The 55,874-nt window shown below is 70.4% G+C and carries 57 protein-coding genes, 1 pseudogene and 1 riboswitch (1 of these 59 running past the window's edge); of the genes and pseudogenes, 16 read left to right on the forward strand and 42 right to left on the reverse strand.

What is annotated here, in order from left to right; translation table 11 throughout:
- Window positions 1-353, reverse strand: a 353-nt coding sequence (locus tag AXK61_RS19230) for a transposase (protein WP_197466748.1), incomplete at its 3' end; no start/stop codon positions are given.
- A gap of 745 nt (window positions 354-1,098) precedes the next feature.
- Here AXK61_RS19230 and AXK61_RS19235 point away from each other — a divergent pair.
- Together AXK61_RS19235 and AXK61_RS25155 are read left to right on the forward strand one after the other, a co-directional pair.
- A complete protein-coding gene (locus tag AXK61_RS19235; protein WP_068746723.1) occupies window positions 1,099-2,856 on the forward strand; it encodes a coiled-coil domain-containing protein in 1,758 nt (585 codons plus the stop codon).
- Between the two features lie 8 nt (window positions 2,857-2,864).
- Window positions 2,865-3,026 carry a hypothetical protein gene (locus AXK61_RS25155; protein ID WP_156485759.1) on the forward strand — a complete coding sequence of 54 codons (162 nt, stop codon included), beginning with the start codon at window positions 2,865-2,867 and terminating at the stop codon, window positions 3,024-3,026.
- 76 nt (window positions 3,027-3,102) lie between these two features.
- Here the strand turns inward: AXK61_RS25155 and AXK61_RS19240 are convergent, their stop codons facing one another.
- The 19 genes from AXK61_RS19240 to rpsP form a co-directional block, all read right to left on the reverse strand.
- Window positions 3,103-3,885, reverse strand: coding sequence for a hypothetical protein (locus AXK61_RS19240; protein ID WP_068746724.1), 783 nt, complete (start codon window positions 3,883-3,885; stop codon window positions 3,103-3,105).
- 129 nt (window positions 3,886-4,014) lie between these two features.
- Window positions 4,015-4,299 carry a helix-turn-helix domain-containing protein gene (locus tag AXK61_RS19245; RefSeq protein ID WP_068746725.1) on the reverse strand — a complete coding sequence of 95 codons (285 nt, stop codon included), beginning with the start codon at window positions 4,297-4,299 and terminating at the stop codon, window positions 4,015-4,017.
- A gap of 548 nt (window positions 4,300-4,847) precedes the next feature.
- Window positions 4,848-5,327: a hypothetical protein gene (locus AXK61_RS19250; protein WP_156485760.1), complete on the reverse strand. Its 480-nt coding sequence runs from the start codon at window positions 5,325-5,327 to the stop codon at window positions 4,848-4,850.
- A gap of 275 nt (window positions 5,328-5,602) precedes the next feature.
- Window positions 5,603-6,115 (reverse strand): hypothetical protein, encoded by a 513-nt coding sequence (locus AXK61_RS25160; RefSeq protein WP_156485761.1) that lies wholly within the window; start codon window positions 6,113-6,115, stop codon window positions 5,603-5,605.
- 5 nt (window positions 6,116-6,120) lie between these two features.
- Window positions 6,121-7,245: a DUF262 domain-containing protein gene (locus AXK61_RS19255; protein WP_068746727.1), complete on the reverse strand. Its 1,125-nt coding sequence runs from the start codon at window positions 7,243-7,245 to the stop codon at window positions 6,121-6,123.
- A gap of 262 nt (window positions 7,246-7,507) precedes the next feature.
- Complete coding sequence (gene rplS / locus AXK61_RS19260; RefSeq protein WP_019203499.1) at window positions 7,508-7,849, reverse strand: 50S ribosomal protein L19; 342 nt, start codon at window positions 7,847-7,849, stop codon at window positions 7,508-7,510.
- 61 nt (window positions 7,850-7,910) lie between these two features.
- Window positions 7,911-8,888 carry a hypothetical protein gene (locus AXK61_RS19265; protein ID WP_068746728.1) on the reverse strand — a complete coding sequence of 326 codons (978 nt, stop codon included), beginning with the start codon at window positions 8,886-8,888 and terminating at the stop codon, window positions 7,911-7,913.
- Between the two features lie 114 nt (window positions 8,889-9,002).
- On the reverse strand, window positions 9,003-11,420 hold the full coding sequence (locus AXK61_RS19270; protein WP_068746729.1) for a Tex family protein: 2,418 nt from the start codon (window positions 11,418-11,420) through the stop codon (window positions 9,003-9,005).
- Window positions 11,421-11,429: 9 nt separating this feature from the next.
- Complete coding sequence (locus AXK61_RS19275; protein ID WP_068746730.1) at window positions 11,430-11,849, reverse strand: hypothetical protein; 420 nt, start codon at window positions 11,847-11,849, stop codon at window positions 11,430-11,432.
- Window positions 11,833-12,717 (reverse strand): hypothetical protein, encoded by an 885-nt coding sequence (locus AXK61_RS19280; protein WP_068746731.1) that lies wholly within the window; start codon window positions 12,715-12,717, stop codon window positions 11,833-11,835. The genes AXK61_RS19275 and AXK61_RS19280 overlap by 17 nt, the downstream gene beginning before the upstream one ends.
- On the reverse strand, window positions 12,714-12,992 hold the full coding sequence (locus AXK61_RS19285; protein ID WP_068746732.1) for a hypothetical protein: 279 nt from the start codon (window positions 12,990-12,992) through the stop codon (window positions 12,714-12,716). The genes AXK61_RS19280 and AXK61_RS19285 overlap by 4 nt, the downstream gene beginning before the upstream one ends.
- The gene (locus AXK61_RS19290; protein WP_068746733.1) at window positions 12,989-13,300 is read right to left on the reverse strand and encodes a YbaB/EbfC family nucleoid-associated protein; all 312 of its coding nucleotides are present in this window, start codon (window positions 13,298-13,300) and stop codon (window positions 12,989-12,991) included. Before AXK61_RS19290 ends, AXK61_RS19285 begins: the two co-directional genes overlap by 4 nt.
- Window positions 13,301-13,376: 76 nt before the next feature.
- Window positions 13,377-14,516 carry a sensor histidine kinase gene (locus AXK61_RS19295; protein WP_068746734.1) on the reverse strand — a complete coding sequence of 380 codons (1,140 nt, stop codon included), beginning with the start codon at window positions 14,514-14,516 and terminating at the stop codon, window positions 13,377-13,379.
- Window positions 14,513-15,184: a response regulator transcription factor gene (locus AXK61_RS19300; RefSeq protein WP_068746735.1), complete on the reverse strand. Its 672-nt coding sequence runs from the start codon at window positions 15,182-15,184 to the stop codon at window positions 14,513-14,515. Before AXK61_RS19300 ends, AXK61_RS19295 begins: the two co-directional genes overlap by 4 nt.
- Window positions 15,185-15,272: 88 nt before the next feature.
- A complete protein-coding gene (locus AXK61_RS19305) occupies window positions 15,273-15,659 on the reverse strand; it encodes a hypothetical protein (RefSeq protein ID WP_068746736.1) in 387 nt (128 codons plus the stop codon).
- Between the two features lie 116 nt (window positions 15,660-15,775).
- Window positions 15,776-16,477 carry a tRNA (guanosine(37)-N1)-methyltransferase TrmD gene (trmD, locus tag AXK61_RS19310; RefSeq protein WP_068746737.1) on the reverse strand — a complete coding sequence of 234 codons (702 nt, stop codon included), beginning with the start codon at window positions 16,475-16,477 and terminating at the stop codon, window positions 15,776-15,778.
- Window positions 16,478-16,481: 4 nt separating this feature from the next.
- The gene (gene rimM / locus AXK61_RS19315; RefSeq protein WP_068746738.1) at window positions 16,482-17,003 is read right to left on the reverse strand and encodes a ribosome maturation factor RimM; all 522 of its coding nucleotides are present in this window, start codon (window positions 17,001-17,003) and stop codon (window positions 16,482-16,484) included.
- A 5-nt stretch (window positions 17,004-17,008) separates the two neighbouring features.
- Entirely contained in the window at window positions 17,009-17,257 is a 249-nt protein-coding gene (locus AXK61_RS19320; protein WP_013126270.1) for an RNA-binding protein, read from the reverse strand.
- On the reverse strand, window positions 17,258-17,713 hold the full coding sequence (gene rpsP, locus AXK61_RS19325; RefSeq protein WP_068746739.1) for a 30S ribosomal protein S16: 456 nt from the start codon (window positions 17,711-17,713) through the stop codon (window positions 17,258-17,260).
- A gap of 203 nt (window positions 17,714-17,916) precedes the next feature.
- On the opposite strand from rpsP, the gene AXK61_RS19330 reads away from it, so the two are divergent.
- Window positions 17,917-19,299, forward strand: a complete 1,383-nt coding sequence (locus AXK61_RS19330) for a glutamate decarboxylase (protein WP_068746740.1) — start codon at window positions 17,917-17,919, stop codon at window positions 19,297-19,299.
- Window positions 19,300-19,548: 249 nt separating this feature from the next.
- Window positions 19,549-20,643: pseudogene (locus tag AXK61_RS25765) on the forward strand (acyltransferase); the annotation flags it as partial.
- 168 nt (window positions 20,644-20,811) lie between these two features.
- On the opposite strand, the gene AXK61_RS24545 reads toward AXK61_RS25765, so the two are convergent.
- The 13 genes from AXK61_RS24545 to AXK61_RS19400 form a co-directional block, all read right to left on the reverse strand.
- Complete coding sequence (locus tag AXK61_RS24545) at window positions 20,812-21,882, reverse strand: amidohydrolase family protein (protein ID WP_197466876.1); 1,071 nt, start codon at window positions 21,880-21,882, stop codon at window positions 20,812-20,814.
- A gap of 97 nt (window positions 21,883-21,979) precedes the next feature.
- Complete coding sequence (gene ffh, locus AXK61_RS19345; protein WP_068746743.1) at window positions 21,980-23,551, reverse strand: signal recognition particle protein; 1,572 nt, start codon at window positions 23,549-23,551, stop codon at window positions 21,980-21,982.
- Window positions 23,552-23,560: 9 nt separating this feature from the next.
- Window positions 23,561-26,053: a [protein-PII] uridylyltransferase gene (locus tag AXK61_RS19350; protein WP_082789450.1), complete on the reverse strand. Its 2,493-nt coding sequence runs from the start codon at window positions 26,051-26,053 to the stop codon at window positions 23,561-23,563.
- A gap of 9 nt (window positions 26,054-26,062) precedes the next feature.
- Complete coding sequence (locus AXK61_RS19355; protein WP_068524879.1) at window positions 26,063-26,401, reverse strand: P-II family nitrogen regulator; 339 nt, start codon at window positions 26,399-26,401, stop codon at window positions 26,063-26,065.
- Window positions 26,402-26,453: 52 nt separating this feature from the next.
- Complete coding sequence (locus AXK61_RS19360) at window positions 26,454-27,755, reverse strand: ammonium transporter (protein ID WP_068746820.1); 1,302 nt, start codon at window positions 27,753-27,755, stop codon at window positions 26,454-26,456.
- 180 nt (window positions 27,756-27,935) lie between these two features.
- The gene (locus tag AXK61_RS19365) at window positions 27,936-28,445 is read right to left on the reverse strand and encodes an SRPBCC family protein (protein ID WP_068746744.1); all 510 of its coding nucleotides are present in this window, start codon (window positions 28,443-28,445) and stop codon (window positions 27,936-27,938) included.
- A 163-nt stretch (window positions 28,446-28,608) separates the two neighbouring features.
- Window positions 28,609-29,856 carry an alpha/beta fold hydrolase gene (locus AXK61_RS19370; protein ID WP_068746745.1) on the reverse strand — a complete coding sequence of 416 codons (1,248 nt, stop codon included), beginning with the start codon at window positions 29,854-29,856 and terminating at the stop codon, window positions 28,609-28,611.
- Window positions 29,853-30,098, reverse strand: a complete 246-nt coding sequence (locus AXK61_RS19375) for a hypothetical protein (RefSeq protein ID WP_068746746.1) — start codon at window positions 30,096-30,098, stop codon at window positions 29,853-29,855. Before AXK61_RS19375 ends, AXK61_RS19370 begins: the two co-directional genes overlap by 4 nt.
- Window positions 30,095-30,727 (reverse strand): VOC family protein, encoded by a 633-nt coding sequence (locus tag AXK61_RS19380; protein WP_068746747.1) that lies wholly within the window; start codon window positions 30,725-30,727, stop codon window positions 30,095-30,097. The genes AXK61_RS19375 and AXK61_RS19380 overlap by 4 nt, the downstream gene beginning before the upstream one ends.
- 34 nt (window positions 30,728-30,761) lie before the next feature.
- Window positions 30,762-31,526, reverse strand: coding sequence for a maleate cis-trans isomerase family protein (locus tag AXK61_RS19385; RefSeq protein ID WP_068746748.1), 765 nt, complete (start codon window positions 31,524-31,526; stop codon window positions 30,762-30,764).
- Window positions 31,527-31,681: 155 nt separating this feature from the next.
- On the reverse strand, window positions 31,682-32,380 hold the full coding sequence (locus AXK61_RS19390; protein WP_068746749.1) for a TetR/AcrR family transcriptional regulator: 699 nt from the start codon (window positions 32,378-32,380) through the stop codon (window positions 31,682-31,684).
- A 27-nt stretch (window positions 32,381-32,407) separates the two neighbouring features.
- Window positions 32,408-33,943: an FAD-dependent monooxygenase gene (locus AXK61_RS19395; RefSeq protein ID WP_068746750.1), complete on the reverse strand. Its 1,536-nt coding sequence runs from the start codon at window positions 33,941-33,943 to the stop codon at window positions 32,408-32,410.
- 26 nt (window positions 33,944-33,969) lie between these two features.
- Window positions 33,970-35,664: an AMP-binding protein gene (locus AXK61_RS19400; RefSeq protein ID WP_231855608.1), complete on the reverse strand. Its 1,695-nt coding sequence runs from the start codon at window positions 35,662-35,664 to the stop codon at window positions 33,970-33,972.
- Window positions 35,665-35,784: 120 nt separating this feature from the next.
- Between AXK61_RS19400 and AXK61_RS19405 the strand changes: the two genes are divergently transcribed.
- Entirely contained in the window at window positions 35,785-36,639 is an 855-nt protein-coding gene (locus tag AXK61_RS19405; RefSeq protein WP_068570430.1) for an alpha/beta fold hydrolase, read from the forward strand.
- Between the two features lie 19 nt (window positions 36,640-36,658).
- On the opposite strand, the gene AXK61_RS19410 is transcribed toward AXK61_RS19405, so the two are convergent.
- The gene (locus tag AXK61_RS19410; protein ID WP_068746751.1) at window positions 36,659-37,684 is read right to left on the reverse strand and encodes an Lrp/AsnC family transcriptional regulator; all 1,026 of its coding nucleotides are present in this window, start codon (window positions 37,682-37,684) and stop codon (window positions 36,659-36,661) included.
- 97 nt (window positions 37,685-37,781) lie between these two features.
- On the opposite strand from AXK61_RS19410, the gene AXK61_RS19415 reads away from it, so the two are divergent.
- On the forward strand, window positions 37,782-39,116 hold the full coding sequence (locus tag AXK61_RS19415) for an MFS transporter (RefSeq protein WP_082777883.1): 1,335 nt from the start codon (window positions 37,782-37,784) through the stop codon (window positions 39,114-39,116).
- Window positions 39,117-39,168: 52 nt separating this feature from the next.
- Window positions 39,169-39,957: an alpha/beta fold hydrolase gene (locus AXK61_RS19420; RefSeq protein ID WP_068746752.1), complete on the forward strand. Its 789-nt coding sequence runs from the start codon at window positions 39,169-39,171 to the stop codon at window positions 39,955-39,957.
- 58 nt (window positions 39,958-40,015) lie between these two features.
- On the opposite strand, the gene ftsY is transcribed toward AXK61_RS19420, so the two are convergent.
- On the reverse strand, window positions 40,016-41,527 hold the full coding sequence (gene ftsY, locus AXK61_RS19425; RefSeq protein ID WP_068746753.1) for a signal recognition particle-docking protein FtsY: 1,512 nt from the start codon (window positions 41,525-41,527) through the stop codon (window positions 40,016-40,018).
- 186 nt (window positions 41,528-41,713) lie between these two features.
- Between ftsY and AXK61_RS19430 the strand changes: the two genes are divergently transcribed.
- The 9 genes from AXK61_RS19430 to AXK61_RS19470 all read left to right on the forward strand — a co-directional run bounded on the left by AXK61_RS19430 (window position 41,714) and on the right by AXK61_RS19470 (window position 49,984).
- A complete protein-coding gene (locus AXK61_RS19430; protein WP_068746754.1) occupies window positions 41,714-42,310 on the forward strand; it encodes a hypothetical protein in 597 nt (198 codons plus the stop codon).
- On the forward strand, window positions 42,280-43,278 hold the full coding sequence (locus tag AXK61_RS19435; protein WP_068746755.1) for a hypothetical protein: 999 nt from the start codon (window positions 42,280-42,282) through the stop codon (window positions 43,276-43,278). The genes AXK61_RS19430 and AXK61_RS19435 overlap by 31 nt, the downstream gene beginning before the upstream one ends.
- Window positions 43,275-44,135: a hypothetical protein gene (locus tag AXK61_RS19440; RefSeq protein WP_068746756.1), complete on the forward strand. Its 861-nt coding sequence runs from the start codon at window positions 43,275-43,277 to the stop codon at window positions 44,133-44,135. The genes AXK61_RS19435 and AXK61_RS19440 overlap by 4 nt, the downstream gene beginning before the upstream one ends.
- Window positions 44,132-44,926 carry a hypothetical protein gene (locus AXK61_RS19445; RefSeq protein ID WP_068746757.1) on the forward strand — a complete coding sequence of 265 codons (795 nt, stop codon included), beginning with the start codon at window positions 44,132-44,134 and terminating at the stop codon, window positions 44,924-44,926. The genes AXK61_RS19440 and AXK61_RS19445 overlap by 4 nt, the downstream gene beginning before the upstream one ends.
- A complete protein-coding gene (locus AXK61_RS25770) occupies window positions 44,923-46,398 on the forward strand; it encodes an ABC transporter ATP-binding protein (RefSeq protein ID WP_068746758.1) in 1,476 nt (491 codons plus the stop codon). Before AXK61_RS19445 ends, AXK61_RS25770 begins: the two co-directional genes overlap by 4 nt.
- A gap of 62 nt (window positions 46,399-46,460) precedes the next feature.
- Window positions 46,461-46,574, forward strand: a riboswitch (cobalamin riboswitch).
- A 40-nt stretch (window positions 46,575-46,614) separates the two neighbouring features.
- Window positions 46,615-47,589: an ABC transporter substrate-binding protein gene (locus AXK61_RS19455; protein ID WP_068746759.1), complete on the forward strand. Its 975-nt coding sequence runs from the start codon at window positions 46,615-46,617 to the stop codon at window positions 47,587-47,589.
- Complete coding sequence (locus AXK61_RS19460) at window positions 47,586-48,314, forward strand: (2Fe-2S) ferredoxin domain-containing protein (RefSeq protein ID WP_068746760.1); 729 nt, start codon at window positions 47,586-47,588, stop codon at window positions 48,312-48,314. Before AXK61_RS19455 ends, AXK61_RS19460 begins: the two co-directional genes overlap by 4 nt.
- A gap of 5 nt (window positions 48,315-48,319) precedes the next feature.
- Window positions 48,320-49,339 (forward strand): LLM class flavin-dependent oxidoreductase, encoded by a 1,020-nt coding sequence (locus tag AXK61_RS19465; protein ID WP_068746761.1) that lies wholly within the window; start codon window positions 48,320-48,322, stop codon window positions 49,337-49,339.
- 120 nt (window positions 49,340-49,459) lie between these two features.
- A complete protein-coding gene (locus AXK61_RS19470; protein WP_156485762.1) occupies window positions 49,460-49,984 on the forward strand; it encodes a hypothetical protein in 525 nt (174 codons plus the stop codon).
- 126 nt (window positions 49,985-50,110) lie between these two features.
- Here AXK61_RS19470 and AXK61_RS19475 read toward each other — a convergent pair whose 3' ends face one another.
- The 7 genes from AXK61_RS19475 to ureC form a co-directional block, all read right to left on the reverse strand.
- Entirely contained in the window at window positions 50,111-50,686 is a 576-nt protein-coding gene (locus tag AXK61_RS19475; RefSeq protein ID WP_197466877.1) for a GNAT family N-acetyltransferase, read from the reverse strand.
- 194 nt (window positions 50,687-50,880) lie between these two features.
- Complete coding sequence (nicT, locus tag AXK61_RS19480) at window positions 50,881-52,062, reverse strand: Nickel transporter NicT (protein WP_082789452.1); 1,182 nt, start codon at window positions 52,060-52,062, stop codon at window positions 50,881-50,883.
- Window positions 52,023-52,859: an urease accessory protein UreD gene (locus AXK61_RS19485; RefSeq protein WP_068746763.1), complete on the reverse strand. Its 837-nt coding sequence runs from the start codon at window positions 52,857-52,859 to the stop codon at window positions 52,023-52,025. The genes nicT and AXK61_RS19485 overlap by 40 nt, the downstream gene beginning before the upstream one ends.
- Window positions 52,856-53,467: an urease accessory protein UreG gene (ureG, locus tag AXK61_RS19490; RefSeq protein WP_068746764.1), complete on the reverse strand. Its 612-nt coding sequence runs from the start codon at window positions 53,465-53,467 to the stop codon at window positions 52,856-52,858. Before ureG ends, AXK61_RS19485 begins: the two co-directional genes overlap by 4 nt.
- Window positions 53,468-53,479: 12 nt before the next feature.
- Window positions 53,480-54,175: an urease accessory protein UreF gene (locus tag AXK61_RS19495; protein ID WP_068746765.1), complete on the reverse strand. Its 696-nt coding sequence runs from the start codon at window positions 54,173-54,175 to the stop codon at window positions 53,480-53,482.
- Entirely contained in the window at window positions 54,172-54,657 is a 486-nt protein-coding gene (gene ureE, locus AXK61_RS19500) for an urease accessory protein UreE (RefSeq protein WP_068746766.1), read from the reverse strand. The genes AXK61_RS19495 and ureE overlap by 4 nt, the downstream gene beginning before the upstream one ends.
- Before the next feature lie 10 nt (window positions 54,658-54,667).
- Window positions 54,668-55,874 carry the 3' portion of an urease subunit alpha gene (gene ureC, locus AXK61_RS19505; protein WP_068746767.1) on the reverse strand. It continues 521 nt past the right edge of the window, so only the last 1,207 of its 1,728 coding nucleotides appear in the window; its start codon lies beyond the right edge, outside the window — the gene reads right to left on this strand; it ends in the stop codon at window positions 54,668-54,670.

A 55,874-nucleotide genomic window follows, 5' to 3' on the forward strand; every position in this document is an offset into this window, starting at 1 on the left:
GCAGCGATCGCCGCCAACGCCGCGTCGACATCGCCTGCTAAGGCGGTGATCAGCCGCGACACCGTCGGATCGGAGGCGACCTGGCCCATCACCTGTGGTTGGGTGCGGAGCTGATCGAGGTCGGCCAGGCAGTCCCCGCCCGCCGCGATCGACACCGCCAGATCAAGCACCGTCTTCCCCGGATCGTGGATCGCGTTCGGCTTGCGCCACGGCATCAACGCACTGGTCAGAGCCGCGGTCAGACCGACCGTCTCGGCGGTACGAAGCAACAGCACTGTCCCGGCATGCGAGACGAGGTTCGTTCCGGCCGCGTCGACCGACACCTTCGGGTAGCAGGACGTAGACTGACTCACCAGAAAGGTGCTCCTTCGAGACTGGAAATAGGTTGGTGTGGTAACCCCTATTCTTCCAGCTCAGAGCACCTTTCTTCATGTCCGACACGACCTCACCCGCGAAAGGCCGAGGCTAGTACTGTGCCTTTACTTCATTCAATCGGCGGGCTCCGTGCCGGGACCGATGCGCCCTCGCGGCCCCGTCGCGGCGGGGCCGTCGCATCGACGCGGCACCTGGTCCGCGTCGACGGCCCCAGCATCGCCGCCCGCCATCGGCCGGCGGCGGGGCTCGGCGCGGCCGGCGACAGCGGCCCCGCGCCCCGCGCCCCGCGCTCCCGGGCACCGGAGCGCGGCGGCCACCGCAGCCGTGGCAACCGCCGCGGCTGCCCTACAGCGGTGCCGACGGCGAAGCCCCGGGCACCTGCGACCCACCCGGAGGGTGGGCATTCCCTGGCGAGCGCCAGCGAGCTGCCCTTGCCCCGCAGGGCGCCAGACGGACCGAACGGAGTGAGCAGAGAGCGCCAGCGAACGGTCCGTCCTATGGCGCCTAGGACAGAGCCACTGTTTCGGGGTACGATGGGACGCGAGGACGAAGTCCGATGCACGCATCGGAGCACGGAGCGGTGGCTCTAAGCGGGTGCCGCAGGCGCCCGTATCCGAAGGAGCGGGGCACCCGGTCAGGGTGCGGCGCTCCGAGGATCGGCGGGCCGGAGGCCCGTCGATGTGGGCGCGGTGGAGCGGGCGAGGCGAGTGGAGGTGGGCCCCGGTGGCAGCAGGTGCGAGCGAGGCGCTCGGCGCGAGCCGCGCGTCGATGGACTACCGCGCCATGCTGTCGGATGGTCCTGGCCCCGACAGCGCGCGCCGCCAGAACACACTCGAGGAATCGATGAGGAAGACCGCGGGCAAGGCCGCGGTCGAGTTCTACGCCGCGCGCAACCCGGCGATCAATACGGCGAAGACCAAGTTCAACGTGGACATGGTCAACGACGGCAACGGTGGGTTCCGCACGGCCATCAGCATCGATGAGGTCGTGGCGTACGGCGACGCTCGGGTCGGGCGACTTTCCAAGAAGCTAAAGCCGCATCGCTTCGAGAACGGCAAGGAGCGCGGCGGCGAACGACACGCGCTCACCATCGTGGGGCAGGCCCCGTGGGGGTTGTTGGAGCCAGACGGCACGACGTACCACCCTTTGGGTAAGGACGGGCTGCCCCGGGATGGGCAGGACGGCCGCGACCTCGTCGAGCTGCCCCGGTACCGCGCCAAAGACCCCGCCGAACTCATGCGGTACTTCGAGAACTACATTCAGGCGCAGGCCGCGATTCTCCCCGGTGGTCGGGACGCTATCCACGGGTACAGCATCAACATGGACGAGACGCGCCCGCACATTCAGATCCTTGCCGACCCCTTCGAGGCCAACGAGCGCGGCAAAGAACCCGATGCGTTGAAGAACGGTTTTTCTCGCGGCTTCGGTTCGCATCGCAGCGACACCCTCGTCATGCGCAAGGACAAAGCCGGCGTCATGCGTGAGATGCGCGAGGGTGCATCCGGCAAAATGTCTCGGTATCACGATGAATTGAAAGCGCATATGCTCGCGGCCGGGTTCGACATTGAGGCCGAGCGCGACGAGCGGCGTCACGACCGGCGGCTGGATTTGCCGGACTTCAAAGAGGTCGAGCACCAGAAGCAGTTCATTTCCGAAGACGTTGAGGTCATCGCGGAAATGCGCGAGCTGGCAGCTCTGGAAATGGAGTCGGCCGCAGACGCGCACGCGGGTGTCGTGGGTCGCGAGGCCGAGACTGCCGCGCGGATCAAGGCTTCGATCGCGGCGGTGAACAGGTCGATCCATGCGGTGAATGACGACCGCCGCGCGGTCGACGCCGATCGCGTCACGCTCGACGCGGAGCGGGCCGAGTGGCGCGAGGTCGAGCGGCCCAGGCTGGTGAGCGCCGCGAAGGCCGAGGGTCGTGACGCTGGCCGCGCCGAGGGCGAGGCCGAGGCCGCCAGCCTGGTCGACGACGCCCGCACCGAGCGCGCCAATGCGGCCACCGCCGCAGCCGCGGCGGTGGCCGACCAGCGCGCCGCGCGGGAGGCGTTGGAGCGCATTGAGCAGCGCGACCAGGAGGCCGCGGAGCACGCCGACGAGCAGCGTCGCGCTGTCGAGACCGCCCGCGACGAGGCTGTCGCCGCGATCAAGTCGGCCGCCAACGATGCGATCGCGGACATGCCGACCCCGGCGATCGATGACATGTCGGTCGGGTACGTCGCGGCGGCGAAGGCTTGGAAACTGAAGTCCGGCCGCACCGCCCACGACGAGCTGAGCGATCGTGCCCTGACGTGGGCGCGGCAACAGGCGGCGTCGCGGGGCGGCGACGTAGGCGAGTACGTGCGCCGCACGATCGGCGAACAGCGCGAGCGCTCGGCCGCGGCCAGCGCGCGCATCGATGCGACGCTCAACGACCTGCACGGCGATGCGCGTACAACAGGAAGGGGGCACGACCAGGGCAACGACGGCGCGAGCATGTAGGAGGGGCTGTGGACAGCGACACAGCGCGAGCGGCGGCGCTCGACGACGAAGCGGCGATGCTGGAATCGTTCGCCGATGTCAGGTACGAGCGGGCGGCGCGGTGGTACCGCGGCGGAACCAGGACACTCGTTGAGAGCCTGGATACCGCCGACGAGTGCGCCGGGTGGTAGCCCCCCGCCGCAGCCCCGAAACACAGAGCCCCGACCAGCGATGATGCTGGCCGGGGCTCTGCTGCGCCCGGGGTCGTCAGAGGCCCTTCATGATGAAGGCAGCCAGGGTGAAGTGCGTGATCGTCGGGTTGGTGGTGGAGCACTCGAGCCGGCTGGTGAACTTGGTGCCGGGCTCGAGCTCGCGGCCGTAGTCCTCCGGGTACGCCGTCTTGCTCATCGTGCACCAGGCGTCGCCCTTGGGGCTCGGTACCCAGGCGAAGGTGCCGTCCGGCATGGTCTGCCAGTCGCGGGTGTCGTTGTCGCCCTGGATCGTCTTGATGCAGGGCAGCGGGTCGGTCAGCGTCAACGCGATGGCGTCCCTGGTGATGCCTGGTGCCGCGTTGCTGCAGACCTTCTGCGCGGTGTCGATGCGGGTGTTCGCCTCGGCGTTGTTGCGGGCTCGGGCCTGGCACACGAGTTCCCGCTTGGAGGCGGAGCAGTTGAGCATGTTGTCAGCGCTGCGGAACTTGAAGATCAGCCCCCCGGTCGTGGGGTCGCTGGCCTTGGTGCCCTTGGGGCGCCACTGCTTCGGGCCCTGCGGGTCGTAGGTGCCCGGCGCGGTGGGCGCGAACTCGTCGGGGGCCACGTCGGCGGTGGGCGCGGACGTGGGCTTGCCCTTGGTCGTGGTCAGATTCGCCTTGGGTCCGGGGTCTCCCAGGTCGGTCGTAGTGGCGGTGGCGACGGCCGTGGTGTCACCTCCGGTGTTGCTGATCGCGACGATGACCACGAGCAGGGCGACCACTAGCACAGCGATCGCGCCAATGCCGGCGATGACGAGGTTGTTCGGGTTTCGAGTCCACGAGGGACGCTGATTGTTCACGGTGCTCCGTTCCGCCGGCCACGTGATGACGCGGACGGCTCGATGCCTGTGGCATGTGTGTCGACCGCGCATGACCGCGGTCCATGTGATTCAGGGGCGTACCGCGCGACGGGGGCGGGTACGCGAGCGCTACTGCTGCGGTGCAGCCTCGGCGGCCTGGGCGCGCTCGAACAGCTCTGCGGGCGTGAGCCCTAGAGCCAGTGCCAGTTCCCACAGGACGTCGCTACTGACCGCCCCGGTGCCAGCTTCGAGGCGCCCGATCGTGGCACGCGATGTGGTGCTGGCCGTTGCCAGCTCGGCCTGCGACATCCCAGCGTCGGTCCGAGCGTCGCGGATGACGCGACCCAGTGCGGCGCGGCGCATGTCACGCGTCGCCGCTTGGGCGGGCGTGAGGCGACTCGCGGGTGCTGGCACCCCCGAATTTTCGCATGGCGATCCTGGTCATAAACCTCCCCCGGTTCGGATGCTGCAGTACTGCAACACACGGTAGCGGACGGCACCCGCGCGCGTTTGTCGTGGGTGATAGTCGGCCGTCGAGTCCGTCCACTCAGGGACGGACGCGCGAGCACCGTCGGCGGCCTCGCGGCGGGGCCGCGATTGGCCCCGCGACCAGCACGTTATGGGGTACGTGCGGTGATTGCAAGAGGTTCGGAGCGCGCCGATTTGGAGGCGCCTGCTACCCTCCTACGAAACCTGAAAAGTTACACCGGAGGGTTATACCCATGTGACTTTTGTCACACGAGGATCAGTCCCAGTTCGGCACGTCGTCCCCGGGGTCGCAGACCCCGCGAGACCGCGAAACCTCGGCCGCGAGGACGTCCAGCATCTCGGTCACACTCCCCGGCGGCGGCGTCATCCCGTGGACGCACGTTGCGCACCGTGGCGCGGCACCGTCGATCCCCGGAGCGTGCCATCGCCGGCCGTGTATCGCGCACTCAGCCATCGGCATCGAGCACCCCCAATCACAGGTCCCGGAATACGTGGACACGATAGTCCGCGGCCCCGAGTACGGTATGCCCGACCGCCATGTCCCGCTCGTAGCCGTACCACGAAAAGTACCTCTTGACCTCGTCGGATACCCCGTCGAGCAGGCCGACGCTCTCGGCGTGCTGGATCACGTAATCGCGGAACGTGTCGTAGGTGCCGACATACTTGTCGGCGAAATCTCGAACGATCGGGTGGCCGTGTTGATCCAGCTCGATCAAATCGAACTGCATCGCTTCGTGAAGCGCGTGGCGCTCCACCGGGTTCAGCTCGTGCATGGACGTGCGGATCACGGTGGTGCCGCTCCTGGGCGGCACGAGGTAGTCGGCGTCATCGGGCTGCAGCCCGTTGGCCGCGTTGTACTGATCCGCCGCCTCGGCGGCGCTCATGCCTCGTGCCGCGGGCGACAGCGTACGGCGGGCGATGAGCTGTTCAATCCAAAGCTCCTGAGCATTCACGATGAGAGTCCTCCTGCTGGGTGGATGTGCCGATGCATCCACCCGGCCCGGCCCCGCCGGGGTGCCCGTGACCGAGCCCAAGATGAAACGTCCCCCAACGCGCGGGTCGTTAATGCTCATGAGTAGCTGGCCAACGCAACCACACCGTCACGACCGGGGTGCGGGGCCTGCCGACGAAGGAGGCCGGCACCGCGCGTCGGGTTGCTCCGCGAAGACGCGCCTTGGTACCTCAGCCCCGCCAGACGAGCGCGCTAACGCTTCGGCAAGTAGGCGAATCACAGTTCCGGGAAGATTATCCCCTGCAACTCCTTACCAATAGTAAGTGCAGCATCCGACCACGCAAGCGACTTCCCCGAGGTAACCTGATCTCCGTCGCCATGAGCAATCTTTTTCCGCGCAGCCACCATCGCGCCTAATCGGTTTCTAAGTTCTTGATCTTCTGCATCAAGTTTGGATTCCAGAGTTATCCGCCAAGCAGGATCGAATGATCCAACAAAAGTGAGCAGTTGATCCGGCGTAACTCCGAGACCAGTTCGCAAATTAGATTTTACCCTTCGATGCAATCGCGCATTGCCTGTGGTTGATGCATACAGATCTGCGAGATCATCCCGAATCGCTTCAATGTAGCCAACCGAACGCACAGTCAAATATCTAGCAAGCGCGCGCTCCACTGAATCAGGATGGTCAGGAGACAGGCTTCTCAAGCATTCTTGCACCTCCATCAGGTCAAGGCGACGTTGCTTTACCGTCGCCTGATACGGCGCATTCTTCGCTGTCGTTACGATCATTTAAATCAGCCCAGGAAATGGCGCGCTCGAGAAAGCCGGGACTCTACAGCATCCTTATCCGCGGTTGCACGACCAGAACTCTTGAGGAATTCATCATCGGCGACGAGCCTGATGAACTTCGCGCTCAGATCGGTGGGCGTATCCCCTCGCTCAAGGATCTCCATCACCGCAACCATCACGGCTTCCGCCTGAGCAGTATTGACCTGGTTGCCGCTAGCACGTCTGAAGGCAGTAGGCCCGACCTCCCTGTTGACCACTTCACACGCTAGCAAAAACAGGTGTCCCCGCCGATCAGAGCTCATGTCTAGAGTCCTCGACGCGCCCGCAAATTTGTTCAAAAACGTCTTCAGCGGTCGGTTATAATTGCCACTGTCGGTATACAGCGCCATAATTCGCAGGATAAGTTCATGATCTCGGATGCGTTTCGACTTTACCTTGGAGTTGTTGCCAGCAAATAGGATTCTCCAGTTTTCATCGCTATTGAGTCGCTCAATAGAAGCCATCAGCTCCCCCGCGTAGAGTGCCACGCGAATCTCGTGAGGAGTGAGCTGAGTGCCGCCAGAATTCAGCCTTTCGAAGATCTGAAAGATCGAGTCATTTACTTCTTCTGAACCATCCGCAGAGACGATCGTTGCTTGCATGTAAGAGTCATCCAGCTTGAACTGCAAAGACTCGTCGAGAGTATCGTAGGTCAACCCCTTAAACTCGTCGGCCACGTAACTCAATGCGAAGACCTTACCCTCATGGGTTCCTTTATAGAATCTCTGTAGCGTTATAAGACGCTGCTGCCCATCGAGAATTAACATACGATTGTCGCCAGTCTGCTTCACGAGAAATAGCCCCGGGACGGGATAGCCGAGTAAGAGCGACTCAATGAATTTATCCATCTGAGCCTTCGACCAGACAAAGCCACGCTGAAATCCTGGCACCTGGACCAGTTCGTCAGCCCCTCCAAACTGCGGCACCAGCATCGACTTACGGTTTATCCGCTTTACCAGCGCGTCGATACTCATGTCCTGAGTGGAGAAAGTCACTCGAGCAGGGGACCGTTCGACGTCGATCAAGTCCTCTAGTTCGTCATCTCGTAGCGTCCGATCGTCTGCGGCAGCGACGCGCTCATCATGATCCATTCGCTCATGCTACTAGCAAGACAACGGAGGCACCCCGGTTGTGTAGCCGCGATCTGACGCATCGCCAGTTGCCTTCGCCTCCCGCACTGGAGTCGTCAAGGTCACGTCGAGCGTGCGTGATGCTTCACCGGGCGCGCGTGATCCCTCGTGTCAAAGGAGGGCCCCACGCCAATGCGTGGAGCCCTCCTGATGCCTGACACTATACCGTAGTTTTAACCGTAGTTTCTGCGGTAAGCGATCAGCAAGTTGCTGTTTATGCAGGTCAGCGCTTTTCCTTGATCTTCGCCGCCTTGCCGCGCAGGTCGCGCAGGTAGTACAGCTTCGCGCGACGGACGTCACCACGGGTGAGGACGTCGATCTTGGCGATGTTCGGGGAGTGCACGGGGAAGGTGCGCTCCACACCGACGCCGAAGGAAACCTTGCGCACCGTGAAGGTCTCGCGCACGCCGCCGCCCTGGCGGCGGATCACGACGCCCTTGAACACCTGGACGCGCTCCTTGCTGCCCTCGATGACCTTGACGTGCACGTCAAGGGTGTCGCCGGGGCGGAAGTCGGGCACATCGCTGCGCAGGGACTGCTGGTCAATGAAGTCGAGCGTGTTCATCGCTGGATCATCCGTTTCTTACATGTCTTCGTGAGCAGAGGACCCTGGCGGCCCGTCGCGGCTACTGCCGCGGGGGTTCGACCGGTTCGTACTCCTGTCCTGCCGACTGCTCCGCAGTCGGATACACCCGGGCAGCACGCAGCCCGGGCAACCTGTTGATTGTGCCAGATCGGCGCCGGTTCTTCGAAATCGTCAGGCGGCGGGCCATGGACCTGGGTCGACGGGGCGGCGCCGGCGCGGGCACGACGGTGCGATCCAGCTCGCGCTCCGCATCCTCCCGCAGGTGCGGCAGCAGGTCCGGACGGCCGGCCATCAGCTCCTGCACCGCGATCTTCGCGCGGATCAGCGGTCGGCGGACCCGCCGCTCGCGGCGCAGCGCGCGCAGCATCCGCCGGGAGCTCGTCTCGTACCGCCAGCGCGCCCACGGCGAGCCCGGCCGCGCCAGCCGGATCGCGCCGATGAGCAGCAGCGGGAAGAAGAACAGGCCGACGAGCCCGGTCCAGATCTTGCCTTTGAGCAGCACGATCGCTGCCGTCCCGAGACTGATCACACCGAACAGGATCTGCGCCGCCCGCTCGGGCGAGTCGCGGAACCCCGCGATGTCCACGAGGTCCAGGGGCCGCAGCCCGAGCAGGAGCAGCCCCGTCACCGCGACCGCGACGAACACGGCGTCGACCGAGGCGCGCCCCTCCTCCTGCCAGTACACGTCCCGCAGGTACAGGATCAGCGCGAACTCGTCGAGGATCAGCGCCGCCCCCAGCCCGAAGACCCCGGCCAGTACCGCGGCCGTCGTCTGGGTGGCCTTGTCGAAGTTCGCGATGAGGCCGATCGCCGAGCCCATGCAGAGCACCACGCCGAACACCATGTGGTGCACGTGCAGGCCGCCGGGCGTGACATTGCCGAACCACCACCGCACCTCCGCCCGGATCAGCCGCACGCTGATCCGGATGCACACGAAGCCCACGATCAGCCCGACGAAGAAGGCGAACAGCGGCAGCCGTCCCGCCTCCACGATGTCGTGCCGGAACCAGGTGGACATGTCTCCAACCTACGGCGCGGACCGTCGCCGCAGGTCGGAACGCCGCGCGGCGCTACTTGCCGAAGCCGGCCTGGCGCAGCGCGTCGGCAGCGCTGCCCCGATCACAGTCCTAGATCACTTCCCGAAGCCGGCCTTCCGTAGCGCGTCGGCCATCGAGCCCTCCTTGGCGCTCTGCTCCCGCCCGCCGCGCTGCCCCCGGGCGCCCTGCTGACCGCCCCGGTTCTGCCCGCCCTGACCGCCCCGGTTCTGCCCGCCGCGCGACTGTCCGCCCCGCTGGCCGCCGCGATCCCCGCGGTCACCGCCGCGCTGCCCGCCGTCGCGCGGACCGCGCTGCTTGGGGGCGGCATCGTCGTTCAGGCGGAGCGAGAGGCCGATGCGCTGCCGCTCCACGTCCACGTCGACCACCTTGACCTTGACCACCTGGCCGGACTTGACCACCTCGTGCGGGTCGGAGACGTACCGGTCCGACATCGCGGAGACGTGGACCAGACCGTCCTGGTGCACGCCCACGTCGATGAACGCGCCGAAGGCCGCGACGTTGGTCACGACGCCCTCGAGCACCATGCCCGGCTTGAGGTCGGACACCTTCTCCACGCCCGCGGCGAAGGTCGCGGTGGCGAACGCGGGCCGCGGGTCGCGACCGGGCTTGTCGAGCTCGGCGAGGATGTCGGTCACCGTCGGGACGCCGAACCGCTCGTCGGCGAGCTCGGCCGCGATGTCGGACGGACGCAGCTTCGCGAGCGCAGCGCTGTTGCCGATGAGCTCGGCCAGCTGCAGGCCGGAGCGATCCAGGATCTTCCGGACGACGGGGTACGCCTCGGGGTGCACGCCGGACGCGTCCAGCGGGTCGTCGCCGCCGCGGATCCGGAGGAAGCCGGCGCACTGCTCGAAGGCCTTCGGGCCGAGCCGCGGGACGTCCAGCAGGCCGGAGCGGCTGCGGAAGGCGCCGGACCGGTCGCGGTACGCGACGATCGCCGCGGCCAGCGACTCGGAGACGCCCGACACCCGCGCGAGCAGCGGCACCGACGCGGTGTTCAGGTCCACCCCGACGGCGTTCACCGCGTCCTCGACCACCGCGTCGAGCGACTTCGCGAGGCTCGCCTGCGACACGTCGTGCTGGTACTGCCCCACGCCGATCGACTTGGGATCGATCTTCACCAACTCGGCGAGCGGGTCCTGCAGGCGGCGGGCGATGGACACGGCGCCGCGCAGCGAGACGTCCATGTCCGGCAGTTCCTGCGAGGCGTACTCCGACGCGGAGTAGATCGACGCGCCGGCCTCGCTGACGACGGCCTTCGCGGGAACGCGCGCGCCGGCCTTCTTGATCTCCCCGAGCAGCTCCGTGGTCAGCGCGTCGGTCTCCCGCGAGGCGGTGCCGTTGCCGATCGCCACGAGCTCCACGTCGTGCCGGGCGATGAGCGCCGCCAGCAGGGCCTTGCTCTTGTCCCACTGGTTCTGGGGCTGGTGCGGGTAGATGATGAGCGTGTCGAGCACCTTGCCGGTGCCGTCGACGACGGCGGTCTTCACGCCGTTGCGGAAGCCCGGGTCGAGGCCCAGGGTGGGCCGGGTGCCCGCCGGGGCGGCCAACAGCAGGTCCTTGAGGTTGGTCGCGAACACGGTGACCGCGTCCTCCTCGGCGCGCTGCCGCAGCCGGGTGCGGGCGTCGACGGTCGCGGAGACCATCAGCTTGGTGCGCCACGCCCACCGCGCGACCGTGCCCAACCATTTGTCGGCCGGCCGGCCCTGGTTCGAGATCCCCAGCACGGCCGCGACCATCGCCTCGTAGTCGGCGTCCTCACCGCCGTCGAACTGCAGGGAGAGCACCTCCTCCTTCTCCCCGCGCAGCACGGCCAGCACCCGGTGCGACGGCATCTGGTCCAGCGGCTCGGAGAACTCGAAGTAGTCGCGGAACTTCTGCGCCTTCTGCGGGTCCGCGCCCTCGCGCACGCCGGTGCGCAGCGTCGAGTCGCCCCAGAACTTCTCGCGGACCGTGCCCACGAGCTCCGCGTCCTCGGACGCCCGCTCCACGAGGATGTGCCGCGCGCCCTCGAGCGCCGCCGCCGCATCCGCGACGTTCTCCCCGAGGAACTCCCCCGCCAGCTCCTCGGGAACCAACGTGGGATCTGCCAGCAGCCGCTCGGCCAGCGGAGCGAGGCCGTTCTCCCGCGCGATCTGCGCCTTGGTGCGCCGCTTGACCTTGTACGGCAGGTAGATGTCCTCGACGCGGGCCTTGGTGTCGGCGGCCAGCAGGGCGGCGCGGAGCTCGGGCGTGAGCTTGCCCTGCTCCTCGATCGAGGCGATGACGGCGGCGCGGCGGTCATCGAGTTCGCGCAGGTAGCCGAGCCGCTCCTCGAGGGCGCGCAGCTGCGCGTCGTCGAGGCTGCCCGTGACCTCCTTGCGGTATCGGGCGATGAACGGCACCGTCGACCCCTCGTCCAGCAGCTGGACCGCTGCGGCCACCTGGTTCTCCCCCACCGAGAGCTCCTCGGCGATGCGGGCGGATACGGACTTGCTCGGCGCGCTCGAATTCACGCGGCCACCCTACCGGCGACCACCGACGAGTTCGGCGATCACCGGCTCGGTGGCGCCGCACACCATCACCGCCTCGTACGCGACATCGGCCAACGCGGCCCCGCCGTCGCGGACGAGGAAGTGCAACGCCGACAGCGCCCGTGCCGCCTGGAAGCCCAGGACGTAGCCGGTGTGGTCGCCGTCGCGGCGGCACCGGTGGGCTGCCCGGTCGAGGTGCTCGACCGCCGCCGCCAGACGGTGCGCCTCCCCGCGCCGCGAGCCCGGCGCCCGCCGTTCGTCGAGGAGCACCTCCCCGGCGTCGTCGAGCCGCGGATCCGCCGCACGATCCAGCGCGCCGGCCACGAGCGTCACACCCGCGGCGTGCCGACGGTCCGCAGCCACGGCTGCGACCGCATCCGCCAGGTCCGGCAGGCTAGTCGACCGATGCATCCGCGTCCTCCCCGCCACTCGCCCACGCGTCGCCCGACCAGCTCGGCGCGAAGCCCGACGCGCGCAGGTGATCGCACACCTCGTCGGGCGGCGGGGTCGCGCCGACCACCGGTCCGGGCGCGAATCCCCGTGCGGCGCAGAAGGTCGCGATGGACAGCTCCGGCCAGTCCTCGTTGCCCGCAGCGAGCTCACCGTCACGCAGCACCACACCGGGCCGCAGGTAGCCGTCGAGTTCGGTGGTCCCGATGAGCCGCCAGGGCCGGCCGGCCTCGTCCACGACCTCCGCGACCGCCATCCGCGCCCAGTCCCGCGCCGCGCCGCCGATCGCCCCGCACAGCTCCCGCAGCCGCAGATCCAGGTCCGCGGGGGCCGAGGCCGGGACGGCGTAGTGCGCTGCGCGGTGCGCACCGTCGGACCCGAGAGACCGGCCGAGCATGCCCAAGCCGGCCAGGGGCGCCATCCCGCCGACGGCGGAACCGTGCCCCGCGGCGAGATCCGCGGACCGTCGCTCCGCCTCCTCCGCCGCGTCCACCGCCTCGGCCCGGCCCCGCAGATCCGCGAGGTCCGCGGCCTCGTCCGCCGCCGGATCACCGGGCGGGCGCCCGCCACGGGCCTCGAGGCGCGCGAGCGCGGTCCCCGCGGCGATCCCGGTCATCCGTGCGCGCGTCTCGTCGACGAGGACCGCGTAGTCGCCGACGAGGGCCGCCCGGGCATCGTCGAGCTCGCCGGCCCGGACCAGCACGTCCGACGGTGCCCGCACGCCCAGCCGGGCGGCGATCCGCCGTGCCTCGGCGTGCGCGGCGCGGTACTGCTCGGCGGCGCCGGTGAACTCGCCGGGCGAGCGGGGCCAGAACTCGGTGTCGGTCATCCCGCGGCCTCGATCGCCCTCGCGGCGGATCGATCCGTGGCCGTTGCCGCGCGGGAACCGGCGCGGATGCGCACGGCGAGCGCCCGGAGCTCCGCGACGGACGACGCGCGCAGGTCGCGCGCCAGGGCGTCGGAAGCGGCGGGGACCGCGCCGAGCGCCCGCGCGTACCTGTCCGCGGGGAGCGGAAGGGCGGCCGGCGCGGGGAGCGCCTCGGCGAGAGCGTCGACGGTGCGCGCGAGCCGCTCCCACGCCGCCGGTTCGAGTTCGAAGATCATGCGGGGGTCCGGGCGAGCTCGGCGCGCCGCGCGTAGTGCTCGTGCAGCGAATCGGCCGCGCGCTCCGCGAGTTCGACGATCAAGGGCCCCAGCCGTTCCGGCGGGTGAGCCCGAGCGGACGCCGGCGCGAGGTCGACCTCGACGACGTGCCCGCGCACGTCGACGGTGACCGCCACCGTCCGGTCGTGCGAGCGCGCGGTGACCCGTGCGGTGCGGAACTCCGCGTCGAGGCGGGCCAACTCCGCCTCGCGCCGCTCGACCTCCGCCAGCAGGGCGTCGGCACCGCACGCACCGTTGAGAACAGCCATGATTCCCCTTCAATCCCGGGCGCCCCCACGCCCGCTCCGGCCATCATGCCGCGCTGCTCGACGCGCGGGGGCGGATCTACGGAATCGGCGCCGGTGCGGGTAGTTCCACGCGCAGGCGCGCCCCGCCCGACGGTGCCTCCCCGACCCGGATCGCCCCCTCGTGGGCCCGCACGATCTCGGCGGCGATGGCCAGCCCGAGGCCGGAGCCGCCGTCGTCCCGGGACCTGCCCTCGTCGAGGCGCAGGAACGGGGTGAAGACCTGCTCGCGGTCCTCCGGCGCGATGCCGGGCCCGTCGTCGTCGACGTCCAGGACGACGGCACCGTCGACCTCCCGGACGGTGAGCGAGACGGCCGACCGGGCGTGCCGCGCCGCGTTGTCGACGAGGTTCTGCAGCAGCCGCGTCACCTGCTGCCGCGAGCCGACGACGAGGGTCGCGGGATCGACGTCGACGGTGTACGCGACGTCCGTCGGGGGCCGCACGGGCCCGAGCACCTCGAACAGGGGCAGGATCTCCCGCTTGAGCTTCTCCCCCGCCTCGAGCCGCGCGAGCGTCAGCAGGTCGGTGGCCACCGATTGCAGCCGGTCCACGTCGATCAGCGCCTCGCGGACCGCGACGACGGGGTCCACCTGGTCCGGATAGGCGGCCGCCACCTCGAGGTCGGCGCGGACGGCACCGATCGGCCCGCGGAGCTCGTGCGCCGCGTCGGCGACGAACCGCAGCTGCCGGTCGGACGATTCCTGGAGCAGTTCCAGCGTGTCGTTCATGGTCCGGGCCAGACGGGCCACCTCGTCGTCGCCCGCGGGCTCGGGAACGCGCAGGCTCAGGTCCCCCGAGGAGAGCTCACGGAAACGCTGCTCGATGGCTCCGACGGGCCGCAGCACCCGGCCCGCGACGAACCACGCGATGAGTCCGGAGATCGCACCGGCGAGGGGCGCCGTCGCGAGCACCGCGATCCGGCCCCACTGCGAGAGCGCCTGGCGCACCTCGAAGGCCGCGGCGGCGCCGGGCACCGGCGGACGGTCGCCCGGCGACGCCCCGGTCGTGCCCCACACGGCACCGGACGAGGGCGGCACGTCGGTCGTGGGGGTGATCTCGCCCAGCACGACATCGGTGAGCAGCCAGACCACCGCCAGCGCGATGACGGCGTAGCCGATGAACACGATGACGCCCGTCAGCAGCGCGAGCCGCATCCGGACGGACCCGAGGCGCCTCACGGGCGGATCCGATAGCCGTAGCCGCGCAGCGTCTCGATGGACGCGGCGCCGAAGGGCGCGTCCACCTTGCGCCGCAGCGCGCTGATGTGGACCTCGATCCGGTTGTCCGCGACATCGGCGGCCTCGTCCCACACGGACCCGGCGAGGGCGGACTTGGACACCGGCCGGCCGGGCTCGCGCGCCAGGGTGGCAAGGATCTCGAACTCCTTGGCGGTCACCGTGATCGGCGTACCCGCGCGGGCGACGGTGCGCGCGGTGACGTCGACCTCCAGGTCACCGACGGTCAGCACGACCGCCCGTTGCTGCCCGGCGCGACGCAGCAGGGTGCGCAGGCGCGCGAGGAGCACGACATAGGAGAACGGTTTGGTGAGGTAGTCGTCGGCGCCGGCATCGAGCCCCTCGGCCTCGTCGTACTCGCCGTCCTTCGCGGTGAGCATGAGGACGGGCGTCCAGTCCTCGCGGGCGCGCAGCGCGCTCACCACCCGGTAGCCGTTGCGCAGCGGCATCTGGACGTCGAGCACGATGACGTCGAACCGGGTCACCTCGGCCGCGAGGAGAGCGGCCTCGCCGTCGCCGACGGTCTCGACCGCGTAGCCCTCGCAGCGCAGGCCCTCCGCGAGGCCGCGCAGCAGGCGCTGGTCGTCGTCGGCGATCAGGATGCGGGGCAACGGCCTTCCCTTTCCCTCGAACGCGGGCGGCACCGTCTGCCCTCTCGGGCTCGACGATACCGCCCGCAGTTGGCCGGTCTTTGCAGTACTACTTCGCCTGGGGCACCTCGATGACGCCCTGGCCGTTCCCGCCGGCGCCGGTGGGGCCGGTCACGACGCCGGGCTTCGCGCCGGGGCCGTTGCCCGTGACGGTGCCGGTCTTCGGGTCGTACTTGCCCACCACCTTGCCCGTGGAGTCGGTGATGGTGCCGTCGGGCGCGATGGTGAAGCCGGCGCCCGTGGTCGGGACCTGCGAGCACGGGACGATCTTGTGGGGCTGGCCGTTGATGCCGGTGGTGCCGCAGATCGGGGCGCCGGGCTTCGGGGCGGTGGTGTCGCCGCCGGCGGACGCGATGCCCGCCCCGAGGACGCCCCCGCCGACGATGGCGAGGCCGGCGGCGGCAGCGGCGGTGCGGCGGAACTGGATCGTGCGCATGGAGTGTCTCCTTCAGGTGGACCGGCGTCGGCCGGTTCGAAGCGCTCGCTTCGGTGACACCACACTGCGGGAGGGGCTCTGTGGCCCACCTGAAGCCGCCTGAAGACCCCTTCAGGTCACGAGGTCTGCGCAGGTGGCAGCAGATCGGGCCGACGGTCCGCCGTCCGCGCCAGGGACTGTTCGCGGCGCCACTGCGCGACTTTCGCGTGGTCGCCGGACAGCAGCACCGGCGGCACCGTCAGGTCGCGCCAGGTCTCGGGACGCGTGTACGAGGGGCCCTCGAGGAGCCCGTCGGCGCCGTCGGAGAAGGAGTCGTCCTGGTGGCTGAGCTTGTTGCCGAGCACCCCGGGGATGAGCCGGCCGAAGGCCTCGACCATGACGAGCACGGCGACCTCGCCGCCGATGAGCACGTAGTCGCCGATGGACACCTCGACCACGCGGACACGCCGGGCGGCGTCGTCGAAGACGCGCTGGTCGATGCCCTCGTAGCGGCCGCAGGCGAAGACGATGTGCTCCTCGGTCGCCCATTCGTGCGCCATGGCCTGGGTGAAGGGGATGCCCGCGGGCGTGGGGACCACGAGGAGGGCGTCGTCGGGGCAGATCTCGTCGAGGGCGGGGCCCCAGACCGTGGGCTTCATGACCATGCCGGGGCCCCCGCCGTAGGGCGAGTCGTCCACGGCCTTGTGCACGTCGTGCGTCCAGTCGCGCAGGTCGTGGACGCCGAACTCGAGCAGCCCCTTGTCGACGGCCTTGCCGAGCAGCGCCTGACGCAGCGGCGCGAGGTACTCGGGGAAGATCGTCACCACGTCGATGCGCACGGGTCTACTCCGGATCGAGGAGACCGTCGGGCGGGTCGACGGTGACGACGCCGGCCGCCACGTCGATGACGGGGACGATGGCGGTGACGAACGGGATGAGGATCTCGCGGCCGTCGGGCGCCTTCACCGACAGCAGTTCACCGCCGGGCGCGTGCAGGACTTCGGCGATGACGCCCACGTCCTCACCGCCGACGGTGCGTACGGCGAGGCCCTCGAGTTCGTGGTCGTAGAACTCGTCCGGATCGTCGCTCGGCTCGACGTCGGCGGAGTCGATCAGGAAGAGCGTGCCGCGCAGCTCGTCTGCCGCGGTGCGGTCGTTCACGCCCTGCAGACGCACCAGCAGCCTCCCGGAGTGATTCCGGGAGGCTGCCACGGTGTACGTCTGGGTGTCCTTCTCACGGGGGCGGCGTCCGGTGAGGACGACGCCGTCCGCGAAGCGGAGCTCGGGCGAATCGGTGCGCACCTCCACGACGAGTTCGCCGCGGATGCCGTGCGACTTGGCGACGCGGCCGATCACGAGCTCCATCGGGGTCAGCGGACCCGATCGGTGTCGACGACGTCGATCCGGATGCCCTTGCCACCGATGCCGGTGACGAGGGTGCGCAGGGCGGTGGCGGTACGGCCGCTGCGGCCGATGACCTTGCCCAGGTCGTCCGGGTTCACGTGGACCTCGATCACGCGACCGCGACGGCCGGTGATGAGGTCGACGCGGACGTCGTCCGGGTTCGACACGATGCCGCGCACGAGGTGCTCGACGGCATCAGCGACGACGGCACTCATTTACTCGCCCTCGGCCGGAGCCTCGGCGGCGGCCTCGGCCGGAGCCTCAGCGGCGTCGTCGGCCTTCTTCTCGGCCTTCTTCTTGGGCGTGGTGGCGGCCACGGCGGGCTCGTTGTCGGCCGCGGCGAGCGCAGCGTTGAAGAGGTCCAGCTTGGACGGCTTCTCGGCGGCGGTGCGCAGGGTGCCCTCGGCGCCGGGGAGGCCCTTGAACTTCTGCCAGTCACCGGTGATCTTCAAGAGGGCGAGCACGGGCTCGGTCGGCTGCGCGCCGACGCCCAGCCAGTACTGCACGCGCTCGGAGTCGATCGCGATGAGCGACGGCTCCTCCTTGGGGTGGTACTTGCCGATCGACTCGATCGCGCGGCCGCTACGGCGGGTGCGCGCGTCGGCGATGACGACCCGGTACTGCGGGTTGCGGATCTTGCCGAGCCGCGTGAGCTTGATCTTGACAGCCATGTGTCGTGTTCCTTCGTGTGTCGTCACGTGTGCAATTCAGCGATGCGTCAGGATGAACGCACCCGGTTTTGCCGTCTTCATGCGTGACCGCCGGGCGGTATCTCAGCCGCTGCCGGTCAGCAGCGATCCATTGTGCCATGTCGTGCGAGCTGCACGAAATCGCCCGTACTGCCGCCCCCGGCCCGCGGCGGTAGCGTTCGGTCATGTCCACGAATCCGCTCGACGACGACGCCGTCCTCATCCCCGCCTACGCGGGACGGCTCGGCACCGACCCCCTCCCCCGTGCCCGGCTCGCGGACGGTGAGACGACCTCGGCCGAGGCCTACCGGTTCATCCACGACGAGTTGATGCTGGACGGGCAGTCGCGGATGAACCTCGCGACCTTCGTGACGACGTGGATGGAGCCGCAGGGTCAGGCCCTCATGGCCGAGTCCTTCGACAAGAACGCCATCGACCACGACGAGTACCCGGCCACCTCGGCGATCGACGCGCGCACGGTGGCGATCGTCGCGGACCTGTTCCACGCCCCGGGCCTGGACCCGGCGGACCCGACGTCGGCGACGGGAACGACCACGATCGGCTCCTCCGAGGCGGTCATGCTCGCCGGCCTCGCCCTCAAGTGGCGGTGGCGCAAGGCCCGACAGGCGCAGGGCCTCGATGCGAGCCGGCCGAAGCTGGTCCTGGGCTCGAACGTGCAGGTGGTGTGGGAGAAGTTCTGCCGCTACTTCGACGTCGAACCCGTCTACCTCCCCATCGAGCCGGGCCGCTACGTCATCACGCCCGAACAGGTGCGCGCCGCCGTCGACGAGCACACGATCGGCGCCGTCACGATCCTGGGCACCACCTTCACGGGCGAGTACGAGGATGTCGCGGGCGTGTGCGCGGCGCTGGACGAGCTCGCCGCGCAGGGCGGACCGGACGTACCGGTGCACGTCGACGCCGCCAGCGGCGGCTTCGTCGCCCCGTTCCTCGACCCGGACCTGCAGTGGGACTTCCGGGTGCCACGGGTGGCGTCGATCAACGCCTCGGGGCACAAGTTCGGCCTCACCTACCCCGGTATCGGCTTCGTCGTCTTCCGCGACCGCGCGGCGCTCGACGAGGACCTCGTGTTCCGAGTGAACTACCTCGGCGGCGACATGCCGACCTTCACCCTCAACTTCTCCCGCCCCGGCGCGCAGATCATCGGCCAGTACTACAACTTCGTCCGGCTCGGACGCGACGGCTACACCAAGGTGATGCGAGCCCTGCGCGGGACCGCGACGTGGCTGGCGAAGGAACTCGGCGCCCTGCCGCACCTGCACGTCGTCACCGACGGCTCGGCCCTGCCCGTCGTCACCCTGACGATCGACGACGGTGCGCCGTTCACGGCCTTCGACGTCTCGCACGAGCTGCGCGCGTACGGATGGCAGGTCCCGGCGTACACGATGCCGGCGGACGCGCAGAGCGTCACCGTCCTCCGGATCGTCGTGCGCGAGGGCTTCTCGGGCGATCTGGCGGGCCGGCTGCGCGACGATCTCGCCGCCGCGCTCACTCGGCTCGGCAGGACGGACGGGCCCGCCGATCGGCGCACCGTCTTCCACTACTGAGCGCCTCGCAGGCGGGACCCCGACACGCGGCTCACGGCCCCGGCCTCGACTCGCGGCTAAACTGGCGGCCGAACACGGTCACCTCCGCGTGACTCGCGCCACTTCCGGTGCGTTGCACTCGGACAGGAGGTTACCGGCGGGTAAATTCGGGTTGTTCGTTGCAGCCTGTGCCCCGCACCTCAGCCCGGTGTAGCCCACTGCCAGGCCGCTGACAGCCACCTCGCAGGATCGGACCACAGACTCTTCATCATGGCCACGCACCTGGACCGCACTTCCCCGTCACCGGTTTCCACCGGTGACGGGGAGGTCGCGCGGCCTCGCGGCGGCTACCTCCATCAACTCGACTTCGTCCGGACGATCACGTTCCTGCTGGTGGTGTTCATCCACACGCTGACGAACACCAACGACGAGGTCAACGGCACCGTCACCAACGCGATCGCGATGAACCTGCACTTCACGCGGAACGCGTTCTTCGCGCTGACGGGCCTGGTCCTGGCGTACGGGATCGTCGAGCGCGGCGCGCAGCTGCGCCCCGCCACGTTCTGGCGCAAGCGGCTCAAGCTCGTGGTGATCCCGTTCGTGATCTGGGCGTTCGCCTACTGGGCCTACGACATGACGGTTCGCGGTGACGGCTCCGCGATCCCCCGGAGCCTCGGCGACTTCTGGAACAACCTCAAGTGGGGCGGCCTCAACGGCTACCAGCTGTACTTCATCTTCGTCACGATCCAGATCTACGTGCTGTTCCCGCTGATCTTCGGGTTCGTGCGCCGCACCCGCCGCTTCCACGGGCGGATCCTGCTCGCGAGCGCGGCGCTCCAGGTCGGGATCTACGTCGCGGCCACCTACTGGAACCCGACCACCGGGTGGTGGGGCGAGAACTTCTGGCACCTCTACGCCACGTTCATCCCGTACCAGTTCTTCATCCTGCTCGGCGTGATCACGGCGTTCCACCGGGAGCGGGTGGAGGCGGTGCTGCTGCGGCACGCCCCGCTCGTCTTCGGGCTCGCGGTCGGCACGGCCGTCGCGGCGCAGGTGCTCTACCGGGTCCGCCTCAGCGACGAGACCGCCCCGATCGTGGCCTCAGCAGTGTTCCAGCCGGCGAACTTCGTGCTCTACGTCGCGCTGGTCGCGGCGGTCTACACGACGGGCCTGCTGCTCGCCCGCAACCGGCACCGCCTGCCGCGGCTGACGCGGTTCGCCTCGTACGGCGCGAAGCGCTCGTTCGGTGTCTTCCTCGTGCACGTCATGGTGCTCTCGGTGCTGCTCCTGCCCAAGTCGGGCGACGGTGCGCCGTGGCTCACCACGGTGCTCCCCTCCCCGTTCGGCACGGCCGTCGCCTACCTGATCACGATCGCGGTGACGCTGGGCATCGTCGAGCTGCTCAGCCGCGCGCCGAAGGCGCAGTGGTGGGTCGGCCGCCCCCGGCCGACGAAGCGGAGTCGCCCCCGGCCGACGAAGCGGAGTCGCCCCCCGGCCGGCGAAGCAGAGTCGCCCGCGCCCGGAACAGCAGGCTCAGGCGAGCGCGCCCCGCACCACCACGGCCGACGGTGCCGGAAGCGCGCCGTGCGCCAGCGCGACCCGCGGGTCCTCGTCGTAGATCACGAGGTCGGCGGGGGCACCGTCGTCGATGCCGGCGAAGCCGAGCCACTGCCGGGCGCGCCAGGACGCGGCGGCGATCGCGTCCTCGGGCGGCATGACGGCGGCGAGGGCGGTGATCTCCCGCGGTAGGGCGCCGTGCACGTTGAAGCCCCCGGCGTCGGTGCCGGCGTACATCGCGACTCCCGCCTCCCACGCGGCGCGGAAGGTCGCCTTCCGGCGGTCGTGCAGCGCCAGCATGTGGCGGTGGTAGGTGGGGAACTTCTCGGCGGCGGGCGCGGCGATGGACGGGAAGTTCTCGATCTGGATCATGGTGGGCACCAGTCCGATCCCCTTCTCGACCATGGTGTCGATGGTGTCGGCGGTGAGCCCGGAGCCGTGCTCGATCGCATCGACGCCGGCGGCCAGCAGGCCGGGGAGGGCGTCCTCGCCGAAGACGTGCGCCGTCACGCGGGCACCCGCGTCGTGGGCGACGGCGACGGCCTCGGCGAGCACGTCGTCGGGCCACAGCGGCGCGAGGTCGCCCACGGACCGGTCGATCCAGTCCCCCACGAGCTTGATCCACGGGTGTCCCTCGGCGGCGCGGCGGCGCACGGCGGCGACGAGCTGGGAGGGGTCCTCGAGCTGCTCCCCGAGGCCGCGGGTGTACCGCTTGACGAGCGCGATGTGACGACCCATCCGGACGAACCGCGGCAGTCCCGGCTGCCCGTCCAGGGGCGAGGTGTCGAGGTCGGACCCGGGTTCGCGGATGACGGTGACGCCCACCGCCACGTCCTCCAGTGCGAGGACGCGGCCGCGGACCAGGTCCGGCTCCCCGTCCTCGACGATGCCGACGTGGCAGTGGGCGTCGACGTAACCGGGCACCGCGTAGCCGGTCAGCTCCGTGGCCGGACCGCCGGGCGGGTCGAATCGCACGGCACCGTCGGACACCCAGAACTCGCCCTCGCCGCCGGGCAGCACGACGCCGGAGAAGTGCAGATCGCTCATCGGGCAACCCTACGTCGGGGAACCGGCCGATTTCGACCCTACGAGGCCCGAACCGGCCTCGTACCGCCGGATTCCGCCGGTTTCACGACCCGACGCGCTACCGCTTCTTGCGGAGCTGCTCCTCGAGCGCGGCCATGTCGATGCCCTCGAGGCCCGGAGGCATCTGGTCGAGGCCCTTGGGCATGCCGGAGAGGTCCATACCTGCGGGCATCCCGGGCATGCCGGGGAAGCCGCCGCCCATCCGGGGCGCCGCCGGGCCGGTCTGCCGGGCACGGTTGTTCTTCTTGCCCTGCTTGCCTTTCTGCTTGCGCTTGGACAGCCGCTTGGGGCCGCCACCGCCGAAGCCGGCCATCTGCGACATCATCTTGCGGGCCTCGAAGAAGCGGTCGACCAGCTGGTTCACGTCGGTCACGGTGACGCCGGAGCCCTTGGCGATGCGCAGCCGGCGGGAGGCGTTGATGATCTTCGGATCGGTGCGCTCGGCGGGCGTCATGCCGCGGATGATCGCCTGGATCCGATCGAGCTGGCTGTCGTCGACGGCGGCGAGGGCGTCCTTCATCTGGCCCGCGCCGGGCAGCATGCCCAACAGGTTCCCGATGGGGCCCATCTTGCGGATCATCAGCATCTGGTCGAGGAAGTCCTCGAGGGTCAGCTCGCCGGAGGTGATCTTGGCGGCCGCCTCCTCCGCCTTCTGCTGGTCCATGTGCTGCTCGGCCTGCTCGATGAGCGAGAGCACATCGCCCATGCCGAGGATCCGGGAGCTCATGCGATCCGGGTGGAAGACGTCGAAGTCGTCGAGCTTCTCACCGGTGGACGCGAAGAGGATCGGCTTGCCGGTGATCTCGCGGACCGAGAGCGCCGCACCGCCGCGCGCGTCGCCGTCGAGCTTGGTGAGCACGACACCGGTGAAGTCGACGCCGTCGGCGAAGGCCTGGGCGGTGGTCACCGCGTCCTGGCCGATCATGGCGTCGAGGACGAAGAGCACCTCGTCGGGATCCACGGCGTCGCGGATGCCCCGCGCCTGGCCCATGAGCTCCTCGTCGATGCCGAGGCGGCCGGCGGTGTCGACGATGACCACGTCGTGCTGGCGGGCCTTCGCCTCGGCGATACCGCCGCGCGCGACCTCGACGGGGTCGGCCGCGCTGACACCGAGGACGCCCTCGCCGCCGACGGAGGTACCGGGGTGCGGCGCGTAGGTGGGCACGCCCGCCCGCTCGCCGACGATCTTGAGCTGGTCGACGGCGCCCGGACGCTGCAGGTCGCACGCCACGAGCATGGGCGTGTGCCCCTGCTTCTTGAGGAAGTGCGCGAGCTTGCCCGCGAGCGTGGTCTTACCCGCGCCCTGCAGGCCCGCGAGCATGATCACCGTGGGCGGGGTCTTGGCGAGGTTGAGCCGCCGGGTCTCGCCGCCGAGGATGCCGACGAGCTCCTCGTTGACGATCTTGACGATCTGCTGCGCCGGATTGAGCGCGGCCGAGACCTCGTGGCCCTTGGCCCGCTCCTTGACCCGCGCGACGAAGGCGCGCACCACGGGCAGCGCGACATCGGCCTCGAGCAGCGCGAGGCGGATCTCGCGCGCCGTCGAGTCGATGTCGGCGTCGGTGAGCCGGCCCTTGCCGCGCAGGTCCTTGAGCGCGCCTGTGAGCCGATCGGAGAGGGATTCGAACATTGCTCCAGCCTACCGAAAGCCCTGCGTCTGCCCGCCCTCCGGTGGTGCGGGAGGCGCGGCCTCGGGCAGGACGGCGATGACGGCGCCCTCCGCGCGGGCCCGGAGGCTCGGCTCGTCGGCCGGGACGGTGAGGCAGAACGCGTCCACGACGGTCGCGCCGAGCGTCGCGACCCGGGCCCAGCGCACGTCGAGTCCGGCGTCGTCGAGGGCGCCCGCGATCCGCGCGAGCAGACCGGGGGTGTCCCCGGCCCGGACCTCGAGGACGACGGTGCCGGGAGCACCGTCGAACCAGCGCAGCCGGGGCGGCGCGGGCACCCGGAGCGGCGGCGCGGCGGCGGATCGGTCGACGGGGGCCGCGGCCGCGCGTTCGCGTTCGCGCAGCTCGGCGAGCACGTCGGCGCCGTCGAGCGCGGCCAGCAGGCGCTGCCGGACGACGGCCGGGTCGGGCGGATCGCCGAAGGTCGGGACCACGACGAAGGTGTTCACCGCGGAGTCCTCGACGCCGGCGACGGTCGCGCTGTGCACGCGCAGTCCGGCGAGGGCGAGGACGGCGGCCATGCGGGCGAGCACGCCGCGCCGGTCGGGACCGACGACCACGACGGTGAAGGTGTGCGGCCCCAGCGCGGGTGCGGGCGTGATCCGCACGTGCGTGCCGCCCGCGGCGGCGAGCGCGACGACCTCGTCGGGCACCGGTTCGGGATGCGGCGCGGGCTCCCCCGCCAGCACACGGCCGGTGCGCCGGACCAGCTCGCCGATGAGCCGGGACTTCCAGTCGCCCCACACGCCGGGCCCGGTCGCCAGCGAGTCCGCCTCGGCGAGCGCGTACAGCAGTTCCAGCAGCACCGGATCGCGGTCGATCTTGTCCGCGACCGCCTCGATCGTCGCGGGGTCGTCGAGGTCGCGCCGGGTCGCGACCGCGGGCAGCAGCAGGTGGTGCCGCACCATCGCGGCGAGCAGTCCGGTGTCGCGCTCGTCGAGGCCGAGGCGGGTCGCGATCGCCTCGGCGAGCTCCGCGCCGATCACGCTGTGATCGCCGCCGCGGCCCTTGCCGAGGTCGTGCAGGAGCGCGCCGAGCGCGAGCAGATCCGGCCGGGCCACATCGGTCGCGCGGCTCGCGGCGTGGGCGGCGGTCTCCACGAGGTGCCGGTCGACGGTCCAGGTGTGCACGGCGTCGCGCGGCGGGAGGTCGCGGACGGCGCCCCATTCGGGGAGCAGGCGACCCCACAGTCCGGTCCGGTCGAGGGCCTCGATGACGGGCACGGCGCTGCGGCCCGCGCCGAGCAGGGCGAGGAAGTCGGCGACCGTCTCCGCGGGCCAGGGGCTCCGGGGCGCGGGCGCGACCTCGGCGAGACGGTTGAGGGTGGACGCGGACATCGGCAGGCCCGAGGCGGCCGCCGCGGCGGCGACCCGCACGGTGAGGCCGAGGTCGCGATCGGGCCGGGCGTCGCGGGCGAGGGTGACCTCGCCCGCGTGCTCGACCACGCCCTCCGCGAGGGGGCGCCGGACGGGTGCGCGGCGCAGGCGGGAGAGGCCGCGTCGGGGCAGCGCGTTCTGGGCGGTCCGGATGCCGACGTCGACGGCGTAGGCCACGGTGCGCCCGCTGTCGCTGATGGTGCGGGCCAGGTCGAACCGGTCACCGAGGCGCAGCGCAGCGCCGATCTCGTCGGCCTCCTGGGCCCGCACCTGGTCGCGGGCGCGCCCGGAGATGCGGTGCAGTTCGGTGCGCACGTCGAGGAGCCGGCCGTAGGCGGTGGCCAGGTCGTTGCCGTTCGGGCCGCCCGGGGAGCCCGACGGTGTCGGGATCCCGTCCGTCAGCTGGGCGAGCGAGAGTGCCTGCAGCAGCTGCACGTCGCGCATCCCGCCGCGGCCGTTCTTGAGGTCGGGTTCGGCGCGGTGAGCGATCTCGCCGGACCGGCGCCACCGCTCGCGGGCCTGCCCGACGAGGTCGTCGACGCGGGTGCGGATGTCGGTGCGCCACTGCTTGCGGACCCCGCTGATCAGGAGGTTGGTGATCTCCGCATCGCCCACGATGTGCCGGGCGTCGAGGAGCCCGAGCGCCGCCGTCAGGTCGGACTGGGCGACGCGGACCGCCTCCGGCACCGTCCGGACGCTGTGATCGAGCTTGATGTGCGCGTCCCAGAGCGGGTACCAGATGCTCTCCGCGACCTCAGTGACGTGCGCCGGGTCGAGTCCGTCGTCGTGCACGAGCAGCAGATCGAAGTCGCTGTGCGGCAGGAGTTCCCGTCGTCCGAGCCCACCGACGGCGACCAGCGCCAGCCCGCTGTCCGGGCCGATCCCGGCCGCGGTGCCGCGGGTGGTGAGCCACACCTCGGCGAGGTCCGCCAGGGCGCCGCGCAGCGCGGCGGGGTCCAGCCCGTGGGGACCGGCCGCCCGGTCGAGCAGGCGGGCTCGGGCGGCGACCAGTTCCTTCGCCCCGCCCTGCCCGCCGCCCTCGGGCGGCCCGTCCGCGCTCGGCACGATCGCCCTGTCCGGCACCGTCATCGTCAGTTCCTACAGGGCCTCGTTGCCGCGCTCGCCGGTGCGCACGCGCACGACGGACTCGACGGGGGTGACCCAGACCTTGCCGTCACCGATCTTGCCGGTGCGCGCGCCCTCGACGATCACGTCGACCACGCTGTCGACCACGGCGTCGTCGACGACGACCTCGATGCGGACCTTGGGCACGAAGTCCACGGAGTACTCGGCGCCGCGGTACACCTCGGTGTGCCCCTTCTGGCGGCCGTAGCCCTGGACCTCGCTGACGGTCATGCCGAGGATCCCGGCCTGCTCGAGTCCCGCCTTCACGTCCTCGAGGGTGAAGGGCTTGACGATCGCGGTGACCAGCTTCATAGGAGATTCCTTCGTTGAGTCGGTGGAGGATTTCAGCTTAGTTCCGGTCCCCTCAGACCAGGTCGTAAGCCGTTTCGGCGTGCTCCGAGTTGTCGATACCGTCGGCCTCGGACTCCTTGTCGATCCGCCAGCCGAGGGGCTTGAGCAGGAGGGCGATGATCACGGTCAGTACACCGGTGAACAGCAGCGCGACGCCGGCGATGACGATCTGCACCACGAGCTGGCGGTAGTCGCCACCGTAGAACAGGCCGGTGTCCTTGGCCAGGAAGCCCAGGGACACGGTGCCGATGAGCCCCGCCACCAGGTGCACGCCCACCACGTCGAGCGAGTCGTCGAAGCCGAAGCGGTGCTTGAGACCGACGCCGAACGCTGCGGCCACGCCCGCCACGACGCCCAGCCCGATCGCACCGACGGGGGTGATGTTCGCGCAGGCCGGGGTGACGGCGACGAGTCCGGCGACGACGCCCGATGCGGCGCCCACGGTGGTGGCGTGGCCGTCGCGGAACTTCTCCACCGCGAGCCAGCCGAGCATGGCGGCGGCGGTCGCGACGGTGGTGTTCACCCAGGCCAGGCCCGCGGTCATGTTCGCGGTGCCCGCGGAGCCGGCGTTGAACCCGAACCACCCGAACCACAGCAGCGCGGCGCCGAGCATGACGAACGGGATGTTGTGCGGCCGGTACGCGGCCTTGCCGAAGCCGAGGCGCTTGCCCACGAAGATCGCCAGGATGCCGCCGGCGATGCCCGCGTTGATGTGCACGACGGTGCCGCCTGCGAAGTCGATCGGCGCGATCGTCGCCTTGCCGTCGGTGGTGCCGAACAGCCAGGCGGCGATGCCGTCCGCGGAGTTCGAGAGCAGGCCGCCGCCCCAGACCATGTGCGCCAGCGGGAGGTAGACGATCGTGGTCCAGATCGCGGTGAACGCGAGCCAGGTGCCGAACTTCACGCGCTCGGCGACCGCGCCGGAGATCAGCGCCACGGTGATCACCGCGAAGGTCAGCTGGAACCCGGCGAAGACGATGGCGGGCAGCCCCTGCCCCGTCGGGCTGAGCACGTACAGCGTGTCGGCGCCCGCCGTCTTCGTCTGGGTGAGGGCGTCGAGGCCGAAGTACGTGAAGGGGTTGTCGAAGAGCCCCAGGTAGTTCCCCTCGCCGGAGAACGAGGTCGAGTAGCCCCAGAGCACGTAGATCACGGAGACCACGCCGAGCGAGCTGATCGACATCATCATCATGTTGAGCACGGACTTCTGGCGGGAGAGCCCGCCGTAGAAGAACGCGAGCGCGGGTGTCATGAGCAGCACGAGCGCCGCGGACATCAACATCCACGCGGTGGTGCCGGTGTCGACTTTGCCGAACATGTCGTCGGGCACGGAAGCCAAGAGCACGGGGAAACCTCCTCGGACGCGCCGCCGGTGCGACGCGAGTGAGAAAAGCTTCTGCCGCCGCGGTTTCCCGGTGGTCGCGGCCGTGTTGCCCGTGTGTAACCGGTTGGCCCCGGTTCGGGCCGCCCGGTTACGTGCAGGTTTCCGACGGTGCCGCTATCGCACGTCGGTGTATCGCGCGATCGGCGCGCCGATGCCGGTGGTCACTAGGGCGGGGATGCTGGTGGTGACGAAGAAGGTCCACCCCCGCGAGCAGGCCTCGAAGCACTCGGATTCCGCGGTGAGGCCCACGTGGGTCAATCGCAGATCGGTGCCCTCGGGTCCGGGTGTGACCTCGAAGACCACGTCGGTGGCGGTCCACTCCCGGTGGTCGTCGATGAAGGTGAGCTCGGCGTCGACCGCGTGCCACACCAGCCTGTGCGGCGGCTGTACCTCGGTGAGCTGGAACCGGCAGAACCGGATGCCCGTTTTCGTGCGCGCGGTCTCTCCCGGATACCGGACGTCGTCGGTGAACACGAACTCGTCGTCCAGGTCTGCGGTGTGCCCGATGATGTTCCGGCTCCACCACTCCCGGGCGTCGGTGAGCGCGTCGAACACCGCCTCGGGCGGGGCGTCGATCGTGGTGGTGGCAGTGAGGTATTCGGTGCGCTGATCGGTGCTGGGCATGATGTCGGCCTTTCGTTGAGGAGTCCTTAACCCCTCGTCGAACGCCAGGACCCGATTTCGACCTCGCCCACGGATCGAATCTCACGATGTCGAGTTCTGCGGTAGTGACGGCTCCCCTCCGGGCGCTCCGGTGCCGCAGAAGTCGACATCGTGAGGTGCATCGCTAGCGTGCGGCGTCTCCGATCCCTCGGGCACCGAGCCAGCGTTCGATCTCGATGCCGGCGAGGGTCGCGGCCGTGGGCTCCCCCTCGGTGAGGGCGGCGCCGAAGTGCTTGCCGCGTACGCGCACGTGCTCGACATCGGAGGTCCCGAACGCCGCGACCATGGCGCGGGCATCGTCGGGGAAGCAGGCTTGGTCACCGGTGATCTCGATGAACAGCGTGGGCATCGTGACCGCCGGCGCGCACCGGAGGAATCCCGCGCGGCTGCTCAGCGCCGACCAGGTCGACAGCCACGCCTCGGGCGTGGTGAGCCGGCCGAAGCCCACGACGCCGTAGTCGGTGAGGTCCGGGCGGGCGCCGAACAGCGAGCCGTAGGGCCGGTCGTTGGGGTCCAGCGTCGGGTCCATGCAGCGCAGGTCCGCGTCGGTGCGCTGCACCGTGAGGAACTCGGTGGCCAGCGCGGCCCGGCGGTCGGACGGATCGCCGCCCGCCTTGAACCGCCGCTGCGCTTCCCGCGCCGTCGCCACCCGCACGCGGGCCACGGCGTCGAGCCGCTCCACGCGCTCGCGCTGCGCCGCGCGGTACCGCGCCACGAACTCCGGCGAGTACGACGACGCCTCGGGCGCCGGGCGGTAGCCGTTGGCGGGGTTGAACGGGTCCAGTGCCGACGCCACCGACATCGGGTCGGCCTCGTCGGCCACGGACGGGTCGATCATCCGCAGCAGCAGCTCCCCCTGCCCGGGGTGCGGCGCCATGAACACCACGTGGTCGGGCAGGGGCATCATCGCCGTGCGCAGCGGCACGGGCTTGCCGCCGGGCGTCCCCGCGAGCCGGTCTTCGGCGGGCAGCCCCGCTTGCTCGATGTAGAACGCGGCCAGCGCCCCGCCGCCGGAGTGACCGACGGCGATCACGGTGTCGAAGCCCTGTTCCCGGAGGAAGACGTGTCCCGCCGCCATGTCCAGCAGCGCCTGCTCGTGGAGAAGCGTCAGGTCGTTTCCCTGGGTACGACTGCCCTGCGTCCACACCGCGACGCCGCGCCGCAGGAACTCGGGCACGAGCACGTGGTGCGTGAAGTCCTGCCGGGGGTGCATGAGGAAGGCGACGGCGGTCGCTCCGGGCACGGTGCGCAGCACGCCGGAGACCTTGGCGCCGTCGACGGTCGACAGCTCGACCGGCGTCGCGACGGTGCCCTCCGGCACGTCCTCGGCGTCGAGGTACCGTCCCGCGCCGACCTTCTCCGCGGTGGTCATCGGTCCACCACTCGCAGGGCGTTCTTGTCGTGCTGCGCGACCTTCGAGTCCTCGAGGCCCGCGAGGGAGCTGTACCAGACGGCGTGCCGGCACCCGGTGGCACGACGGTCGATGACGATCTCCTCGGGCCGGGTGATCCGGAAGTACGGCCCCACCTTGGTGATCTCCACGTCGGGCTCGGCACCGGCGACCGTGACGACGCCCTCGTTCTCCGGGACGTCCAGGACGTACATGCGGCTCATCGGACGCTCTCCTTCTCCCACGCCTCGGCGCGCTCCACGATGAGTTCGGCCTTGCGCACCAGCAGCGCATCCATCGACGGTGCGCCGCCGCCGACCACGTCGCACAGCGCCTCGATGGTGAGCGTGGCGTCGAGATCCTCCTGCGGGGTCACGGGGCGCAGAGCCCGGGTGATCTCGATCATGTAGCCGTTGGGGTCGTGCGTGTAGATCGACTCGATGGTCTCGTGCATCACCTGCATCTCGCAGGGCCACGCGGAATCGTCCAGGCGGCGGCGGTATTCGAGCAGGTCCTCCTCGCTGTCGACGTGGATCGCGAGGTGCCGGGAGTTGACGAAGTAGCCGGGCGTGCCCTGCGGGAGGCGGGCCCACGAGTCGCCGGGCGCGCTCGGGTCGCCGATCGGCTCGAGGCCGAAGTAGTAGAAGAAGGCCATGCGGTCGCCGTTGCCGATGTCGAAGAAGAAGTGAATGAAGTCCGGGTGGTCCTCGGGGCCCCAACCTGCGGCGCAGATCGAGTGCACGATGGGGAATTTCAGTACGCCGTTGTAGAAGCGCACGGTGCCCACGGGGTCGAAGGTCGGGAAGGCGGCGTGGTCGACGCCCTGCACGCGGTGCTCGGTGCTCTCGGTCATCAGGGTGCTCCTGTCGGAAGGTCGGGTGGCGGTTCTAGGCGTCGACGGTGACCGGCGCGTCGGCCCGCAGCAGCGAGCCGGCTCCGGGGATGTCGACGGTGGCGCCGACGGCGCGCAGGATGCGGTACGCGCCGGCGGTGGCGGCGGTGATGACGGGCACGCCGAACTCGTCCTCGGCGGCCTGCACCAGGCCGAGCGAGGGCATCTGCACGCAGGCGGAGAGGACGAGCGCGTCGACGCCGGTCAGGTCCATGCTGCGGGCGGCCTCCATGACGCGGTCGCCGGGGATGCAGCCGACCTCGGCGTTGTCCGCCACTTCCAGTGCGCGCCAGTCGGTCACCGTCAGCCCCTCGTGCTCGAGGTAGGCCATCACCTGCTCGGCGAGGGGGCGCAGGTAGGGGGTGACGACAGCGATCCGCTTCGCGCCCATGTCGGCGAGCGCGTCGACGAGGGCGCCGGCGCTGGAGAGCACCGACGCCTCGCTGCCGCCGGCGGCGAGCTGCTCGGCGATCGACAGCTCGACTTTGTGGTGTTCGCCGAGGCCGGTGGACATGATGGCGACGAGACAGGCGTAGAGCATGGCGTCGACGCCCGCGTCGCCGAGCTCGATGACGCACCGCTCGCGCTGCGCGTTCATCGCGGCGAGCTGCTCCGGCGAGACCTTCTTCATGCGCATGCGGCTCGAGTGGAAGGTGAACTCCTGCTCCGGATGCCGGGCCAGGATGCGCGGCATCTCGGTCTCGACGGTGACGTTCGAGCTGGGGACGACCAGTCCGATCCGAATGGGCTTGGCGCTCATGGTTCTCCTCCGATGGGTTTCGCCTTCCCCTTCAGTATTCGACGTCAGCGTCCAGATGTCAACACTAATGTCAGAATCGTGACGTCGGTGTCGCACAACGACGACGCCCACCCCGCCGGAAGGCGGAGCGGGCGTCGGGCGCGCGGGAAGCGCGGTCAGATCAGGGGTTCGAGCCGATCCAGGCGGCTGCGGATCTCGGCGAGCAGGTCGGCCGGGCCCGCCACGGCACCGTCGACCTCGGGGACGCACAGCATCTGCCGAGCGAGGGCACTGACGGTGTCGACGATGGCCTGCACCTCGACGCCGTTCGCGGGCTTGGCCCACCAGGCCACCCAGTTGCACATGCCCAGCAGGCTCAGCGCGGCGGTACGGGGATCGACCGGGGTGAACTGCCCCGCCTTGATCCCCTCCTCGATGATCGCGACGACCTCGCGCAGAACGCGCCGGCGCGCGGCGGCGTGGTCCTCGCCCGCCGCCTTGGGCAGCATCATCTCGGAGCGGTCGAGGATACGGAACTGGCTGGGGTGCTCGGCCCGCTGCCGAACGAGCTGCTCGGTGAGGATGGTGAGCTTCTCGGTGGGCTCGAGGTCCGCGCGGGCGCTGAGCTCGGCGAAGACGTCGGCGAGCGCCTGTGAGACCCGCTCCACCAGCATCACCAGCAGGTCCTCCTTGCTGCTGATGTAGTGGTACAGCGCGGGCCGCGACACCCCGACGGCGTCGGCGATGTCCTGCAGGCTGGTGGCGTCGTAGCCCTTCACGGCGAACAGGTCCGTCGCCGCGTCCAGCACGTCGCCGATCACCAAGTCGCGCCGTCGCTGTCCGCTCGCCCTACCCGTGCGTTCCGCCGTCGCCATGGGTCGCAGTGTACGCACGCCGCCGACTCACCCCACGGTGACGACGGCGTCCGCCCGGCCCGCACCCACCGCCGCGGCCCCCTCGGACCGGAGCGCCACCGGCACCTCGACGACGACCGTCTTACCGGCCCATCGCACCCGCTCGGCCAGGTCGATCCGGGCGCCCACGTCCGTCGGGCCCGACGGTCCGCCCAGCACCACGACGGGCGCGTCGGCGCCGCGGAGCTCGGCGACGAGGTCGTCATGGGCCGAACCCCAGACCTCCCCGCCGGACCAGTCGGCACGCACCGCGTGGGCATCGTCGAGCCCGTCGACCGGCAGCTCGCGCCCTGGCGCGGACAGCGCGTCGGTCGTGAGCGGGCGGCTCAGCACCCAATCGTCGACGGTGCCGGGCGTCGCCACGGGCGCCTCCCCGAGTTCGCGCAGCGCGAGGGCGGCGACCTGCGGGTACTCGGCGGCGTAGTGCTCGAGCCCGAGGTTCCCCGCGCGGGTCATGTAGGACAACGCGATCCGCTCGGGCGCCTCGGCGGTGCGCTCGCGGAAGCTGGACCACCAGTTCTGGGATCGGGCGGCGAGGTGCTTGAACCGGCTCACGTACGGCCGTCGTGCCGTCTCGTAGGCGGCGAAGGCCTCCGCGACGTCCTCGTGCTCGGACAGCGAGCGGGCCAGGGCGATGGCGTCTTCGAGCGCCAGCTTCGTCCCCGACCCGATCGTGTAGTGCGCCGTGTGTGCGGCATCCCCGATGAGCACCACGTTGCCGGTCGACCACCGATCCAGCGAGACGGTCGGGAACTGCGCCCACCGGGTGCGGTTGGCGAGCAGCTTCCGCCCGCCGAGCTCCTCGGTGAAGACCTCCTCGAGCAGCCCGAGGCTGCGCTCGTCGGATTCGCCGGCCGGGGTCTCGTCGGCGAACCGGTCCAGGCCGGCCGCGCGGAAGGAGTGGTCGTCGGTCTCGATGAGGAAGGTGCTGCGGTCGTCGGCGTACGGGTAGGCGTGCACCACGAAGGTCGCGTCACCCTTGGTGCGCCAGGTGAAGTTGGCGTCGTCGACCGCGAAATCGGTACCGCACCACATGAAGTGGAGGCTGCCGTAGCTGACGGACGCGCCGAGCTCGCCGGCGAAGCGCTCCCGAACGGCGCTGCGCGCCCCGTCGGCGGCGATGATCACGTCTGCGGAGATGTCGTCGATGTCGGTCCTCGCGCCCAGCCGGATGTCCACGCCCACCTCGAGCGCCGACGTGGTGAGCACCTCGAGGAGGATCGCGCGCCCGATCGCCAGGTTCCGTGCGCCGTGCAGCTCGACCTCGCGGTCGCCGGTGCGCAGCACAAGACTGTGCCCGTCGTGACTGGCCTCGCGGAGCCGGTCGGCGGTGACCGGATCGGCGGCGGCCATGTTGGACATGGTCGACTCCGTCAGCCCCACGCCGAAGCCGAAGGTCTCGCCGCTGGCGTCCGACCGCTCGTACACCGTGACCTGCGCCTGCGGGTCGCCGAGCTTGATCAGCCGCGCCGCGGCCAGTCCGGCGGGTCCGCCGCCGATGATCGCTACCGTCCTGTTGCCCATGATCGTCTTCCTCGTGTTCGTATCGGTCAGCGCGCGGACTCGGCGCGCAGTGCTTCGGCGACCCGCTCGCGCAGATCCTTCTTGGAGACCTTCCCCACGTTGGAGAGGGGGAACTGGTCGACGACCTCGATGCGCTCGGGACGCTTGTAGCCGGCGAGGCCCTGCGCGGTGAGGAACTCACCGATCGTCGCGACCGTCGGCGCGGGGTGTCCGTCCTCGACGATGAGGTACGCGCACGCCTTCTCCCCCAGCACGGGGTCGGGCATGGCGACGAGCGCCGCGCTGACGATGTCCGGGTGGCGCAGGAGCACCTCCTCGACCTCCTCGGCGTGGATCTTCTCGACACCGCGGTTGATCACGTCCTTGATCCGCCCCTCGATCGAGTAGACGGTGACGCCGTCGATCACGTGGGCCCGGGCGAGGTCGCCGGTGCGGTAGAAGCCATCGGCGCTGAAGGCGTCGCGGTTGTGCTGCTCGGCGCGGTAGTAGCCGCGGATCGTGTACGGCCCACGAGCGCAGAACTCGCCGATCTCGCCGGCGGGGACCTCGGCGTCGCCGCCGATCTCGGCGATCCGCACCTCGTCGGCGGGCGAGACCGGCGCGCCCACACTGTGGTGCCGAACATCTTCGCCGGAACCGTCGGGCGTCACCAGGAACATGCCCTCGGCCATGCCGAACATCTGCCGCACAGGAATGCCCAGCTCGTCGCGCAGTCGCTCGGACACCTCCTCGGGCAGGGCCTGCCCGCCCACGATGAGGTCGACGATGCTCGAGAGGTCCGCCGTCGCACTCCGGGGCTCCTCGAGCAGGCGCACCACGAGGGCGGGCGGCATGAGTGGCAGGACCGTGGGGCGCTCCGCCTCGATGAGGTCGAGCAGCTCGGGGATCCTCGGGGTGGGCGCGAGGACGACGGTCGCGCCGCTGAGCAGCGCGGGCTGGACCGCGAGCGCGATGCCCGCGTTGTGCATCACCGGCAGCGGATACAGGATCCGGGTCTCGGTGCCCCACCGCAGCGCGCGGGCCCAGGCGCGGGCGTTGTGCACGTACTCCTCGTGCAGCCGGGCCGCGACCTTCGGCAGCCCGGTGGTGCCGCCGGAGAGCTGGAACAGTGCGATCTGCTCGGGATCGACCGCGGGCGCCTCCGGCGCAGAGGCCCCGACCACGAGGAGGTCCTCGTAGGTCGGCGACTCGCCGATCGCAGTGCCGCGGGCGACGATGACGATCGGGAGGGCACCGTCGGCGTGCAGTGCGGCGGCGACCGCGAGGGTCTCCCCCTTGCCGTGATCGCCCTGGACCACGGTGGCTCGCGCTCCGACGTGCTCGGCGAGCAGGCCGATCTCGCGGACACCGTGCTGCGGCAGCGTGCAGACGGGGCGCAGGCCGGCGATGAGCGCGCCGAGGTAGGCGACGACGGTCTCCGCGACGTTGCCCATCTGGAACATGATCGGCTCGCCGGGCGCGAGGTCGGTACCGGCGAGGAGGCCGCGGGCGAACCGGTCCGCGCGGCCGAAGAGCTCCGCGTAGGTCCAGCGGACCTCGGGCGTGATCAGTGCGGTCCGCTCGGCGAAGACACCGGCGGCAGCGAGGAGTTCGCCCGGGAGGGAGGCGCCGCGCCACAGCCCCTCATCCCGGTATCGGCGCACGTACTCGTCCGGGTAGGCGACGAGGCCGGGCTCGTGGAAGGGGCTGGTCATCTGCATCACCGCTATCGTCTCTGACATACGAGTCAAATTATCAACATCACTGTTGACAATCAAGAGCTTCACGGAGTTTTCTTGACATCAACGTTGAAATCTCGCCATCAACGTATCGTTGCCTCACCCGCACAAGGAGACCTCACCATGACCACTGCCACCGCCCCCGTGGAATCGATCACCCTCGTCGCCGACGGCGTGTCCCTCGCCGCCCGCATCGCCCGGCCGGCCGGCGTCTCGCGCGCCCTGATCCTCGCCGTACACGGCGGCACCTACGACTCCGAGTACTTCCAGGTCGGCGACGATTCCCTCCTCACCATCGCGCCCGCCCTCGGCCACACCGTGGTCGCCGTGGACCGCCCGGGCTACGGCGGCAGCGCGGACGTCGCAGCGGACCGGCTGGGTTTCGACGCCCAGGCGAAGATCCTCACCGCCGCGATGGACGGCCTGGCGGCGAGCTTCGACCTGCCGGTCGTGCTCGTGGGCCACTCGATCGGCGGCATGCTCGCGCTGCTGGTGGCGGCGTCGTCGAGCACGCCCCGCGGCGTCGAGGTCAGCGGCCTCGGCGAGTTGTGGCAGCCCGGCATTCGCGAGATGTGGGGCGGCCTGCGCGGCGACGCCCCGTCGATCGCCCTGCCGCCCGAGGCGCACGCCGGCGTCATGCTGGGACCGGAGGGCACCTACCCCGCCTCGGCGATCGCGCGCGACGGAGAACTGTTGCGCCCCATGCCGATGCCCGAGCTGTACGACGTCGTCGACTGGGCCGACCGGCTGCCCGCGGTCGGCGCCGCCGTCAGCGCGCCGGTCCGGCTCACGTTCGCGGCGCACGACAACATCTGGCGCTCCGACGACGAGGCCGTCGCCGCCGTCGCGCGGCACTTCACCGCCGCGCCCTTCGCCACCGCGCTGATGGCGGGCGTCGGCCACTCCATCGAGCTGCACCACCTGGCCCGCGCCTACGTGCTGAGCCAGCTCTCGTTCGTCGAGCAGGTCATCGCCTGAGCCCGGTGGCCCCGCCACTTCAGGCCGGGACCACCGGAACCACCCCGACCGAGCGGCCCGCGGCGTCGAGGAGGTGACCCATGCGTTTGATGTGCCTCAGTGCCAGCATGCGGTCCACAACCTCGATGCCGCGGGCCTGCGCGCTGAGCTGACCTTCGAGCCGGTGCAACTCGCCTGGCGAGCGGACCCACAACGATACGAACAGGTTCGCGGTCCCGCCGGTCAGGGCGGCACAGAGCCGGACCTCGGGCATTCCGGCGAACCCGCTCATCACCGCCTCGAGTTCCGCGGGCGGGACCCGGCACCAGATCGCCGCCGACACGGGCCAGCCGCTGAGCGCCTGCGCCACTTCGCAGCGCAGGCTCACCGCGCCGTTCGCGATGAGACGCTGCACGCGGCGCCGCACGGTGCTGATCCCCAGCCCGGACAGGGCAGCCAGCTCGCTGTATCCCGCCCGCGCATCGCGCCCGAGCTCGGTGACCAACAGCACGTCGTGCTCGTCGAGCCGCATCGGATGGAAGCGCACCTCGGTGCGATCCTCCGCCAGCCGCCGGACGGCGTCGGGCTCGACGGCACGCAACCGCCAACCGCCGCCCTCGACGGCGACCACGGTCGCCAGTTGCACCCGCACCGCGCGGATGCCGTCGATGGCCTCCAGTTCCTCGGACAACACCCCGGAGAGGGCGGACAATCCGCTCGCCAGAACGCTCACCAGAAGGTCACGGCCGCCGGTCGCGTGCTCGATCGTGGCGGCCCACGGTCGTTCGGCGAGCGCGTCCGCGACGGCCGTACGAGCGCCAACGCGACAGCCCACCTCGATGAACGCCACGAACGGCACCCCGGCCGGGGTCGCGCGCGGATAGGCCGAGACCCAGACCCGCCCGGAGGCGGCAAGGGACTTCCAGGTGCGCGCCACCGTCGACGGATCCACGCCGAGCGCCTCGCCCGCACGCGACCAGGAGACACGCGGGTCGACCTGCAGCACGTTGATCAATCTCAGCTCCAGATCGGATAGCTCGGCAGATTCCTGCACTGGACTGATCATTTCGGCAATCTACACCAGATTTTCGAGTTGATGTGATGCGGCTCACCACCATTGCGAGCAGCGCCGCAGGCCGGCGGAATGAAAGGACCACACCGCCATGACAACCACGTCACCCATCGAGGCCCCACCCCGTGACCGCGGCCGATCCCGGCGAGAGCTGACCGCCTCGACCGTGGGCTCGATCGTGGAATCCTTCGACTGGAACATCTACGCCGTTCTCGCCCCGTTCTTCGCGGCATCGGTGTTCGGCGATGGCAGTGGGAAGCTGCTGGCCGCGTACGCCGGCTTCGCCGTCGGCTTCCTCGCCCGCCCGGTGGGCAGCATTGTGATCGGCCGGTTCAGCGATCGCTACGGCCGCCGCCTGGGCCTCCTTGTGAGCATGAGCGGCATCGCCCTCGCGAGCCTGGGGATCGCACTGTTGCCCACCGCCGCCGCGGTCGGCGTGCTCGCCGGCGTACTGGCCGTCGTCCTGCGCCTGATCCAGGGGCTCGCGTACGGGGGCGAAACCCCGACGGTGGCCGCCTATGTGACCGAGGCCGCTCCCGTCCACATGCGGTGGCGCTACAGCGCAGTCGCGTACGGCGGCATCGTGATCGGATCCCTGCTCGCGTTCGGAACGATCGCCGCCATGTACGCGATCTTCGGCAGGGAGGCCCTCAACGACGGTGCCTGGCGCTGGGGATTCGTCGCCGCTGCCGCAGTGGGACTGTTCGCGATCTGGGTGCGCCGCAGCGCCCCCGAGACCGAATCCTTCGAGGCGATGACCGCCGAGCTCGGCACGAAGCGCCCTCCCATCGGCACCGTCTTCCGAGAGCACCGCTGGGCCTGCCTGGCAATGCTGGGAATGACGATCTCCGGCACCATCCCGTTCTACTTCGCGCTGCTCTACATGCCGGTGTACGGCGACAACATCGGCGTCACGTCGAAGGAGTCGGCGTCGAGCTTCATGACGCTCACCCTGGCCCTCGTCCTGGTCACGATGCTCGCACTGGGCTGGCTCGCCGATCAGGTCGGCATTCTGGTCGTTCTCCGCATCGGCTACGTCCTGCAGATCCTGCTCACCGCTCCCCTGCTGCTGGCTCTGAAGGCCGGGTCCATGCCCTTCTGGGTGGTCGCGCTGGTGCTGGGCCTGCTGGTGGCGCCGGCGATGACGGCGATCAACGTCTACGGCGGGCTGCTCTTCCCGCCCGCACTGCGCGCGGTGGGCGGCGGCATCGTCAACGCCACCACGGTCGCGGTCTTCGGCGGTACCTTCCCGCTGCTCGCCGAGTGGCTCCACGAGCGCGGCGGCTACGGCGTGCTGCCCTACTACGTGACCTTCGCGTCGATCGCCGGACTGCTCGGCACCTTCGCCGCGTTGCGCTCGCCGTCCTTCGTCGCCGCGATCCGCGGGAACACCGCCACCATCGCACCGACCGCTGTCACCGCCTGAACCACAGCCGCTGGCCCACCCACGAACACCCACCCGCACAAGGAGATCCACCATGCCCTACGCACCCTCCGGCGACATCGACGTCTACTACGAGACCGCCGGCTCAGGCCACCCGCTGTTCTTCGTCCACGGCGGTGGCGGCAACACGATGTGCTGGTTCCAACAGGTCCCCTACTTCGCCGAGAGGTACCGGGTGATCACCGTGGACCTGCGCGGATTCAAGAACTCGCGGTGCCCGCCCGAGCAGTCGCATCCGCGCCACTACCCCGACGACATCCTCGCGATCATGAACGCCGAGGGCATCGACCGGGCCGCGTTCTGCTGCCAGTCACTCGGCGCGTGGGCGGGCCTGCCACTGGCGGCCCGGCACCCGGAACGGGTCTCGGCGCTGTTCATCAACGGCTCACCGACGCCCGCCTACTCACCGCAGAACTGGGAGGTGCTCCGGACCGCGGGCGACACCTTCAACGCCGGCCACGGCGGCAACCGCGGCGGCGACGACGCGGCGGTCGGGTGGAACCGCACTTTCGTCAAGGAGCACCCGGAGGTGTTCTTCCTCTACAGCCGGATCAAGGAACTCAACCCCGGCTTCGACGCACGCACCATGCAGGACGACGACATCAAGCTGTTCCCCGAGGATCTCGCCGGCTTCACCACCCCGACCCTGATGGCCGGCGGCTCCCACGACGACTTCCTCACGCCCACGAGTCACCTGCACGTGGCGACGCTCATCCCCGGCGCCGTCCCGCACACCTTCGAGGAGTCCGGCCACTCGGCCTATTTCGAGACTCCCGGGGAGTTCAACGCGGTGCTGGAGTCGTTCCTCGCGCGCCACGTCTGACCGAGTTCCGATGTGCTCCGAACACGACCGCACAGGTCGGGTTCGGAGCGCAATCGTGTCAGCCGAGCAGCGCGTCGACGAACGCGGTGGGCTCGAACGGCGCCAGATCGTCGGCACCCTCGCCCAGGCCCACCAGCTTCACCGGCACGCCCAGCTCGTGCTGCACGGCGTAGACGATGCCGCCCTTGGCGGTGCCGTCCAGTTTGGTCAGCACCACGCCGGTGATGTCCACGACCTCGGCGAACACCTTCGCCTGGACGAGACCGTTCTGCCCGATGGTGGCGTCGAGGACCAGCAGCACCTCGTCGACCTTGGCCTTCTTCTCAACGACGCGCTTGACCTTGTCCAGCTCGTCCATCAGGCCGGTCTTGGTGTGCAGGCGGCCGGCGGTGTCGATCATGACGACGTCGACGCCCTCCTCCGTGCCCTTCGCGACCGCGTCGAAGGCGACGGCCGCCGGGTCGGCGCCCTCCTTGCCGCGCACGATGCCCGCACCCACCCGCTCGCCCCAGGTCTGCAGCTGGTCGGCGGCGGCGGCGCGGAAGGTGTCCGCCGCGCCCAGCAGCACGCGCCGGCCATCGGCGACGAGCACGCGCGCCAGCTTGCCGGTCGTGGTGGTCTTGCCCGTTCCGTTGACGCCCACCACCAGCAGCACCGACGGTGCGCCGGCGTGCGGCAGCGCCCGGATGCTGCGGTCGTACTCGGGGTGCAGTTCCTCGACGAGCACCTGCCGCAGGAGCGCGCGGGCCTCGGCGGCACTGCCGACGCCCTGCGTCGCGATCCGGTCGCGCAGCTTCTCCACGACGGCCATCGTGGTGGGGGTGCCGAGGTCGGCGAGCAGCAGCGTGTCCTCGATCTCCTCCCACGAATCCTCGTCGAGGTCGCCCGCGCCGAGCAGGCCCAGCAGCGACGCGCCGACCGTCGACTGCGAGCGCGCGAGCCGGCCCTTGAGCCGGTCCAGGCGCCCCGCTGTCGGGGCGATCTCGTCCAGCTGCGGGGCCGACGGTGCCGCCTCCGCCGCCGGAACCTCGGCCTCCGCGGGCGCGGCAGGCGCGGCAGGCGCGGCGGGTGCCTCGGTCTCCGCAGGAGCCTCGGGCTCGGCGGGAGACTCGGGCTCCGCGGGCGCGTCGACGACCTCGGGAGCCGCGTCCTCGAGCTCCTCGATCTCCGTCGGCGCCTGCGGCTCAACTTCCGCGATGGTCGGGTCGATGTCCTCGGCCTCGGCGAGGCGGGCGTCCTCCTGCGCCTGGACGGCCTCCGCGGCCTCCTGGTCCCGCGACTCCTGCAGGTCCTTGAGCGAGATCTTCGGCGCCGCCTCGGGTGCGGCTTCCGGCACGGGCGGAGCCTTCGGCACCAGCGGCACAGCCTCCGCCTCGCGAGTGCCCTCACTGAAGGAGAATCCGCCGCCGGCCTTGTAGCCGCCGGACTTGTCGAGGCTCTTCGGCTCCGGCGTCTCGTCCTTGAGCGACACACGGCGCCGCTTGTTGAGGTAGAAGCCGGTGGCCAGCGCCGCCAGCACCAGCAGGATGACGACGACGGCGACCAGGATCGCGACGGTGGTTGTACTCACGCCTCGACTGTAGTCAACGCCCTCCGGCCGCCCGCGCCCCACGCGAGGCCAAGGCCGCGGAGGTCGTGCGATGGACATCACGGATCCCGGATCGCGGTGATCGCAACCCTTCGCGCGCCGTACGACCGCAACTAGCGTTCAGCTTCCATCGGGCTCCTCACCTCCTGAAGAAAGCGAGATCGCCCCATGCGCAATCCTCTTCCCCGCCGGACCTTCGTCGCCGCCGTGGCCGTGACGGCGGCCGCCGCGGCCGGCGTCGTCGCCGCGCCCGCCGCGAACGCCGACACCCTCACAGGCACGTTCTCGATCGACTCGGGTTCCTACTTCCGGATGATCCTGCCCAGCGGCACCGCCTCGGGCCCGTTCCTCGCGAACGGCAACTCGACCAGCTCCGACAAGACGATCACCCCGCTCTCCGGATCCCTGACCTCGGGTTCGTACCAGGGGCAGGTCACTTCGCCGCGCACCTTCTTCGGCTCCGACTTCGTGACCTCGACCAAGGCCACCGATCCACAGACCAGCTCGGCGACCGCCGTCCCGACGATCACCCGCAACGGCTCGTCGCTGTCGGGTGATCTGTCCGCGTTCGGCGTCGCCTGGAACGGGCAGGTCTTCAACCAGGGCGCGCCGAAGCCGGGCGGAGGCCTCCCCGGCAAGACGAGCCGCATCACGGGCTCGATCAACGGCTCCAGCTACACCCTCACCTGGACCAGCCAGATCGTCGGCGGACCGTTCAACAACTTCACCGGCCTGTGGCATCTCACCGGTACGTACAGCAAGTAGCGGCTCCCCGCGCGGCGGCGCTGCTCGGGGGCGTCCCCCGGCTGCGCGCCGTCGCGCCCCCGCGCACTGCTGCGGTTCCGTCCGCCCGACGGTGGCCGGCCTGGTTCCTGCTGATCGCGGGCGTCGCCCTCGCCCTCGGCTCCGTCGCCGGTGGCCTCCCCACGACGACGGCGGGCGCGACCAAGATGCTCGACGCCTTCGCGCCGCACCTCACTGCGGAATCGCTGGATCGCCTCGACGGTGACGTCGACGCGATCGCCCGATTCGGCGCGGCGATCCACGCGGACGCCGCCGCCGGGCGGCTCGCGGCGGCGCCGCGGACCGTCGACTACGCGAACCGGTCGGCGGAGGTCGAGGCGAACGCGCGGGACCTGCTCGCGTCGGCGCGGGCCGCGAAGCCCGATGTCGATGCCCTCTCGCGGATCCGTGGGCTCGGCACGCTCCCCCAGCTGCTCCTGCTGATCGGGATCGCGCTCGCCGTCGCGGGGGCGGTCCTCGTCCGCTCCCGATCCGCCTCGCCACGTCGGTGGGCGACCGCTGCCACGGTGGTCTGCGCCGGCGTACTCCTCGTCCATCCGTTCGCCTCCGGGCTGGTGGGCGGGGCCGGGTCGGCGGGGCGCGTGATCGACCGGTTCGCGCCGATCATGACCGAGCAGCAGGTGGTCCGCCTCCAGCACGACTTCCTCACCCTGGTCGGCGCGGTCGGCGAGATCGACCGCGGCACCGCGGTCCGCCGCACGCCGGAGATCCGCGCCTTCACGGCCTCCTGGCAGACGGTGTCCTCCGACCTCGCGTCGCTCACCGGTGCGATCAACGACAACCTCCCCGACTACCGGCGCCTGGCATCGACCAACGCCGCCCTGCCGACCCCCGGAGGGACCTTCGCGGTCCTGCCGTGGGCGGAGCTCGTCCTCGGCATCGCCGTGGCGGGCGCGCTGGTCGGGACCCGACGAAAGACCCTCTCATGACAGTGCTCTCAGCTCTGCGATCGATCACGCGGCGCTCCGTCGCGACCGCGCTCGTCGCCGTGGTCGCCGCGATGTCCGCGGCCTGCGGCTCCCCCGCCCCGTCGCAGCCGGAGACTCCGGAGCACCTGGTCGGGCTGTTCCGTTTCACCCCGGGTGGTTTCGCCGACGGTAAGCCGACGGGCACGTACTTCAAGATGGCGATCGTGGGCGGCACGGCAGACGGGCCGTTCGTGAACAACGCCAACTCGCCGATCGACGACGGCCGCGTCACCGCCCTGAAGCCGGGCACAGCGGGCGGCCTGCGCACCGGCGCGTACCAGTCGGAGGCGAAACCGGGCTTCGGCAACGGTGATTCGCTCTCGGGCTCGGTGATCACGCCGACGAAATTCTTCGACGTGCTGTTCGGAATCTCGACCAACGCCGTCGATCCGCAGACCCGCGCGCCCCTCCCGGCGCCCTCGGTGTCCCGCACCGGAACACGTCTGACCGCGGACGTCTCCGCCTGGGCGGCGTCGTGGAACAACCAGGAGTTCAACCAGGGCGCTCCGAAACCGGTGCCGCGCACCGACGCCGCCGCGGCCGGCCAGGAAGGGGTGGCGAAGGCCTGGGACGTCGTCTCGCAGCGCTGGCTGGCCCAGCCCGCCGCCGCGAAGTCCACCGGCCCCACCGCGAGCGGCACCTTCGACCCCGCGACGCGTCGCTTCACCCTCGACTGGACGAGCCACATCCAGGGCGGCCCGTTCAACGACTTCACCGGCGTCTGGCACCTCGAGGGCGTCTTCGAGCCCGGCGTCCCGCCCACCGCCGCCGGTGTGCCCGCGTCTCCTCATTCCTCCGCACCGAAGAAGGCACCATGACCCGGAATCCGCCCGCGCTCGTCCGCACCGCCGTCGCCGCCACGCTCGCGGTGACGGTCCCTGTCGCGGGTGTCGCGACGGCGGTCCCGACGCCGAAACCGGCACCGGCTCCGACCAGTTCCTCCGCTGCGCCGTCCGCCGCGGCGAAGCCCACCGGGGCGGCGTCGTCAGCGGCGAAACCCGGCGGGGCGGCGTCCACCGTCGTACCCGGCGTGAATCCCGCCGACATCCAGTGCCCGCTCGGCTGGCCCAAACCTCGGGAGAAGGGCGGGCTGGCCTCCCTCATCCTGCTGGCGCCCGCCGCCGGCGCGTTCACCGACGAGGCCTTCGCCGCCGGCCAGGCCTACGACCCGATCCTCAGCCTGTTCGGCCCCTTCCTCGCCGCGATCAAGCCGGTGATCGAGCAGTCACAGCCTGCACTCGCGGGCCCCGTCGGAGCGCTCAACGCCGCGGAACAGGCCGTCTACGACGCGATCAAGCCGCTCTACGCGCAGTACCGGCCCACCGTCATCGAGGCCTTGACCAAGGCCGGCGACGACCTCGCCCCGGCGCTGCAGGAGCTCGCCGCCACGCCCGCCGCCGCGTGCCTCGTGGCCTGGCAGGACCAGGTGCTGGTCGGCCTGCAGACCGGGAAGTGGTCGCCCATCGCCACCGGCGGTCTGGCCGCGCTCGGCGAGCTCGCCGCGAGCGGCAGGGGTGGCACTCCCGCGAAAGCGACACCTCCCGTCAAGCCGTCCACCAAGCCCGCCACGGCCAAGCCCGGCACGGCCGTCGCCGCGAAGCCGCGGTGATCGAACTCTCCGGGGTCACGGTCCGTTACGGCGGGGCGGTGGCGGTCGAGGAGGTGTCCTTCACCGCCCCGTCGGGCGAGGTCACGGGACTGATCGGCCCGAACGGGGCCGGGAAGTCGACCACTCTGCGCCTCATCGCGGGCCTGGAGCGGCCGTCCTCGGGGGCGGTCACGATCAATGGCCTGCGGTACGGAGACCTCCCCAACCCCGGCACGACCATCGGCGTGCTGCTCGACGCGGAGTGGGCCGCTCCATCGCGGACGGCCCGCGAACACCTGCGCTGGATGGCGGCGGCGATCGGCCTGCCGGACGGTCGCGTCGACGCGGCGCTGGAACTGGTCGGCCTGCAGGACGTGGCCGACCGACCCGTCGGCGGCTTCTCCCTCGGCATGCGTCAGCGGCTCGCGATCGCGGGCGCGGTGCTCGGCGACCCGCCGGTCATCGTCCTCGACGAGCCGGTCAACGGCCTCGATCCCGAGGCCATCGCGTGGATCCGCAGTTCGCTCCGGTCCCTGGCCGACGAAGGTCGGACGGTCCTCCTGTCGTCGCACCTGCTGACCGAGCTGGAACAGACCGCCGACCGGATCGTCGCGCTGCACGAGGGCCGGGTGGTCGCGGATGCACCACTCTCCGAGCTCGTCGAACCCGCCCCACCGGGCCGCTCCGGGCTCGAGGAGCTGTACTTCCGGCTCACGAGCGACGACGGTGCCGCCGCCCCCGTGCGCGACCCGGCGTCCGCCCCTCCGCCGGGCGTCGTTCGACGGTCGGTCGCCGCCGAAGCTCGGAAGGCGCTCACCTCCCGCGGTTTCCGGGCGGCGCTCGGCGGCGCACTGGGCGTGGCCGTCGCGGTGGCGGTGGTCGTCGGCGTCTTCGCGGCGGTTTTCCGCGACGCCTCGGTGACCACCGCTGCGTACGGTGCCGGGCTCGTCGGCGGCGCATTGGTCGCGGCGGCGGGCGCGCTGCTGATCGGCCTCGATCGCGAGCACGGCACACTGGCGCTGACGCGGATCCTGCTGCCCCGGCCCCTGCTCGGCTACGGCGCGAAGGCCCTGGTCGCCGGGGTGGCCGGGGCAGCCGTCGGCCTGCTGAGCGCGGTGCTGACGGCCCTGATCGCGCTCGTCACCGGTCTTCGATCCCCCGGTGCGGAGTTCCTGCACCTCCTCGTCAGCGTCCCGGTCGCAGGTGCCCTCCTGGCGGCGCTCGGGCTCGCGGTCGGGCATCTCGTCCCGTCCACGACGGCGGCGGTCGGCGTCGTGCTCGGCTGGTGGTTCCTCGTGGAGGCGATCGCGGTGCCCGCGGTGCCCTTCGGCCGTGCGGTGGCGGCGTGGCTACCCGCGACGAGCGCCCAGTTCGCGACCATCGGCGTGCCCGCGCACACGGTGACGTGGTCGCCGTGGGTCTCGCTGGCGATCCTCGCTGCATGGACGGCCGCAGCGACGTCCGTCGCCGCGTGGAACACCGCGCGGTCGTAGACCATCGCGGATCGCTCCTCGGCGACCGCGTAGCAGCGCTCTCATGACCACATCGCCCTGCTAACGTCGAGGTCCGAGTCGGTCAGGGGAACCCGGCGGGATTCCGGGACTGGCGCGCAACGGTGTGGGGTGGTGACGCCCCGAGTCCGATACCCGGCCGACTCGACGTGTCCACCGCTGCTCCCGCGCACGGAGCGGCCGACGAATCGAGCGATCATGCGGCCCAGCGCCCTTCTCCCCCTGTCGATCCCGCTCGCCGCGGCGACCCTCCTCGCCGGGTGCGGCGCACCGTCGGACAGCGCTCCGGCGCGGCCCTCCGAGCGGTTCCCGATCACCGTCACGACGTGCGACTTCGCGTCGGAGGTGAAGGCGGAGCCGCGGCGGATCGTGACGATGAACCAGGGCGCGACCGAGGTGGCACTCGCCCTCGGCGTCGCGAGCAGGATGGTGGGCACGGCCTACCTCGACGACGAGGTCGCGCCGCGCTTCCAGGCCGACTACGCGAAGATCCCGGTCCTCGCGGCGAAGTACCCGACGCAGGAGAAGATGCTGTCGGCGCGCCCGGACCTGGTCTACGGCTCGTACAACTCGGCGTTCAGCGACAAGAACGCCGGCGACCGCGCCCGGCTGCAGGGGCAGGGCATCGCCACGCTGCTCGCCCCGGCGGGCTGCGCCAAGAAGCCCGAGCGGGCCTCGTGGGACCTGATCTGGGACGAGCTCACCGTCGCCGGCCGTGCCTTCGGCACCGAGGACGCGGCGCAGAAATTGATCGACCAGCAGAAGGCGGAGCTGAGTACTCCGGCGCTGAAGGACGCCGCCAAGGGGCAGCGGATCTTCTGGTGGGACTACGGCAGCACGAACCTCTACGTCGGCGCGGGCAAGGGAACACCGCAGCTGCTGATCGAGTCGGTCGGCGGCGTGAACGTCTTCGCGCACCTGCCCGGCAACTGGGCCGACGTCTCGATGGAGAACGTCGTCGGCTCGAACCCCGATGTGATCGTCGTCGCCGATGCTGCTGGTCACCCCGCGCAGGAACGTATCGACCAGGCGCGCAAGGACCCGGCGATGAGCCAGCTCCGCGCGGTGCGCGAGAACCGCTTCGTCATCGTCCCGTTCTCGGAGACCACCTCGGGCGTCCGCCTGCTCGACGGTGCGCGCCGCGTCGCCGACGGCATCCGGGCCCTGCCGTGACCGCGATCCTCGTCGGCATGTCCGCCGGCGTCGACCCCGACGAGCTCGCGGACCTGGCCCGAGCGGCCGCCGCGGAACCGGCATTCCTTCAGGTCCACGACCCGGCGCTGGTCGACGTGCTCACCGCGGTCGCGGACGGCGGCTCCCCCGACGTGCTGCTCATCGGGACGGGGTGGGCCCAGCCCGGGCCGAAACGGTCGTGGTTGCGCCGGGTGGCCGCGCACTGGCTCCGGGGCTACGACGGTGCGCCGACCCTCCGGCTCGCCCCGCAGCTCCTGCCCGAGCCCGACGCCGCGCTGCTCGCCGCCGCGATCGCCGCGGGCGGGTCGCCCATGGCGGCGGACGCCGCGCCGCTGCACTCGCCCGCGTGGGAGGACGTGCCGCGGCACCGTCATCAGGTCCTCGTGTGCCGCGGTCCGCGCTGCTCGGCCCTCGGGGCGTCGGGACTGCCCTCCGCGTTCGGCGAGGAGCTGCGCCGCGCGGGCCTGGGCGACGACGACGCCCTGGTCACCGTGACCGGCTGCCAGTTCCCGTGCAACCACGCGCCCGTCGTCATCGTCCAGCCGGACGATGCCTGGTACGGGCGGGTCACCGTCGCCGACGTGCCGGACCTGGTCGACGCGCACCTGGTCCGCGACGAGCGCGTGGGTCGCCTCTTGCTTCCCCGGGAACGTTCCTCCGCCCGACGGTGCGCGGAATATTCGGACCGCAGTCCGGGGTTGTAGCGGCCATGAAGAAGATCGGCTTCCTGTCCTTCGGTCACTGGACCGACTCCCCCGGTTCGCGGACGCGGTCCGCCGCCGACGTGCTGCATCAGTCGATCGATCTCGCGGTGGCCGCCGAAGAGGTGGGCGCGGACGGCGCCTACTTCCGCGTGCACCACTTCGCGAACCAGCTCGGCTCGCCGTTCCCGCTGCTGGCGGCCGTGGGGGCGCGGACCTCGCGGATCGAGATCGGCACCGGCGTGATCGACATGCGCTACGAGAACCCGCTGTACATGGCCGAGGACGCGGGCGCCGCGGACCTCATCGCGGGCGAGCGACTGCAGCTCGGCGTGAGCCGCGGATCGCCGGAGCAGGTGATCGAGGGCTACAAGTACTTCGGCTATCAGCCCGGCGAGGGCAAGACGGACGCCGACATGGGACGCGAGCACACCGAGGTGCTGCTCAAGGTGCTGGAGGGCGGCGGCTTCGCGCAGCCGAACCCGCGGCCGATGTTCCCGAACCCGCCGGGTCTGCTGCGCGTCGAGCCGCATTCGCCGACGCTGCGGGACCGGATCTGGTGGGGCGCAGCATCGGACGCCACGGCCGAGTGGGCGGCGAAGCTGGGCATGAACCTCATGAGCTCGACACTCAAGACCGACGAGTCGGGTGAGCCCTTCCACGTGCAGCAGGCGAAGCAGATCCGACGGTTCCGCGACGCGTGGGCCGAGGCCGGTCACGATCACGAGCCGCGCGTCTCGGTCAGCCGCAGCATCATGCCGCTCATCGACGACGAGAGCCGCGCCTACTTCGGGCACGAGCGCTCCAGCGATGACCAGTTCGGCAACATCGACACCTTCCGCGCGGTGTTCGGCCGCACCTACGCCGCCGAACCGGAGCAGTTGGTGGAGCAGCTCCGCGACGACGAGGCCATCGCCGAGTCCGACACCGTGCTGGTGACGGTGCCGAATCAGCTGGGCGTGGAGTACAACACCCGCCTGCTGGAATCGCTGGTCAAGGACGTGGCCCCGGCCCTCGGCTGGAAGTAACGGCTACTCGCCGAACCCGGTAGAGCCGTCGGATCACACACTCACCTGAAGATGACCTTCATTGCGATCGCAAGTACGGTGCTGTCGGGTGGCACCGAATGATCGCGACGAGGAGGCCGTATGTGGGGAAGTCTGCCGGAATGGATCTCGGCACTCGGCGCGGTCGGAGCGCTGACAGCAGCGATCTGGGCGGCACTGGCATCGAAGAAACTCTTCCAGATCGAGTCGGGTAGAGACGAACTCGCAGCAGTGCGCATCGAGAGAGACCAAGCCAGTCAGATCTCGGCTTGGTGTATTGCTCTGGTCGACAACGACGATCAAGTCATCGATCGCGGGCTCCTGATTCACAACAGCTCCAGCACGCCTGTATACGACGTCGAGGTCGACAGCACGTACGCGTGGAGGAGCACCGATGAGCCGAAGCCTCGCAGCATGTTCCGTATGGGTGTTCTGCCACCGGGCGATTTCATCACCACTGTCACGTCCGAGTACGACGGCTGGAGCTTTCCCGACTCGCGCGAGATCTTCGAACTGAAGGTACGACCGGTGACCAAGAGCAAGGCCTGGTCAGTAACGGCTCTCCGCTTCACCGATGCGCAAGGTCTTCCGTGGGGACGAACCGGCCGCTACTTGGGACGTCTGTAGCCGTATCAACTCGCTTCACTTCCCGCGGGAACTTTTCACCGACCAGTGGGTTGCAACCACCGCCTGTGTGAGAACTCCCCGCGGGAAGCCGATGCCGCCGTGATCACGCGCAGTCGGGCGGCCGGCTCAGGTCGTGTACCGCATCAGGACCCGGGTGAAGCCGTTCAGCACCGACGTGGTGTCCATGACGTACTCGAAACCGGCGCGCTCGAACAGCGCGCGGGTTCCGACGTACGCCATGGTCAGGTCGACCTTCTCGCCGCGATTGTCGACGGGGTACGCCTCGACGACGGTCGCTCCGTTCACGCGAGCGAACTCGACGGCCCCGGCCACGAGTTGGTGGCTGATCCCCTGCTTGCGGTGGCCCGGCCGCACCCGCACGCACCACAGCGACCACGGGTCCTCATGGCCTTCGACGTGCGGGATCCGGCGGTTCGTGGCGAACGTGGTGTCGGCGCGCGGGTGGATCGCCGCCCACCCGACGGGCTCGGCACCGTCGTAGGCGAGGACGCCGGGCGGCGGGTCCTCCGCGCACAGGCCCCGCACCCGCTCGAAACGCTCGGGCCCACGCAGGGCCTGATTCTCCGTTGACCCGATGCGGTACGACAGGCAGAAGCAGTTACTGGACGTCTCCTTCTTGGGGCCGAGTACGGCCGCTACATCCGCGAACACGTCGGCGGCCCGCACGTCGATTCCACTCACGGACTCACGCTAGCCCACCTGCGCATCCCAATGGTCGAGTTCGTTTCCGCGTCGTCACCCATGCGCGCGACGCATCGCCTCGGCCTCGGAAACAGCACCTGACCTGCACAGTCGAAGCCATGCGTGCCACGCATGGCTGCTCGATGCGACCACATCCCCTAATCCGGGTGCGCTCCCACCCACCTGCACACGGCTCAGCGCGCGGCCCATCGGTCCTCGATCCGCCCGTACCGCCAGATCAGGAGCGCCGCGGCCCACACCGCGACGAACAGGCCGACGATGACGAAGCCCGCGTAGTCCAGGTCGATCGAGGCGACCCAGCTCAGCGGACCGGACTCGACGTGCGCGCGCTCGGCCAGCACGCCGAGCAGTTCGACGGTGCCGATCGCCAGCGCGACGGCGACCGAGAGCGAGGTGATCGTGATGTTGTAGTAGACCTTGCGCACCGGCTTGGCGAAGGCCCAGCCGTAGGCGGCGTTCATGAAGACGCCGTCGATGGTGTCCAGCAGTGACATCCCCGCGGCGAAGAGCACCGGCAGCACGAGAATGCAGTAGAAGGGCAGCGTGAACGCGGCCATGCCGCCGGCGAGCACGAGCAGGCCGACCTCGGTCGCGGTATCGAAGCCGAGGCCGAAGAGCACGCCGATCGGGTAGATGTGCCAGGGCTTGCGTACGGACCCCGATACGCCGCGGAGCAGGCGGCTCATGAGCCCGCGCTGGTTCAGCCGGTCCTCGAGCTCCGCCTCGTCGTAGCGGCCGGTCCGCATGTCGCGGAACACTCGCACGATGCCGACGAGCACCACCAGGTTGATGATGCCGAGGATCCAGAGGAAGACCCCGGACACGGACGTGCCGATGAGGCCGAGCACCGTCTGCATCGTGGAGTTCTCGTCCTCCACCGGGCCGACGAGCGCGCGCACGCCGAGGGCCAGCAGCGCGGACAGCCCGAAGACGACGGTCGAGTGCCCCAGCGAGAACCAGAAGCCCACCGACAGCGGCCGTCTCGGGTTCCCCTCCCCCGCCGCGACCCGCGTCTCCCGATCGGCGAGGAGCTTGCGGGTGGTGTTGTCGATCGCGGCGATGTGGTCGGCGTCGAACGCGTGGCGGAGACCGAAGGTGTAGGCCAGGAGACCGATCCCGATCGTGAACTCGCCGCCGTCGCCGATCCGGTAGTGCCCGGGCGCGATCAGCAGCACCAGGGCTCCGAAGCCCACGACGTGGAGGGCCACCACCGTGGTGGTCATGCCGAACAGGGACCGACGGTCGCCGGCCCCGAGGGCGGCCCACGTCGTGCGCAGACGGTGCGCGGCGGAAGAGTTCGTCACGGATTCCACCTTCAGTACTTTCGCAGGTTCAGGGGCGCCTGTCCGGTCCATCGGGACCGCAGCAGCGCGATGACGGTGTCGAAGATGCGGGCGAGCTCGGCGGTGTCGTCGCCGAGGCAGCGCAGTACGAACCCGGGTCCGGCGAGCGCGGTGAGACCGCTGCGCACCGCGCCAGCGGCCTCGGTGAGCGCGTGCACCTCGTCGAGCAGGGCCTCGTCGACGCGCGGATCCACCGCGGTGAGCGACCCGACGTGCGTTCGGCCGTCGAGGAATCCGATCCCGGACGGGTCCGCGCGACTCGGCTCGATGAGCAGGTTGTCCACCGCGAGCAGCGTGCCACCGCGATGGATCTCGGTGCGCATGCGCAGCTCGTCGTAGCGGAACCGCGCACCGTCGGGCGACCATCCGGGGGTGACGATCTCGGCCAGGACGAGCGACGCGGACTCGTCGAGCTCGACGGTGCAGGTCTGCCGGTAGGTCGCCTCGCGGTAGAGGATCAGCGCGTCCGGCACGTACTCGAGCGCGGTGTCCGGGCCCAGCCGGATCCGCATGTGCTGGGCGGCGGCACCGTCGGGCGTGCGGTAGACCTTGGTCGCCGACTGCGTGGTGACCACGGCGCGGGCGCCGGCCTCGAGGTCGATGTCGATCGCGTAGGTGTCGCCGCGCAGGCAGCCGCCGCCGGGGTTCACCACGTGGTAGGTGACCTGCCCGGAATCGTCGAGGTACAGGGGTCGCAGGGGCTGCAGGGTGCCCGCGTGCCGCTGTCGGACGGCGACGGTGCGCGGCCCGCGCGGCGCGAGGGTCAGTGCCAGTTCGCCGGTGAGGGCCTGCGCGGGAACACTGTTCATGCGAGGTCGAGCATGAGGACCTCGCGGCGGATCCATTCCAGCACGCCATCCAGTCCCTCGTCGGTCTTGAGGTTGGTCATGCAGAACGGACGCTCGCCGCGGAAGACCTTGGAGTCGGCGGCCATGACGGACAGGTCCGCGCCGACGTAGGGCGCGAGGTCGGTCTTGTTGATGACGAACAGGTCCGACTTGATCATGCCCTGCCCGGCCTTGCGCGGGATCTCCTCGCCCTGCGCCACGTCGATGAGGTAGATCGAGAAGTCCACCAGCTCGGGGCTGAAGGTGGCGGAGAGGTTGTCGCCGCCGCTCTCGATGAACACGATCTGCAGGTCGGGGTGCTCCCGCACCAGCTTCGCGACCGCGGCCTCGTTCATCGAGGTGTCCTCGCGGATCGCGGTGTGCGGGCAGCCTCCGGTCTCGATGCCGACGATGCGGTCGCCGGGCAGGACGCTGTTGCGTGCCAGGATCTTCGCGTCCTCGGTGGTGTAGATGTCGTTGGTGATCGCCGCCATCGACACCTCGCCGTCGAGGTGCCGGGTGATCCGCTCCACGAGCTGCGTCTTGCCCGCCCCGACGGGGCCGCCGACACCGATCCGGATGGTCGTCATGTCGAATTCCTCCTAGCTCATGAACATCCGCGCCCGCTGGCGCCGATGCCGCATCTGGGCGATCTCGAGCCCGGGCGGTGTCGCGCCCAGGTCGTCTTCGGTCAGGGTCATGACGGTGGTGACCGAGTCGGCCACTACGTCGTGCATCCCGCGCTGCACCCGCTGGCCCGCTGTCTGGCCGATCGGGATGGCGCGCACCGCGTTCTGGGTCAACGAGGTGACGGCGGCGAACAGGTGCGCCTCGATCGCGGTCGTCACGGGCGCGTCGACCGCGTGCGCGAGCAGCGCGAACGCCACGGCGGGGTGTCCCTGGCAGCGGCCGGCGTCGAGCTCGACGAGGTAGTCGGCGAGGAACGACTCGGGGGCCACGACGGTGCCGACCTCGGCGGTGCGCCGGCCGATCGTGGCCGCCGCGACGCGGACCTGCTCCGGCAGCGTCAGCGCGGCGAGGAGCCGGTCGAGGCGCCACACGCCGTCGAGATCGCCGAGGTGCAGCGCCTCGTACCCGAACCGGATCGTGGCACCGTCGGCGTACGCGAGCTGCCGGGAGACGTACGCGCGCAACCACGCCGCGAAACTCGCCTCGTCGTCGATCGTCCCGTCCGCGAGGTACGCCTCCATCCCGAAGGAGTGGCTGAACGCGCCCGTCGGCAGGGCGGAGTCGCTGAGCTGCAGCAGCGGCAGGAGATAGCTCGGGGCGGCCGTCAATGCGTGTGCTCCGCGTGCCGGAACGGCGTGGGGAGCACCCGGTGCTGGCGGGTGAACGGCACGCCGTGGTGCGCGAGGTAGTCCTCCACGGTGTGGTCGTACTGGACCACCATCACCTCGGCGCCGTACTCGGAGTCGGCGTCGAAGAACTGGGCCTGCAGGTGCCGGTTGCCGAGTCCGTGTGCGGTGCGGCCCATCTCGGTGACGGTGCGCGGCGCGATCACCAGCACGTCGGTGGAGAGCACCCGCACCGCGATGATGTTCGCGGCGTCGCGGTGCAGGATGTCGCCGTCGCGCAGGTCGCCGTCGGGTCCGGCGGGCGCGGACAGTCGCAGCCCGATCTCCCGATCGTGGTCGGTGCGCACGCGCTGGATCCGCTTGACCAGGTCCGCGCCGGCGAGCGGCACCCGCTCGACGTGCACGCCGTCGAGGTCGGACGGTGCCAGGTCGGCGAGGTTCCCGGTGATGGTCTCGATGATCACTTCTCGCCTCTCAGAACAGGAAGTAGCGCTGGGTCATGGGCAGGGACGACGCGGGCTCGGACCGGACGGGGGCACCGTCGACGGTGACGACGTAGGTCTCGGGATCGACGGTGATGTCGGGCGTGGCGCCGTTGTGCGGCAGGTCCTGCTTGCGCAACGTGCGGATCCCGCGGACCGGCAGGGTGCGCTTGCGGAGCCCGAGTTCCGCCGCCACCCCGGATTCCGCTGCGGCGGTGGAGAGGAAGGTGATCGCGGCGTCGTGCACCGCGGATCCCATCGATCCGAACTGGGGGCGCATGGTGCGCGGCTGGGGCGTGGGGATCGAGGCGTTGGCGTCGCCCATGAGGGCGGTGGCGATCTGGCCGCCCTTGAGCACCAGGTCGGGTTTGACCCCGAAGAAGGCGGGATTCCACAGCACGAGGTCGGCGAACTTGCCCTCCTCGACGCTGCCGACGTACTCGGCGATGCCCTGCGCGAGAGCCGGATTGATCGTGTACTTGGCGATGTACCGCTTGATCCGCGCGTTGTCGCCGCTGTCGGGATCGCCGTCGAGCGGGCCGCGCTGGCGCTTCATCGAGTCGGCGAGCTGCCAGGTGCGGGTGATCACCTCGCCCACGCGGCCCATGGCCTGCGAGTCGGAGGAGGTGATGGAGATGACGCCCATGTCGTGCAGCACGCCCTCGGCCGCAATCGTTTCGGGGCGGATGCGGGAGTCGGCGAAGGCCAGGTCCTCGGGGATGTCGGGGTTGAGGTGGTGGCACACCATGAGCATGTCGAGGTGCTCGACGATGGTGTTCTGCGTGAACGGCAGCGTCGGATTGGTCGACGCGGGAACCACGTTCGGGTGCCCCGCGATCGCGATGATGTCGGGGGCGTGGCCGCCACCCGCGCCCTCGGTGTGGAAGGTGTGGATCACCCGGCCGTCGATCGCGGCGACGGTGTCCTCGAGGAAGCCGCACTCGTTGAGGGTGTCCGTGTGAATCGCGACCTGCACGTCGTACTCGTCGGCGACCGTCAGCGAGTTGTCGATCGACGCGGTCGTCGAGCCCCAGTCCTCGTGCACCTTGAGGCCGATGGCGCCGGCCCGGATCTGTTCGGTGAGCGGCTCGGTCGCGCCCGCGTGCCCCTTGCCGAGGAGTCCGATGTTCATGGGCACGTCGTCGAGGGCCTGCAGCATGCGCGCGATGTGCCAGGGCCCGGGCGTCACGGTGGTGGCG

Source organism: Tsukamurella pseudospumae (assembly GCF_001575205.1).
Classification (GTDB): Bacteria; Actinomycetota; Actinomycetes; order Mycobacteriales; family Mycobacteriaceae; genus Tsukamurella; species Tsukamurella pseudospumae.

What these genes read in the sequence shown, in the direction of transcription:
- AXK61_RS25160 (WP_156485761.1), bottom strand. Translation starts at nt 6,115, where the DNA reads ATGATCGTAACGACAGCGAAGAATGCGCCGTATCAGGCGACGGTAAAG.
- AXK61_RS19255 (WP_068746727.1), bottom strand. Translation starts at nt 7,245, where the DNA reads ATGGATCATGATGAGCGCGTCGCTGCCGCAGACGATCGGACGCTACGA.
- rplS (WP_019203499.1), bottom strand. Translation starts at nt 7,849, where the DNA reads ATGAACACGCTCGACTTCATTGACCAGCAGTCCCTGCGCAGCGATGTG.
- AXK61_RS19265 (WP_068746728.1), bottom strand. Translation starts at nt 8,888, where the DNA reads ATGTCCACCTGGTTCCGGCACGACATCGTGGAGGCGGGACGGCTGCCG.
- AXK61_RS19275 (WP_068746730.1), bottom strand. Translation starts at nt 11,849, where the DNA reads ATGCATCGGTCGACTAGCCTGCCGGACCTGGCGGATGCGGTCGCAGCC.
- AXK61_RS19280 (WP_068746731.1), bottom strand. Translation starts at nt 12,717, where the DNA reads ATGACCGACACCGAGTTCTGGCCCCGCTCGCCCGGCGAGTTCACCGGC.
- AXK61_RS19285 (WP_068746732.1), bottom strand. Translation starts at nt 12,992, where the DNA reads ATGATCTTCGAACTCGAACCGGCGGCGTGGGAGCGGCTCGCGCGCACC.
- AXK61_RS19290 (WP_068746733.1), bottom strand. Translation starts at nt 13,300, where the DNA reads ATGGCTGTTCTCAACGGTGCGTGCGGTGCCGACGCCCTGCTGGCGGAG.
- AXK61_RS19305 (WP_068746736.1), bottom strand. Translation starts at nt 15,659, where the DNA reads ATGCGCACGATCCAGTTCCGCCGCACCGCCGCTGCCGCCGCCGGCCTC.
- rimM (WP_068746738.1), bottom strand. Translation starts at nt 17,003, where the DNA reads ATGGAGCTCGTGATCGGCCGCGTCGCCAAGTCGCACGGCATCCGCGGC.
- AXK61_RS19320 (WP_013126270.1), bottom strand. Translation starts at nt 17,257, where the DNA reads ATGAGTGCCGTCGTCGCTGATGCCGTCGAGCACCTCGTGCGCGGCATC.
- rpsP (WP_068746739.1), bottom strand. Translation starts at nt 17,713, where the DNA reads ATGGCTGTCAAGATCAAGCTCACGCGGCTCGGCAAGATCCGCAACCCG.
- AXK61_RS19330 (WP_068746740.1), top strand. Translation starts at nt 17,917, where the DNA reads ATGTCCACGAATCCGCTCGACGACGACGCCGTCCTCATCCCCGCCTAC.
- AXK61_RS24545 (WP_197466876.1), bottom strand. Translation starts at nt 21,882, where the DNA reads ATGAGCGATCTGCACTTCTCCGGCGTCGTGCTGCCCGGCGGCGAGGGC.
- ffh (WP_068746743.1), bottom strand. Translation starts at nt 23,551, where the DNA reads ATGTTCGAATCCCTCTCCGATCGGCTCACAGGCGCGCTCAAGGACCTG.
- AXK61_RS19350 (WP_082789450.1), bottom strand. Translation starts at nt 26,053, where the DNA reads ATGACGGTGCCGGACAGGGCGATCGTGCCGAGCGCGGACGGGCCGCCC.
- AXK61_RS19355 (WP_068524879.1), bottom strand. Translation starts at nt 26,401, where the DNA reads ATGAAGCTGGTCACCGCGATCGTCAAGCCCTTCACCCTCGAGGACGTG.
- AXK61_RS19360 (WP_068746820.1), bottom strand. Translation starts at nt 27,755, where the DNA reads ATGTTCGGCAAAGTCGACACCGGCACCACCGCGTGGATGTTGATGTCC.
- AXK61_RS19365 (WP_068746744.1), bottom strand. Translation starts at nt 28,445, where the DNA reads ATGCCCAGCACCGATCAGCGCACCGAATACCTCACTGCCACCACCACG.
- AXK61_RS19370 (WP_068746745.1), bottom strand. Translation starts at nt 29,856, where the DNA reads ATGACCACCGCGGAGAAGGTCGGCGCGGGACGGTACCTCGACGCCGAG.
- AXK61_RS19375 (WP_068746746.1), bottom strand. Translation starts at nt 30,098, where the DNA reads ATGAGCCGCATGTACGTCCTGGACGTCCCGGAGAACGAGGGCGTCGTC.
- AXK61_RS19380 (WP_068746747.1), bottom strand. Translation starts at nt 30,727, where the DNA reads ATGACCGAGAGCACCGAGCACCGCGTGCAGGGCGTCGACCACGCCGCC.
- AXK61_RS19385 (WP_068746748.1), bottom strand. Translation starts at nt 31,526, where the DNA reads ATGAGCGCCAAGCCCATTCGGATCGGACTGGTCGTCCCCAGCTCGAAC.
- AXK61_RS19390 (WP_068746749.1), bottom strand. Translation starts at nt 32,380, where the DNA reads ATGGCGACGGCGGAACGCACGGGTAGGGCGAGCGGACAGCGACGGCGC.
- AXK61_RS19395 (WP_068746750.1), bottom strand. Translation starts at nt 33,943, where the DNA reads ATGGGCAACAGGACGGTAGCGATCATCGGCGGCGGACCCGCCGGACTG.
- AXK61_RS19400 (WP_231855608.1), bottom strand. Translation starts at nt 35,664, where the DNA reads ATGTCAGAGACGATAGCGGTGATGCAGATGACCAGCCCCTTCCACGAG.
- AXK61_RS19405 (WP_068570430.1), top strand. Translation starts at nt 35,785, where the DNA reads ATGACCACTGCCACCGCCCCCGTGGAATCGATCACCCTCGTCGCCGAC.
- AXK61_RS19410 (WP_068746751.1), bottom strand. Translation starts at nt 37,684, where the DNA reads ATGATCAGTCCAGTGCAGGAATCTGCCGAGCTATCCGATCTGGAGCTG.
- AXK61_RS19415 (WP_082777883.1), top strand. Translation starts at nt 37,782, where the DNA reads ATGACAACCACGTCACCCATCGAGGCCCCACCCCGTGACCGCGGCCGA.
- AXK61_RS19420 (WP_068746752.1), top strand. Translation starts at nt 39,169, where the DNA reads ATGCCCTACGCACCCTCCGGCGACATCGACGTCTACTACGAGACCGCC.
- AXK61_RS19430 (WP_068746754.1), top strand. Translation starts at nt 41,714, where the DNA reads ATGCGCAATCCTCTTCCCCGCCGGACCTTCGTCGCCGCCGTGGCCGTG.
- AXK61_RS19440 (WP_068746756.1), top strand. Translation starts at nt 43,275, where the DNA reads ATGACAGTGCTCTCAGCTCTGCGATCGATCACGCGGCGCTCCGTCGCG.
- AXK61_RS19445 (WP_068746757.1), top strand. Translation starts at nt 44,132, where the DNA reads ATGACCCGGAATCCGCCCGCGCTCGTCCGCACCGCCGTCGCCGCCACG.
- AXK61_RS19455 (WP_068746759.1), top strand. Translation starts at nt 46,615, where the DNA reads ATGCGGCCCAGCGCCCTTCTCCCCCTGTCGATCCCGCTCGCCGCGGCG.
- AXK61_RS19465 (WP_068746761.1), top strand. Translation starts at nt 48,320, where the DNA reads ATGAAGAAGATCGGCTTCCTGTCCTTCGGTCACTGGACCGACTCCCCC.
- AXK61_RS19470 (WP_156485762.1), top strand. Translation starts at nt 49,460, where the DNA reads ATGTGGGGAAGTCTGCCGGAATGGATCTCGGCACTCGGCGCGGTCGGA.
- nicT (WP_082789452.1), bottom strand. Translation starts at nt 52,062, where the DNA reads ATGGACCGGACAGGCGCCCCTGAACCTGCGAAAGTACTGAAGGTGGAA.
- AXK61_RS19485 (WP_068746763.1), bottom strand. Translation starts at nt 52,859, where the DNA reads ATGAACAGTGTTCCCGCGCAGGCCCTCACCGGCGAACTGGCACTGACC.
- ureG (WP_068746764.1), bottom strand. Translation starts at nt 53,467, where the DNA reads ATGACGACCATCCGGATCGGTGTCGGCGGCCCCGTCGGGGCGGGCAAG.